Origin of the sequence: Prosthecobacter sp., assembly GCF_049294395.1 — a bacterium.
GTDB lineage: Bacteria > Verrucomicrobiota > Verrucomicrobiia > Verrucomicrobiales > Verrucomicrobiaceae > Prosthecobacter.
Map to the genome: position 1 here is coordinate 57,672 of NZ_JBAQCR010000004.1, position 57,671 is coordinate 115,342.

The following is a 57,671-nucleotide window of genomic DNA, read 5'->3' on the forward strand; positions in this document are numbered from 1 at the left end:
CCTTGAGTGATCAGTTCGTCTGCTTTGGCGCAGATCTTGGCCATGGCCTTCTCCAAGCCGACAGCGCCTTCTTTGGGATCAAAGAGGATGTTGATGGTGGCGGCTTTGAACTGGCCCTGGGCCACGCTCTTGAGCTTGGCCAGATCTTCATTGCTGAGGATCGGCGTCTTGAGCTCGATCAAGTGGCAGCTCTCAGGCGTCGGATCGAGCAAATTGCCTTCCGCACCGATGGTGGTGATCGGCGAAGTAACGATCTCTTCGCGGATACAGTCGATCGGCGGGTTGGTGACCTGGGCGAAGAGCTGTTTGAAGTAATCGTAAAGCAGCTTCGATTTGTTCGAGAGCACGGCCAGAGGGATGTCGGTGCCCATGGAGCCGATGGCTTCCACGCCCTCTCTGCCCATGGGAACCATGAGCTTGCGCAGATCTTCAAAGCTGTAACCGAAGGCCTGCTGGCGCTGCAGCATGGTTTCGTGGTCAGGCGGAGCGACGGGCTCGCCGTCCTTGATGTCAGCCAGATGCACGAGGTGCTTGTCCAGCCACTCGCGGTAGGGCTTCTCAGCGGCGATCTTTGCCTTGATTTCGTCGTCGGGGACGATGCGGCCTTCTTCCATGTTCACGATGAACATCTTGCCAGGCTGCAGACGGCCTTTGAGCTTCACATTTTCAGGAGCGATGGGCAGGACACCGGCTTCGGAAGCCATGATGACGAGGTCGTCCTTGGTGACGTAGTAGCGTGAAGGGCGCAGGCCGTTGCGGTCCAGGGTGGCGCCCATCATGGTGCCGTCCGTGAAGGCCACAGAGGCCGGGCCGTCCCAAGGTTCCATGAGGCAGGAATGATATTCGTAGAAGGCCTTGCGCTGGTCATCCATGGACTCATGGCCGCTCCAGGGCTCAGGAATCATCATCATCATGGCATGCGGCAGCGAGCGGCCGCCCATGACGAGGAGTTCGAGCACGTTGTCGAACATGGCGGAGTCGGAGCCGCTTTCGTTGACGATGGGGAAGAGTTTTTTGACGTCCGGGAACAGCGGGCTGGCCAGCAGGGACTGACGTGCCTTCATCCAGCTGATGTTGCCACGCAGCGTGTTGATTTCGCCGTTGTGGGCGATGTAGCGATAGGGATGCGAACGCTCCCAGCTTGGGAAAGTGTTGGTCGAGAAACGGGAGTGGACCAGCGCCAGGGCGGATTCCATGTCCGGATCCTGCAGGTCGAGGAAATACTGGCCCACCTGCACTGGCATGAGCATGCCTTTGTACACCAGAGTGCGGGAGGACAGGCTGGAGCAGTACCAGAAGCTGTCCACTTCCGCAGTGCGGATGGCGGTAACCGAACGCTTGCGGATGATGTAGAGCTTACGCTCAAAAGTCTGCTGATCCGGGCAGTTTTCTCCGCGCTGCACGAAAGCCATGCGCATGAAGGGCTCGCTGGCCTTCGCCGAGAGGCCGATCATGGAATTGTCCACCGGCACATCGCGCCAGCCGAGCACTTTCTGACCTTCTTCTTCGGCCACTTTTTCAAAGGCACGTGCCGCAGCGGCGCGCTCAGCTGCATCGGGTGAGCAGTAGGCCATGGCGACGCCGTATTGACCTTCCGCCGGCAGGGTGAAACCCTCCTTGGCAGCCACCTTGCGCAGAAATTTGTCAGGCACCTGCATCAGGATGCCGGCACCGTCTCCGGTGTTCTTTTCACTGCCCACCGCTCCGCGATGGTCCAGGTTGATCAGAATGGTGAGACCCTGTTGAACGATGGAGTGAGAACGTTTTCCCTTCATCTGACAAATGAACCCGACGCCGCAGGCGTCGTGCTCGAATTGCGGATCATATAGGCCTTGTTTCGGGGGGAGTCCGTGGTTTCTCATTTTTGCGTCAAAAGGGGGTCGGCATTTAGGCCATGCAAGGGAGTAAATCAACCAGCATTCTATCGGCCAAGATGGCACCTATTTTAAATCTCCGAAGCAATCCGGGGGGGGGCTTCACCTCCATGCGAGGCTCATCCGCCTTGCATCTGATGAGGCCAGCCGCTAAAAACAGGGCATGGTGAGACTAACAATTCTTGGCAGCGGCAGTTCGGGGAACTGCGCTGTTATTTCGACGGAACGCACCACTTTGCTTCTCGATGCCGGATTGAGCGCCAAGCAAATCTGCCTGCGGCTGGACGCCTGCGGTTTTTCCCTCGACATGCTGGACGGCATCCTGCTGACGCATGAGCACCAGGATCACACGGGGGGGATTGAGGTTCTGAGCCGGAAACGCCAGGTTCCCCTGTTTTGCACCGCCCTGACCCAGGAAACCCTGGCTGGGAGCCTCGGATTCCGCAAACCGCCCATCTGGCGGCTGATGACGACGGGGGCGGCTTTTGAGTTTCAGGACCTGCGGATCGAGTCTTTTCCGGTGCCGCATGATGCGGTGGATCCGGTCGGTTTTGTGATTTCCGATGAGGAATCCCGCCTGGGGGTGCTCAGCGACGTGGGATTCGTGACGAATCTGATCAAGGACCGCCTCAGGAATTCCGACAGCCTCTTCATTGAGGCCAATTACGACACCCAACTGCTGGAAAATGACACCAAGCGTCCTTGGTCCACGAAGCAGCGCATCAGCTCGCGCCATGGCCATCTATCCAATGATCAGGCCGCTGAGCTCGTCCGTGAAATCGCTCATCCGGGGCTGAGTCACGTGGTGCTGGGGCATTTGAGCGACGACTGCAATGATCCCGCCACGGCCTCCCGGTACATCAGGCAGGCCCTGGACTCTGCCGGAGCCCCTGATGCCCGGGTGGTGTGTGCCGAACGCCACAAGCCCACGCCGACCATCGAAGTCGTGCGTCGGCGGAGCACCAGTGTGAGCTTCTGTGTGGCGGCTTCATCGGATTCCACCGGGCAGCTGGTCCTTTTTTGACATGAAAAAAATCATCCTTCGCGTCCTGCTGGTTCTGTTTCTGATCGAGGGGCTCTGGCTGGCATGGTGGGTTTTTGGGCGTTCCCCGGAGGAGCAGGTGCGTGCCGCGCAGGCGAATTTGATTGAGGCGGTTGAAGACCGTGACTGGAAGAAGCTGGAGAGGCTGATGGCGCCGAACTACACGGATGCCTTTGGCCACAACCGCGACACGGCGATTCAGGACGGGCGAAAATATCTCAGCGGCTTCTTCACGCTGATCTTGAAGACGGAGCAAACCACCCTCAAAGCGACGAAAGGGCAGGGGATGGTGACCACGATGATCCGCCTCGAAGGCAATGGCGTGGGATACAGCCACATGATCGTGGGGTATGTGAACCAGTTTACCGAGCCTTGGACTTTCCACTGGAGCAATCCGGGCCGCTGGCCATGGAACTGGCAGGTGAACATGATCCACCACAACCAGCTTGTGGTCCCGCAAGTGCAAGATTGACCGCTCTGAGCGGGCCTCACGGCACGCCGTGCCCTTTGGCAGCCTCCCAGAGGCCGTACCAGTCTTCGCGTTCCAGTTTGATGTCTGCCGCTTTCACCACGGCCTGGATGCGCTCCAGCTTGTTCGTGCCGATGATCGGCAGCGGGCAGGAAGGATGAGCCATGATCCAAGCGTAAGCGAGCTGGTCGAGCGTGGCGCCGCCGTATTTGGCGGAAAGCTCAGCGGCTTTGGCATGGAGACGGACTGCGGCAGGGTCTGTTTTCTCCATCAGGGCACCTTTGGCCAGTGGAGACCAGGCCATGGGCAGGATGCGGTGGCGCTGGCATTGATCGGCCGTGCCATCGTAGATCGGGTCCATGTGCAAGAGGCTGAACTCGACCTGATTCGTCACCAGGGGCTGGTCCATGCGGGAGTTCAGCAGATCGAACTGATGCACATTGTAGTTGGAGACGCCGGCGCTGCGGATTTTGCCGTCCTTGAGCAGTTTGTTCAGGCCCTCGGCGGTTTCGTCGGCGCTGGTCAGCCAGTCTGGGCGGTGCACGAGCAGCAGATCGATTTCGTCAATGCCCATGAAGCGCAGCGATTTTTCCGCGCTTTTGATGATGCGGGCGGCCGTGACGTTGTAGTGGGCGACTTTGCGGTCGGGATGAAACTCGCAGGGGATGTAGATGCCGCATTTGGTGACGATCTCGATCTTGCTGCGGAAGGCGGGGTCGAGCTTGAGCGCGCCGCCGATGGCCTCCTCGACCTTATAAACGCCGTAAATTTCCGCTGTGTCGAGCGTGGTGATGCCCATGTCGGCACAGGCCTTGAAGCGGCTGAGCAGCGCCTGCGGGGTGCAGTTGGCCTTGTCCTCCTCATCGAGGATGCGCCAGGTGCCGTAAACGAGGCGTGAGAACTCAGGGCCGTTGGGGGCGATTTTGTGGCGGGTGATCATGGGTGGGCGATCTTTGCTGGCCTTGCCCCGTCCGACAAACAAAAAACGGCATCTCTTGCGAGATGCCGTTTGGAAACAGGTTTTGAAACGGACCGCTTACTTCGTCAGGGCGCTGACCTTGACGGCGAGGCGGCTCTTCAGACGGGAGGAGGTGTTCTTCTTGAGAACGTTGGTCTTGGCGGCCTTGTCGGCGGCGGAAGCGAATTCGCTGAGGCTGGCGGCAGCTGCGGCGGCATCCTTCTTCTCAATGGCGGCGACCACCTTCTTGCGCAGGGTGCGGATGCGGCTTTTCACCGTCTGGTTGTGAGCGGTGCGGACCGTCGTTTTGCGGATGTCTTTTTCTGCGGAGCGGATGTTGGCCATAAAAGGAGCGGGGGAAAGGGGCGACGAGAATAGGACGACACCCCCCGCCTGTCAAACTGGAATCCTGTCTGTGTACAACTGGCAGGTTTTGCTTGGCTCCGGAGGGCAATTCCGGTAGAACCGCTGCATACCACCCATGATCGAAGTCGAAATCTACGCGCCCGGCCTCCGTTCTGAGTCCAATGTGATGCAGCTCCGCAACCAAATGGACCACTTTCCCAAGGTCCGCTACAAGGTGGATGCCCGCCATGACCTGGTCTATTTCGAGATCGACAAGCCCGGAGACATCAGCCAGATGGAAATTCACCAGATCTTTGATGCCATCGACCTCCAGCCCCGCTTTGTGGGCCAGATTCCCGAGGAATTGCGCACAGGGCAGACCACGAGGCTGGGCTAGTTCGCACCTTTTTGCAGCGCCTGGGCCGCCTGTTTCATGCGGCCCAGGACGTAATATACCGTCTGGCTGCGCAGCCGGACGAGATCAGCGCCAATGATGCGAGGCACAAAATCCTGCGGCACCGCCAGGACCTCTGAGAGCGTCGATCCATTCAGCCCCCGGCACAGGATGGTGGCCATCGCTTTCGTCAGGGTCTGCACCTTGGGCCCCAGGCTGATGGCAAAATGAACGTGGTCTCCGTGCTCAAGGCGGGCGTGTACCCCGACGGTGTCCGTGCATTCCGCATCGTGCCGCACATCCTCCAAATCAAACTTTTCGCCCGCTTTCGGTGCGTAGGTGTCTGCGGCAGCCGCGAGGTCGATCAAATTTTCCCGTCGCTCGCCTTCCGGCAGCGATTCGAAAAAGGAGATCAGTTCGCCCAAGGCGGCGGGGTATTCAGCCATGCTCACTTCTTGGCCGGTTTGAGCGCCAAATCCACCACGGGCATGGCGATGAATTTCTGCCACTGCGCCTCGCTCTCGGCCTGCGAAGCCACCCCGTCATGCACCCAAAGGGCGTAACGCACGCGCAGCTTTTTCTCCTCAGTGACTTCCACGGGGGTGTCCAAGCTCAGGCAGCAGCCCATCCAGCCGTCATTGCGCACGTGGAAGGCGGTCGGGTTGTGCGGGTTCATCGGGTGATTCATCAAGGTGATGCCGCCGAAGCCGTCCGCGTCGTTGGTGATGCGCCCGCTGTAGTCGCACCAGCGCGCTGGTTTGCGGAAGATGGCCTCCTCATTGAGCTGCCCTTCGGAATTCAAAATGCGCCCCCCTCCGTCGTGCACGCCGATGCTCTTCGCCATACGCACCGCCACCAGTCCGAAGCCGGTGGCGCCAAAGGTGGTGGTCTTTCCCTTCGGGGGTGAGAACTCCAGGTCGATGATCATGAACCAGCTTTTGGCGCCGTCGATGGGGCGGATCTCCGTGCGGCGCACCTCGGTAAGCTGAAGCGATTTGTCTGCTTCGCTGATCCAGTGGTTCACCATGCGAATGGAGGCAAACTCGTCGGTGTCTTCATAGCCTTCACGCGAGACCTCCACATTGATGATGCGGCCCTGCTTTTTGGCGTAGTCGCCCCAGAAATCGAGGTCGTTCACCATGTTGTGCGTCACCCAGACGCTGTTGTGGTGGGAATGAGTCAGTGGATCATGCGGATGCCCCATGCGGGTGAGGCTCACATCCTTGGAAGCCCGGATGGGGTGCCAGAATGGGCGCATGTCCTGCGGATCGAAATGCATGGCGGTCAGTTCGCGGCCGTCGAGCTGAAAGGAGGTGATGTGATGTGGCAGTGGCACGGCCTGCACCCGTGGGATGGGTTTGGTCGTGGGCAGCTGCGCTAGGGCTGCTGACGCAGAAATTAAAAACAGGATGGAGTGTTTCAGCATGTCTCCACAACGCTGCTCCACGGTGCCCTTTTCCATTCTCAGTTCTTCCATTTCTCCGAGAACTCGCCAAAATCCCCTCTTCCATCCATCCATGAAGCACATCCTTCTCTCACTCCTCCTCGCCACCGCATCCTTTGCGGCCACGATCCCTGAAGCCGCCAAAGTCGGCCAGTTTTTCGCAGGCTGCCAGGCCTACAGCTTCCGCATGTACAATGTGTTTGAAGCCATCGACAAGACCGCGCAGAGCGGTGGCAAGACCATCGAATTCTACCCTGGTCAGAAATTTTCAACTGCCAAGCCGGATGCGAAGTGGGACCACAATGCCACGCCGGAAATGATCGACGAGGTCATGAAGCACCTCGAAGCCAAGGGGCTCACCGCTGTCGGCTACGGTGTGGTCAAGCTTGGCCAGGATGACGTTTCCAACCGCAAGATTTTTGAGTTCTGCAAGAAGCTGGGCATTGGCGTGATCGTCACGGAGCCTGATGTGACCGCGCTCGACAAGATCGAAGCGCTTGTGAAGGAATTCGACATCAAGATGGCCATTCACAACCATCCGAAGCGCCCGCTGGACCGCGCCTACATGTTCTGGGACCCGAACTACGTGCTCGATCTCGTCAAAAACCGCGACCCTCGCATGGGCTCCTGTGCTGACGTGGGCCACTGGGTGCGCAGCGGGCTGAACCCCGTGGATTGCATCAAGATCCTCAAGGGCCGCATCTTTGACAGCCACATGAAGGACCTCACGGCCTTTGGTGACGTCAAAGCTTATGACCTTCCTTTTGGCACCGGCAAGAGCGACATCCCGGCCATCCTCGCCGAATACGCCGCCCAGGGTTATCCCGGCCCACTGCACTGCGAATACGAGCACAACTGGGAGACCAGCGTGCCTGAGATCACCCAGTGCATGGACTTCGTGCGCAACTGGAAGCCTGCGAAGTAAGGCAGACGCTTATTTCGAGAAGCCGGGGGCTGCGGTCCCCGGTTTTTTTGTGCCTATTTGGCTTCGTCCATCAGCTGCTTGACCGTGGGCTCAATGGCCTCTGCCCAGATGCGGTAGCCTTTTTCGTTGGGGTGGAGGAAGTCGGGCATGATGTCTTTCGTGATCAAGCCTTCGGGGGTGAGGAACTTCGGGCCGATGTCGAGGAAGGTGACGTTGTGAGTGCCGTGGAGCTTGGAGATGATGGCGTTGATCTCGGCGATTTTCTCGCGCTGGGGGTTGGGTTTTTCGCCGCGGGGGAAGATGCCCAGCAGGAGGATTTTGGACTGTGGCAGACGCTTGGTGAACTCCTGAACGATGGCTTCGATGCCTGAGGCGATGTCGGGAGCGGAGCAGGTGCCCGTGTTGTTTGTGCCGATCATCATGACGACGAGTTTGGGGGCGATGCCGTCGATGGCACCATGCTGGAGGCGCCAGAGGACGTTCTCCGTTTTGTCCCAGCCGAAGCCGAGGTTGCCTGCATTGCGCGGGGTGTAAAATTCGCCCCAGGTCTGCTGGCCGCGCAAGGCGTAGCTGTCGAACTGTTCACCGCCGAAGAAGTGCGTGATGGAGTCGCCAATGAAGAGGATCTGCGGCCTGGCTTTCTTTACGGCGGCGCTGGTGAGTTCGTGGCGCTTGGCCCAGTCGTAGCTGGGCCAGCTACGGTCTTGAGTGGTGGCCACGACAGTGCTTGGTGCGGGAACGGCAAAACTTGGCAATGGGGCAAAGACCTGTTCGGTGAGCTCGCTCATGTTTTTCCGATCCTTTGAAAAGGTGCGCGCTTTCAAGGTGCCGCCGTGGGGCAGGTCGATGGGAGCGAGATAGGGGTTTGATTTCGCGATGGGATCTGCGCCGTCGAGTGTGTAGAGGACCGTGGTGTCTGGTGGGGTGCTCTCCAAGGTCACGATGCCGCTTGGACTGCGCTTTGCGGTGGGTGGCGCGAGCTGCAGTGCGGTTTGTGCGCAGAGCTGGGTGCTGAAAACAAGCAGGGAGAGAAGCAGGTGTTTGCTCATAGAAGCGTGAGGCTAACAAGGATGCCGCGTGCTGTCCATGCGAGCGTGCGGATCCAGTTGGTGAGGATGAGGCGGCGGATGAGAGAGGCATCGAAACCGCGTCCGAGCCGGGTGTGAATGGGGGCCTGAAACACCGCCGTGGTGAGCCAGATGATGGGGATAAGGCCCGTGCTGATGTAGAATGGCTGCGCCTGCCTCCCTTCATAAAGCAGCCATGCGGCGGTGGCGGCCTCCACGAACAACAGCGGCGCGACGATGAGGCCGATGCGGAAGCAGTGGGCGAAATGGTAGTCTTTGAACTCTGCTGAGGCCACCCGCTGGAACTGCGGATAGACGAGGATTTGCACGACCCAGATCAGGCCGACCAGCATCCAGGTGACCGCGAGGTGGATTGAGAAGAGCCGGGCCATCGCGCTCAGGGTTGAATTGATCCGACGTCTGCGGCTTGATGCAGTTTCTGCATCTCGGCATCGCTCAGGGCGCGGTTGAATACTGCGAGGCCGCCGAATTTGCCGATCGTGGCCTCTCCGGTCATCGAGCCCACGGCCATGCGCGCACCGACAGTGAAGTCAGACGGGGCGATCTTGGTTTGTGCATGCAAGGCGGGATCGTATTTGAAGATGCCGCGGCCATGATAATATGGGTTCATGCCGCGGTCTTTGCCGTCAGGGCCTTCCTTGATGAAGTAGGGATCGTTGCGCTTGTCTTTCACGGCATCCAGCGTGCGTGCGTCGAGCACGCCGTTGATGTAGGCGCGGATGTATTTCGAGTCGTAGGTGAAGGCCAGTGTGCACCACTGCTCTTCGGGGACTTCGAGCTTGGTGGCTGCGTAATCGGCGCACCATGGGAACTTGGTGCCGTCGGCACGCATGGTCACGCCGCCTTCGCTGCTGATGTGAGGCACAAGATTGCGCGGGCCGCCGTAGGTGGGCATGTTCATGAGCAGCGCGTACTGGCGCGTGCCGGTGTCATCGTTCGCGCCTTTGCCCTCGCTCCACATGCCGGCGATGGTGCGGCTCTTTTTGAGATCGACGATGCGCACGACGGCAAAGAGCGTCACCTGTGCGTCCTTGCCGGAGATGTTCAAATCACCTGTCTCGGCATGCTTGATCTCAAAGTACTGATGGCCGTTCAGATCTGCCGAGTAACCGGAGAATGGCCCGCCTGTTGCGCGCTTGATGGGGCCGTTTACCTCGCTGAGCGGGTGTTTTTCCTGGGTGCCTTGTGAGACACGTTTCTGGCCCGCCTCCTCTCCAAAAGTCCAGAAGCCGACAAGGCCGGGTGTCTTTTCGATGACGGTGGCGTCACCGGCAAAAGCAGATGTCAGGGTGATGGCGAGGGTGGGAAGAATTCGGATCAGGGAGCGCATGGAATAGAGAATGATGGCAGGCACACCAAGGCCTGGGAAGGATGTTTTTGGACAGCAAAAGGAAGGTCCGCCTGCGACTCCGTCCGGGGCAGTGCGAGGGAAGTGCAAAAGAGTCGCGGCTTCAGGGACGTAGTTGCCTGTGCCCATGCCTTTTCACCCTGCCGTATTTTGTCGTTCATTTGCCCGCGTCTTGAGCTGCGGCGTATTGGCGCTTCTGCCCTCTACGGTGCTGGCGGTGGATTATGAAAAGGAGATCAAGCCTCTGCTGAAGGAGCGCTGCTATGCCTGCCATGGGGCTCTGAAGCAGAAGGCTGGCCTGCGACTGGACACCGCCACGGCCATGCGCAAGGGCGGGGACAATGGCGATATTATATCCGGCGATCCTGGACTGCTACTGGAGCGTGTGACGACTGCTGACAAAGATGACCGCATGCCGCCGGAGGGTGAGGGGTCCATGTTCACAGCGGAGCAGGTGGCCAAACTTCAATCCTGGGTGGCTGCCGGGGCTCCGGCTCCTGCGCAAGAAAAGCCTGAGGATGATCCGCGTGCGCACTGGGCTTACCAGCCGCCCAAATCATCCGGCCATTCCATGGATGCGCTGCTGGCTGCGCGCCTCGCGACGAAAGGATTGAAACCGCAGCCGGAGGCCGCGCCGGAGCTGTGGCTGCGCCGCGTTTATCTGGACCTCATTGGTCTGCCGCCCACGGCGGTGCAGATTCATGCCTTTTTGCAGGACACGTCTGCGCCCGCGCGCTTGCGGCTGGTGGATCAACTTCTGGCCACGCCTCAATATGGCGAGCGCTGGGCGCGGCACTTCATGGATATCTGGCGCTACTGCGACTGGTACGGTCTGGGCGCGCAGCTCCGCCACAGTCAGAAGCACCTCTGGCACTGGCGCGACTGGATCGTGGAATCGCTCAATGCCGACAAGGGCTACGACCAGATGATTGTGCAGATGCTGGCTGCTGACGAACTCGCACCGGAGGATAGCGACAACTTGCGCGCCACCGGTTTCCTGGCGCGCAGCTACTACCTTTTTAACCGCACCACGTGGCTGGATGAGACCATCGAGCACACCTGCCGCGCTTTTCTGGGGCTGACGATGCAGTGCGTGAAGTGCCATGACCACAAGTATGACCCCATCGAGCAGACGGACTACTACCGCATGCGTGCCATTTTCGAGCCGCTGCATGTGCGCCTCGATCCTTGGGAAGGCGAATCTGATTTCGAGAAGAACGGGCTGCCACGTGTGTTTGACCTGCATCTTGATCAGCTGACCTACCGCCATGTGCGCGGCGACGAAAAGAATGAGGACAAGTCTCGGCCTATGCCGCCCGGTGTGCCGCGTGTGCTGGAGTTTGCCTCATATGAGGCCAAGGCTGTGAAGCTGCCACCTTCCTCTTCCAGACCGGTGCTGCTGCCGTTTGTGCTGAAGGATCATCTCGCGGCAGCGGACCAGCTGCTCGCGCAGGCGCAGAAGGCCGGGGATGCCGGCGCGGTGAAGCTGGCGGGTCTTCGCCTCGCCATGATTCAGGCGGTGTATGCTGCTGATCTTGCCAAGGGGGACAAGGCGATCGCGCAAGCGGCGGCGCTGGCCGAGGCGCGTTATGGCGAAGCCAAGGCGGAGGAGGAGCTTGCGAAAGCAGAGGCCGCGCCCAAGGCCAAGGATGCAGACAAGAAGATCAAGACAGCGCGGGAGGCGCTGGAGAAAGCCAGAACGAAGGTGTCCGCGCCGGGCGACACATACACTTCGCTGACTGCGAGTTTCAAAGCGCAGGAAGGCCCCGGAGAGAATGGCAATGCCAAGGTGCAAACTTATCCCGAGACCAGCACGGGCAGGAGGCTGGCGCTGGCGCGATGGATCGCTGACAAGCGCAATCCGCTGACTGCGCGGGTGCTGGTGAATCACGTGTGGGCGCGGCATTTTGGTGTGCCGTTGGTTGCGGATGTGGGCGACTTTGGCCGCCGCGCCACTGCGCCGCTGCACCAGGATGTGCTCGACAGTCTGACGACGGGCTTCATGGAGAATGGGTGGAGCATGAAGTGGCTGCATCGCACCCTGGTGCTGTCGGACTTGTATCGGCGCAGTTCCTCAAATGCGGGAGCTGATCCCCAAACTCTTGCCGCAGATCCTGATAATCACTTGCTCTGGCGCATGAATCCGCGCCGCATGGAAAGCCAGCTCGTGCGCGACAGCCTGCTGCATCTTTCCGGCCGACTGGATCTTACTCTGGGCGGTCCGAGTTTGGACCCCGCCAAGGCCGAGACCAGTCCGCGGCGCTCGTTGTATTTCATCCAGAACGCTGATGTGGAGCACCGCTTCCTGGCTGTCTTTGACAACAGCAACGTGCTGGAGTGCTACCGCCGCAACGAAAGCGTGGTGCCGCAGCAGGCGCTGGCGCTGACGAACAGCGGGCTCAGCCGTGAGTGTGCGAATGCGCTGGCTGCGTCGATGACCAAGCTCGATGCGCCCACATTTATTGATCAGGCGTTCCTAGCCATCCTGGGCCGTCTGCCGCTGGATGCGGAGCGACAGGCCAGCCTCGAAGGCTTCCATGCCTTGAACGAGGACCGCAGTCTGTTTCTCCAGGCTCTCATCAACCACAACGACTTCGTCACTCTGCGATGACACCGCGCCTTCCACCCACGCCTTTCCTGCGCCGCGACATCCTCGGCGGACTCGGAAGTATTGCCATGGCATCCATGCTTCGAGGAGAAGAAGCATGGTTGCCGCCCGATGGTCTGCCGATGATTCCTCAGCGGGCCAAGCGGGTGATCTGGCTCTTCATGCGCGGTGGGGTGAGTCACATGGAGAGCTTTGACCCCAAGCCCATGCTCACGAAGTATGCGGGCAAGTCCATTGGTGAGACGCCTTACAAGGAGGTGCAGAATCCGGAGAAGCTCAAGAAGGTGCGCGTGGTGGTGGTGAACGATGCGAACGGCCAGCAGCGCAATGTCATTTACCCCCTGCAAACCGGCTACAAGCGCTACGGGCAGTGCGGGGTGGAGATCAGCGACTGGTTTCCGAATATTGGCTCATGCTCGGACGATATTTCCTTCATCCGCAGCATGTGGACCACGGATGACAACCATGGGGCGCAGGTGCAGTTTCACAGCGGAAGACACATGCTGGAGCCACGGGTGCCGACGCTCGGCGCCTGGGTGACCTATGGCCTGGGCTCCATGACGGACAATCTGCCGTCCTTCATCAACATGGGGCCGCGTTTTTTTGATGTGCGGGACGGCCACTATCTTGGCCCCGCTTATGACGCGGTTAACCTGAAGGTGGATCCGAGGAATCCACTCACCTATGCCGCGCCGGAGTTTGAGATCGGGAGGGAGAAGCAGGAGGCGCAGTTTGATCTCATTCACCGGCTCAATGGATTGAATGCGGAGCAGTATCCTGGCGACAAGACGCTGGCCGCGCGCATGAAGAGCTACCAGCTGGCCTACAACATGCAGACAGCCGTGCCGGAGACGATGAACCTCGATGCCGAGAGCGCAGAGACGAAAAAACTTTACGGCATGGATGACAAGGTGGCGGAACCGTTTGCCCGGCAGCTCATCGTGGCGCGCCGTCTCGCGGAGCGTGGTGTGCGTTTCATCCAGCTGCAGCATGGCGATGGGGCGGCGGGTGCGTGGGACTCGCATTCCGGGCTGAAGAAAAACCACTCCAGTCTGGCGCAGCAGGTGGACAAGCCCATCTCCGGCCTGCTCAAGGATCTCAAGCAGCGCGGCATGCTGGATGATACGCTCGTGGTCTTTGCCACCGAATTTGGCCGCACGCCGGGATCTCAGGGCAGCGATGGGCGCGATCATCATCCGTATGGCTTCAGCGTGTGGATGGCCGGCGGCGGCATCAAGGGAGGCACGATCCACGGCGGCACGGATGAGCTCGGCTTTCACCCGGTGGAGCACCCGCACTACGTGACGGATGTACATGCCACCATCCTGCATCTGCTTGGGCTGGATCCGCACCGTCTGGAAATCCCCGGCCGTAAGCGGTTAGAGCGGGATTTCGGCAAGGTGATTCCGCAGATCCTGGCGTGAGGTAAAAAATATCAGTTGCCGATTTAATGGACAAGTGTCCAATATATCGACATAAGCAACCATTATGAAAGCACTCGTCAAGGCACGGTCTGAACGCGGTCTCTGGCTCCAGGATGTCCCGGAGCCGCAAGTAGGCATCAATGATGTCCTCATCAAGGTTCACAAGACCGGCATCTGCGGCACGGACCTGCACATCTACAAGTGGGATGCCTGGGCACAGAAGACGATCCCGGTGCCGATGGTGGTGGGACATGAATTTGTGGGGGAGGTTGTTTCTGTCGGCTCGAACGTGAATGACTTCCATCCCGGCGAGATCGTCAGCGCCGAGGGGCACGTCGTATGCGGGCGTTGTCGCAACTGCCTCGCGGGCCGGCGTCACCTGTGCAAAGACACCGTCGGCATCGGAGTGAACCGCACCGGGGCCTTTGCCGAATACATCAGCGTGCCGATGACGAACGTCTGGCATCATCGCGAGGGAGTGGATGAAGAAGTGGCGAGCATCTTCGACCCTTTTGGCAATGCCGTGCACACGGCACTGGCGTTTGAATGCCTAGGCGAGGATGTGCTCATCACGGGAGCCGGTCCCATTGGCATCATGGCGATTCCTGTTGTGAAACATGCCGGAGCACGCCACGTCGTCATCACGGATGTGAATGAGTACCGCCTCAATCTGGCGCGCGAGATGGGCGCGACGCGTGCGGTGAATGTGTCGACGGAGAAGATCGAGGATGTCCAGAAGCAGCTGGGCATGAAGGAGGGCTTTGATGTCGGCCTGGAAATGAGCGGGAACGCGGCCGCCTTCCGCAGCATGATCGACAACATGTGCCACGGCGGCAAGATCGCCATGCTCGGCATTCCCAGCGAGCAGATTGCCATCGACTGGAACAAGGTGATTTTCAACATGCTCACCATCCACGGCATTTATGGACGCGAAATGTATGAGACCTGGTATCAGATGAGTGTGATGCTTGAAAGCGGTCTGAACATCAAGCCGGTCATCACCCATCGATTCCACTACACCGAATTCGAAAAAGGCTTTGCGGCCATGGAGTCCGGCAATTGTGGCAAGGTGGTGCTTGACTGGTCGGCTTAGTTTTACGGCTCTTGCTATCTTCTTCGATATTCGTTAGGAAAGACCTAACGATGAAAGCCAAACCTAACGCCCCTCAAAGGATCGGCACTACTGCCGATTCTCCTGCGCGTCGTTATTTCAAGGAAGTGCGCTTCAGGCAGATTCGCGCGCTGGTGGAACTGTCCCGGCAGGGCAGCTTTGCAGCGACAGCAGCGGCGATGAATCTGGCCGTGCCATCCGTGTGGCAGCAGATTCGCGCCTTGGAGGATGAATACGGGGTGCAGTTTGTCGTGGCGGAGGGTTCCAAAGTCTCACTCACCGACGATGGCCGTGCTCTGGTGGATCTGGCGGCGCCATTGGTCGAATCCTTTGACGGTCTGCGGGCGATGTTTGAGGACCAGCGAAGCTCGGCCGCCCGCACGCTGACAGTGGTGGCTCCGTCTGCCATGCTCACCGGGGCGCTGCGGCGACCTATCATTCTGTATCGGCAGAATCACCCAAACGTGAAACTCGTGCTGCTGGACCGGCCCTCCTACATGGCCAGACAGGTGATCGAGCGGGATGAGGCGGATCTGGCGATCATGGGCATGGCGACTGGTGACGAGGTGATGCCGCAGTTTCAATATCAGGCGCTGGCGCGTTATGCCTTTTATCTCATGTGTCCGGCGAATCATGCGCTGACACGCGCACGGCAGCTGACACTCGCCAACATCATCAGCCAGCCATTGGTGCTGGCACCGGAGGAAAGCAGCTCTCACCGGCAGATTCGGCAGGTGTTTGCCCAGGCAGGCCTGGCGGAACGCATGAACGTGACGGTCACAGCCACGAACCGTGCCCTGCTGATGAACTATGTGGCCATTGGGTTTGGCATTGCCATCGGTACGAGCGCGGCGAGCGTGAAGCCGCCGAAACGTGGGGCCGGGGAGGCGGAGGTCGTCGTGCGTGAAGTTGCTTCGTTGTTTGGCCATGAAGAGGTCTTTCTGGTGCAGCGCAAGGGCCGTTTTGAGCCGGAGCATGTGCGGGCCTTTCGCGAACTGGTGGTGAAGGCGTTTTGAAGATGAAGCAGCTCATTCGGAGAAGCCGCGTGGTCTGTGAAGGAGTTCTGAACTTTCGACTGCTGTCTAAAATGGTTTGATTACCACCGGAAAATCCATGTTGCCAAAATAAAGGACATGTGTCCAGTATATCGGCAGACATGAATCCGACCTTCACCACGCATCTCACCACGCAGCTTGAGGCCATTCGCGCTGCGGGCACCTACAAACGGGAACGAGTGCTCTCCACACCGCAGGGCACGCTGGTGCGTGCGAATGGTGGCAAGGCGGTGCTCAACATGTGCGCGAACAATTACCTCGGCCTGGCGCAGCACCCCAAGGTGCGACAGGCGGCGCATGAGGCGCTGGAGCACTGGGGCTATGGGCTGGCCAGCGTGCGCTTCATCTGCGGCACGCAGGGAGTACACAAAGAACTGGAGGCCTCATTGTCGGATTTCCTTGGCACGGAGGACACGATCCTCTACGGCTCCTGCTTTGACGCCAATGGCGGGCTGTTTGAGACGATCCTCGGGCCGGAGGACGCGATCATCAGCGACGAACTCAACCATGCTTCGATCATCGATGGTGTGCGGTTATGCAAAGCGCAGCGATATCGCTACAAGAATTGCGACATGGCCGACTTGGAGGCGCAGTTGATCGCGGCGGATGAGAAAGGTGCGCGTTTCAAGCTGATCGCCACCGATGGCGTGTTCTCGATGGACGGCTTCATCGCTCCGCTGAAGGCGATTTGTGATCTGGCGGACAAATACCATGCGCTGGTGATGGTGGATGACTCCCATGCTGTGGGCTTCATGGGCAAAACAGGCCGGGGCACGCATGAGCACTGTGATGTGATGGGGCGCATCGACATCCTGACCGGCACGCTGGGCAAAGCTCTTGGGGGTGCGAGTGGTGGCTACACCAGCGGGAGAAGAGAAATCATCGAACTGCTGCGTCAGCGCTCGCGGCCCTATCTGTTTTCGAATACGCTCTGCCCGAGCATTGCGGGTGCGTCCATCGCGGCGCTGGACCTGCTGAAGCAGTCCACGAGCCTGCGTGATCAGTTGGAAGCCAACACCCGATTCTTCCGTGAGCAGATGGTCACCGCGGGATTTCAAATTGTGGCCGGCGAGCATTCCATCGTGCCCGTGATGCTTGGTGATGCAGCATTGGCCGCGAAATTCGCGGACGCGATGCTGGAGAGGGGCGTGTATGTCGTCGGCTTCAGCTATCCTGTGGTGCCGCAGGGGAAGGCACGCATTCGCACGCAGATCAGTGCTGCTCACACACGGGCTGACCTGGAAAATGCGGTGAAAGCCTTTGCTGCGGTGAAACAGGATCTGGGTGTGTGACGTGTCATTATCATGAACGCGGAACTCATTGATGCTGCGGTTGATCTTGCGCGAAGGCTGCAGCTGCGCGCCACCGAGCTGCAAACGCCTGCCGAGAGACGCCAGCAGGCGGAGCTGGACCGCATGCTGCACACCGCTTCGGACAAAGCAACGCTGGTGCAGCTCACGGATCAGGCGTTTCGACCCAGATCAGCTGCGCGTGTGGCGGATCAGTTCACCCACATCCTGGATGTGCAGGGGGTGCCGCGTTTTTTCAGTCCGCTGGACCGGGCGTTGTTGCGCGGGTTTCAGACATTTGGCGGCTGGCTTCCGGGCGTCTCGGTGCCGATGGTGAAGGAGCACATGCAGCATGAGACGGCGAATGTCATACTGCCTGCGGAGCCGGAGGTGCTGGCAGAGCATCTGCGCCAGCGCACTGCGCAGGGCGTGCGCATGAACGTGAATTTCCTCGGCGAGGCGATCCTCAGCGAGGCGGAAGCGGAGCGCAGGCTGACGCTTTATCTCGAAGCGATGCAGCACCCGGAGACGGAGGTGTTCTCAGTGAAGATTTCCACGCTCTATTCGCAGATGTCGCCGCTCGCGCGCGAGAACACGATCGCGACCCTGAGCGACCGGCTTGAGCGCCTGTATCGCAGCGCTGCACGCGCCACATTCACGCGCAGTGATGGTACGCAGGTGCCGAAGTTCATCTACCTCGACATGGAGGAGTATCGCGACCTCAGTCTCACCTGTGAAGTTTTTATGCGAACGCTGGACCGGCGCGGGCTTGAGCAGGTGAGCGCGGGCATCGTGCTGCAGGCTTACATTCCTGACTCCTATCTCTGGCAGCAGAAGATTCATGCGTGGGCGCGTGAGCGTGTCGCCAAAGGCGGCGCGGGCATCACGATGCGCATTGTGAAGGGGGCGAACATGGAGATGGAGCGCTTTGAAGCGGCGGTCAAAGGCTGGCCGCAGGCGCCCTTTGAAACGAAGGCCGACACGGACGCGAACTACAAGCGCATGCTGCACGAAGGCTTTCGCCCCGAAAATCTGGCAGCGGTGAAACTTGGGGTCGCCTCGCACAATTTGTTTGATGTTGCTTATGCGCTCACTCTGGCAAGGGCTGGCAATGCGATGGAGCGGGTGCAGTTCGAGATGCTGGAAGGCATGGCCAATCATCAGCGTCGCGCACTCTTTGAGGAGGCTCCGCATCTGCTGCTCTACGCGCCCGTCTGCCACAAGGAGCACTTTCTTAGCGCCATCGGCTATCTCATCCGGCGGCTTGATGAAAACACCGGGCCGGAGAACTTCCTGCGCCACACATTCAAACTCGTGCCGGGCAGCGAGGACTGGCACCAACTGGAGCAGGGTTTCCGCGTTGCATTTGCACGCCTTGACACACTGAGTACTGCACCGCGCCGCACGCAGGATCGGCGGGATTTGAAACAGGCTCATAGTTTGTCTGACACCTTCGTCAATGAGCCCGATACTGACTGGTCGTTGCCACATCATGCAGAGTGGGCGCAGGGCATTGTGACCGCGTGGGAGAAGCGCTGTGTCGAATTGCCGCTTGTGATTGATGGTGTAGAGATCACCGATGCCCACAACGCGCGTGACTGCTCGGATCCATCGCAGCCGGGGGCTTTGGTGGGTCGTTATCGGTTGGCTAATGACGGGGACATCGTGCGGGCGGTGGAATGTGCAGCGCGAGATGATGACGGCTGGCGTGGCATGTCGCCTCAGCAACGGCAGGCAATCATGCGGCAGGTCGCAAGCGAGCTGCGCCAGGCACGGGCAGACCTGATGGGCGCGGCGTTGGCAAACTGTGGTAAGACGCTGGCCGAATCGGATCCTGAAGTGAGCGAGGCGGTCGATTTTGTGGAGTTCTACGCGGGCAGTGCGTGCACGTTTTTCGAGCTGCCGAATGTGACTGCGTCGGGCAAAGGGGTGGCGGTCGTCGTGTCGCCGTGGAATTTCCCGATCGCCATTCCATGTGGTGGCATGGCTGCAGCTTTGGCAGCGGGGAATACGGTTGTCTTGAAACCAGCGTCTGATGCCGTGCTGCCTGCATGGGAGCTGTGCCAGTGTTTCTGGCGCGGCGGCGTGTCGAAAAAGACGCTGCAGTTCGTGCCATGTTCTGGTGGCAATGAAGGAGCGCAGCTGGTGCAGCATCCGCTGGTGAATGCGGTCATCCTGACTGGCGGAACGGAAACCGCACTGGCCATGCTGCGGGCCAAGCCTGAGCTGCCCTTGAGCGCCGAAACCGGCGGCAAGAACGCCACCATCGTCACGGCCATGGCGGACCGGGATCTTGCGATTAAAAATGTGCTGCATTCGGCCTTCAGTCACGCGGGGCAGAAATGCTCCGCCACATCTCTGCTGCTGCTGGAGTCCGAGGTCTATGATGACCCCGAGTTCAAACGTTCGCTGGTTGAAGCGGCAGAGAGCCTCATTGTCGGTTCTGCATGGGATCTGCCGACCAAGATGGGGCCGCTGATCCGGCCGCCGTCGGGGGACCTTCAAAATGCATTGCTCACGCTCGAAGACGGGGAATCCTGGGCGCTGATGCCGTGCAAGCTGGATGGCAACGACTGTCTCTGGTCTCCCGGCATCAAATGGGGCGTGCAACCGGGCAGCTATACCCATATGACGGAGTTCTTCGGCCCTGTGCTCGGCGTGATGCGCTATGAGAAACTGCACGAGGCCGTCGCTTGGGTGAATCAGACAGGATTCGGCCTGACCAGTGGGTTGGAGAGTCTAGATGATCGCGAACAGGTCGAATGGAAGGCGGGCATTCGTGCTGGCAATCTCTACATCAACCGCGGCACGACGGGTGCGGTTGTTTTAAGGCAGCCCTTTGGCGGCATGGGCAAAAGCGCCTTTGGGCCTGGCCTCAAAGCTGGCGGTCCGAACTATGTGGCGCAGTTCATGAGATTTCAGGAAACACTTGTGTGGCCGGGCGATGAACCTTTGAGAAATCCTGCGCTGGAGCACCTGGCTTTGAACATCGTGAATGAGTCCTGCGGTGTGCCGGAAGAGCAGTATTGGCGCACTCTGAAGGCCCTGGAGAGCTGCGACCAATGGTGGAGTGCTGAGTTTGGCCGTGAGCATGATCACTTCCGCCTGATCGGTCAGGACAATGTGCGGCGTTATCTGCCGCTGCGTGCGGTGCATGTCCGTGTGAGCCGTGAGGACAGTTTCTTCGAAATCTTCACGCGTGTGGTCGCGACGAGAGTGACGGGTGCGCGAACGATTGTCAGCAGACTGCCTGGTCTGGAGACGCGCGAACTGAGTCTTTTGGAAAAACTGACGCATGACTGGGCTGGTTTGATCGAATTTGTTGAGGAAAGCGACGAGGAATTCGCGGCGGCGATCAGCGGCGGCCAGGTGTATCGCGTGCGCTACGCTGCCGCTGCCCGCGTTCCAGAAATCGTCCGCCGTGCTGCGGCAGAGGCATGTGTGTTTATCGCCGACGCTCCGGTGCTGGCCGAGGGCCGTGTGGAGTTGCTGTGGTATCTGCAGGAGCAGAGCGTGAGCTTTGATTATCATCGTTACGGGAATCTGGGAACGCGCTCGGGTGAAGTTCGTGCACCACTGGTTGCGCCGGAAGGAAACACGGACTGAATGACGCCATGGACACGCTATCCGCCACCCTGCTGCTGATCACCATCATGGACCCGCTGGGGAATGTGGCGACGTTTGTGTCCGGCCTGCGCCCGGTGCCGCCTGAGCGGCGCGTGCGCGTGATCGCGCGCGAGCTGGTCATCGCGCTGGTGATTCTCGTCTTGTTTCTCTTTCTCGGGCCGTGGGTGCTCGGACTGCTGCACTTGAAGCAGGAGGCCTTGTTCATCAGCGGCGGCATTGTGCTCTTTTTGATCGCGTTGAAAATGATCTTTCCGCCGTCGCGGCGTGAGGCGGAGGAGATGGTGATGGAGCCGTTCATCGTGCCGCTCGCGGTGCCGATGATAGCGGGGCCGTCCGTGCTGGCGACGCTGCTGGTGCTTGTCAGCACGCATCCAGAGCAGATCTGGCATTGGTTTGCCGCGCTGCTCATCGCCTGGGGCGTCACGGCGACGGTGCTGCTCTGCTCGCCGGTGATCGCGCGCGTGCTCAAAGAAAAAGGCGCAATGGCAGTCGAGCGCCTGATGGGCATGCTGCTGGTCATGGTGGCCGTGCAGATGCTGCTCAATGGCATCGAACATTACCTGAAGCCCTGAACCATGCCGCCCTGGATCGAATACTTTGCCGTGGCTGTGTGCGCGATCACTGCCGTGCTGGCGGCGGAGGGAAAACGAATGGATTTGTTCGGTGTGCTGGTCCTGGCACTTGTGACGGCGGTGGGTGGCGGAACGATCCGTGATTTGTGCCTCGGTGTGCGTCCATTGATCTGGATCGAGCAGCCGATGTATTTATGGACGGCTTTGATTGCTGCGGTGGCGATGTTTGTAACAGTGCGTTTCGTTCATCCGCCGCATCGGCTGCTGGCGGTTGCAGATGCGTTTGGGCTGGCCTTGTTTGGCATCGCGGGAACTGAAAAGGCGCTCATGCTAGGAACGTCTGGCATCGTGGCGGTCCTGCTGGGCATCGTCACCGGCGTGGCAGGTGGCATTCTGCGTGATGTGCTGCGTGGCGAACTGCCGCTCGTTTTCCAGCCCGATGTGAATTTGTACGCCACGGCCGTTTTCGTCGGTGCGCTGGTGTTTGTGCTGCTGCGGATGTGGCTGCCAGTCTCGGAAAGCCATCGCTACATCGGCATGGCGGTTATTCTGGTGCTGCGCCTTGCCGCGATGCGCTGGAAGCTGCGTTTGCCGGCGTATCGGAGCCGGATTTCCGCACCGTGAAGAACGCTTCTCGAAAGGCCTGGGAGGGATGTGCTGTTTCCAATGAACTATGAATCGCCGCCATTTCATCACCACGACCGCCGCCACCGCGTTTTCAACTCCATTTATACGGGCGCAAAGCAAGACCTCGCTGAATGGAGCCATCATCGGTCATGGGGAGCATCGGTATCGGGTCGATCTGGAGTGGTGCAAGGCGAAGCGCGAGGTGCATCCGGTGAAGAACTGCCATGAGATGGTCATGGATGCGCAGAAGCGGCTGATCATGATCACCGATGAGGCGAAGAACAACATCCTGATCTTCGACAAGGAAGGAAAGGTGCTCGATGCGTGGACGCTGAAGCTGCGCGGGGGCCATGGGCTTAGCTTGGATGCGCGTGATGGCAAAGAGTCCCTGCTGCTGTGCGATCCGGGTGGTGGCCGCGTGGTGAAAACCACGCTCACGGGCGAGATCGTACTGGAGCTGCCGCATGCAAAGGACTGTGGCGCATACGATGCTGTGACCAAGTATGCGCCCACCGAGGCGGCGGCGGGCCCGAACGGCGACATCTATGTGGCGGACGGCTACGGCTCGCAGTTTATCCTGCAATTCGACGCTACGGGGAAGTTCATCCGCAAATTCGGCGGCAACAGCACCCAGGCGATGAATGCGGGTAAATTCATGCAGGCGCATGGAGTCGCCATCGACTCACGCGGTCCCGCGCCGCTGGTGCTGTGCACGGAGCGCATCCGCAATGAGTTCCACTGGTATCAGCTCGACGGCACCTATTCGCATTCCGTGTATCTGCCAGGAGCCTTCATGAGCCGGCCGGTCATAGCGGGGGATCTGCTGCTCTCCGGCGTGTGCTTCGGCATGAAGCCCAATGATTACCGCATGTGGCGTGAGCGCGGCTTCATCATCATCCTCGACAAGAACAACCGTGTCATCTCCGCTCCGGGCGGCCAGCAGCCGAAATATGAGGGCGATCAAGTGAGCCTCCTGCTGCAGGACCAGCCGGTCTTCCGCAACGTGCATGATGTGTGTGCGGATGACGCCGGTGACCTTTACGGCTGCCAGTGGAACGCGGACCAGGTGTATCCGTACAAGCTGCACCGGGTGTGATAGAGCCACGTTGGCTGGGCGTAGTTGATGACGTCCATGCAGCCACTTATTTCAACCACTGCTTTCAATCGCCGCGAATGGCTGCGCGTGGGTGGGCTGGGTTGTTTGGGGTTGTCGCTGCCATCCGTGCTGAATGCGAGGGCTCCCAGCAAGGACGCGTCATTTGGCCGGGCGAAGAGCTGCATCATTCTGTTTCTCAGCGGCGGACCGCCGCAGCATGAGACGTTTGATCCGAAGCCGGATGCACCGCTGGAGATTCGCGGTGATTTCAAATCCATCCCAACCTCGGTGCCGGGGATTCATTTCTCCGAGACGTTGCCGCGTACGGCGAAGCTGATGCAGCACCTCGCGGTGATCCGCTCGATGACCACGGGCATCAACGCGCATTCGACCAGCGGCTGCTTCATGCTCACGGGCTATGCGCCGGCGTCGAAAGCTGAGAGCGTGCCGCCGAGTGCGAATGACTGGCCGAGCATCGCGTCCGTTGTTGGCGCGTTGAAACCGAGCGGGCGGTCGCCGCTTTCTTCGGTTGTTTTGCCGGAACGTCTCGAAAACAACGGCAATGTCGTGTGGCCCGGCCAGAACGGCGGATTTATGGGGGCACCGTGGCATCCGCAGCTTATCAAGTGCAATCCCAGTGCGGAGCGTCTGCGCATCGAAGGCATGAGTTTGACCGAGGGGATGACGGATTTGCGTTTTTCCGAGCGCGGCAGCCTGCTGCGGCAGCTGGACGTGCAATTCCGCCGCTCGCTGGCGAATCCGCTCATGGAGGAGACGGATGCGATGCAGCAGCGCGCTTTTGATTTGATTCACTCGGAGGCCAGTCGTGCGGCGCTGGAAATCGAGCGCGAGCCGGTGGCGATGCGGGACCGCTACGGCAGACATAGATTTGGCCAGAGCGTGCTGCTGGCGCGTCGTCTTGTGGAGGCCGGAGTGCGGCTAGTGCAGGTGAACTGGCCGCGCGAACCCGGCGATGAAAAAGAAGGCAGCCCGCTGTGGGATACGCACCAGCGAAATGGTCCACGTGTGCGCGAGGTGTTGTGTCCGCAGTTTGACACCGCTTACTCCACGCTCATCCAAGATCTGCATTCGCGTGGTTTGCTTGATGAGACACTCGTCGTCGTCATGGGCGAGTTTGGTCGCTCGCCCATCATCAACAAAAGCGGCGGGCGCGATCACTGGGGCAATGTGTTCTCCGTCGCCATGGCCGGTGCGGGCATCGCCGGTGGTCAAATCATCGGCGCGAGCGACAAGATTGGGGGTTCTCCATCGGATCGGCCCGTGCGTCCGCCGGAACTTGCCGCGACGATTTTTCACCTGCTAGGCATTCATCCAAATCACGAATTCATGGACGCGGTGCAGCGCCCGCGCACTGTGACCGACGGCGGTGTGCCGTTGCGCGAACTCGTCGGCGTCTAATTTTCATTCTCATGCGTCATCTCATCCTCTCCCTCCTCCTTACCATCACCGCAGCGGCTGCGGAACTTCCCAAAGAACAGCGCATCGTCTTTCTCGGCGACAGCATCACTCAGGGAGGGGGCTACATCGAGTTCATTGATGCGGCCTTGATCGCGCAGCATCCGGAGGTGACGAAGGAGATCATCCCACTGGGCCTCAGCAGTGAAACGGTGAGCGGCCTGAGCGAAGATGGCCATGCCGGTGGCAAGTTTCCGCGTCCGGATCTGCACGAGCGTCTTGACCGTGCTCTGGAGAAAGCGAAGCCGGAACTTGTCTTTGCCTGCTACGGCATGAACGACGGCATTTACCTGCCTCTGGGCGCGGTGCGGACCAAGGCTTTTCAGGATGGCATGAAGAAGCTGCATGAAAAAGTTGCCGCCACCGGCGCGCGCATCGTGCATCTTACCCCGCCGGTGTTTGATCCGGTGCCGATCAAGCAGCGTGTGGTTCCTGGCGACCAAGTGAAGCCGGGCCAGTTTTACCAGGGCTACAATGAAGTGCTGGACTTCTACTCCGACTGGCTGCTCGACATGCGCCAGAAGGGCTGGGAGGTGCTGGACATTCACGGTCCGATGAACGCCGCCATTGCTGAAAAGCGGAAAACGGATCCCGAGTTCACCTTTTCCAAAGACGGTGTGCATCCCGGACCGGAAGGCCATCTGCTGATGGCCCGCGCCGTGCTTGATGTCTGGGGTCTCAAGGTGAAGCCGGATGGTACGCCCGATCATCCCAATGGTGCGGCCATTCTTGCCCTGGTGAAAAAGAAGCACGCCATCCTGCGTCCGGCATGGTTGAGCTATGTGGGACACAAGCGTCCTGGGAATCCTCCAGGGCTGCCGATTGAGGAAGCCAAGGCGAAGGCCGCTGAACTGGATGCCGAGGCCCGCAAGTTGGCCTCTTCAAAAGAGATCGTTTTTCCCAATCAAACCGGTGAATGGAACGGCTACGCGAAACATGAGCTCACCATTGCTGGCAAATCCGTGACCGTTGTTGTGCCGAAAACCGTCGCCGCTGGCCGCCCATGGGTCTGGCATGGCGAGTTCTTTGGCCACAAACCCGCGCCGGACATCGCGCTGCTGGGCAAAGGCTTTCACATCGTCTATATGAAAATCAACGACATGCTGGGCTGTCCTGACGCTGTGAAGTTGTGGAACCAGTGTTACACCGAACTCACCAATAATTATGGGTTGAGCACCAAGCCCTCCCTTGTCGGTCTCAGCCGCGGAGGTTTATACTGCTACAACTGGGCCATCGCGAACCCCGACAAAGTCTCCTGCATTTACGCCGACGCGCCCGTGTGTGATTTCAAAAGCTGGCCTGGCGGCAAGGGCAAAGGCAAAGGCGATGCGAAGAACTGGGCGCTGGTGCCCAAGCTCTGGGGCTTCAAAGACGAGGCTGAGGCACTCGCCTACAAAGGCAATCCCGTGGACAATTTGGCTCCGCTGGCCAAAAACCATGTGCCCCTCCTCCATGTTTTTGGCGATGCCGACGATGTGGTGCCTTGGGACGAAAACACCGGGCTGATCGAAACTCGCTACAAGGCGCTTGGCGGCAGCATCACGCTGATTCGCAAGCCCGGTGTGGGCCATCATCCGCATGGGCTGGAAGACTCGACGCCGATCATTGAGTTCATCGCGAAGAACGCCAGGTGACGCTGACGCGCCTGCCCGGCAGCACCGGGCTGACTGCAAAGAAAATCATCACGTAAGAAAGATGGAATCATTCGGGCCGTATTGAAACGGTATACCGAATGAACCTCGCACCAAATCCTGCCTTCCGCTCCGATTCCGCCGCCTCGCTGCTGCGGGCAGAAATTTTGAATGGCACCTCCGCGCCGGGGGCGCTGCTGGCTGAATCTGCCGTGGCCAAACGGCTGGGAGTCAGCCGTGTGCCAGTGCGCGAGGCCCTGTTTGCGCTTGAGCGGGAGGGCCTCGTCGAATTCAGCCCCACGGGGCGGGCGTTTGTGAAAGCGCTGACGCCGCAAGATTTCGAGGAGTTGTATGTGCTGCGGCTTGCGCTGGAGCCTCTGGCCTCCCGTCTGGCGGCTCCGGCTCTTAAGGTGAACATTTCGAAGCTCGAAAAAAATCTGGTCGCCACCCGCCGTGCCCGGTCCGTTCAGGAGGTGACTTTGCTGGACCTGGAGTTTCATCAGGTCATTCTCGAAGCCTCTGGCAACGCCCGTTTGCTGAAGCTGTGGCGCTCGCTGCGCGGCGAGCTGGAGCTGTGGCTGGGGCGTTTGCACCGCAGCCATCAGCTTCAAACCAAGGAGACTCTCAAAGAGACCGTGGATGCGCATCAGTCCATCATTGAGAGCTTTCGTTCGCAGAACCCGGCCACTTGCGAGCGCCTGATGCGCGAGCACATCCTCGGCTGGCGTGAATGGCTGCCTCTTTCCTCATGAACCGTGTCTTCCAGAGTTTTGGCATCGTCATGCTCACGCTGGCCCCGGCACAGGCGGGAGATGGCATGGCGTTTTTCGAATCGAAGGTGTTCCCGCTGCTGCAAAGCCGCTGCTATGAATGTCATTCGCATGAGAAGAAAATCAAAGGCGGGCTGGCGCTCGACTTGAAATCTGGCTGGCAGACCGGCGGCGACAGCGGCCCTGCCATCGTGCCGGGAGATCTGGCCAAAAGTCATGTTATCGCGGCGGTGCGCTACGCCGATCCCGAAATGGAGATGCCGCCAAAGGGCAAGCTGTCGGCGAGTGAGATTGAGATCTTTGAGCAATGGGTGGCCATGGGCGCGCCCGATTCACGCGTGAAACAGACCGCTGCGAAAGCCGCGCGAGTGATTGACATCAGGGAAGGGAAGAAATTCTGGGCCTTCCGGCCTGTGCATGATGAGCAAGCTCCCGCCGTGAAGCAGACGGGCTGGCCGTTGGATCCTGTGGATCGTTTTGTTCTGGCCAAACTCGAGGCCAATGGCCTCTCTCCCGCGCCGGATGCGGACGCTTACACCTGGCTGCGCAGGGTCTCACTGGATCTCACAGGCCTGCCTCCAACTCCGGAAGATCTTGCCCGCTTTGACGGCTCTCCCGCCTCCCGTGCTGCTGCCGTGGATCGCCTGCTACAATCCAGCGCCTTCGGCGAACGCTGGGCGCGCCACTGGTTGGATCTCACGGGTTATGCGGACCAGATCGGCACCTCGAACAACGTTTTTGCCGAGCATGCCTGGCGCTACCGTGATTACGTCATCGACGCTTTCAATTCGGACAAACCCTTCGACCGCTTCATTCGGGAACAAATCGCCGGAGACCTGCTGCCTGCATCTTCTCCTCAGGAACAGGCTGCGAACATCACCGCGACTGGCTTCCTGGTGCTGGGCGACGTCGAAATCGTCGCCGTGGACAAGCTCAAGATGGAGCATGATCTCGTTGATCAGCAGGTCAGCAAAATCGGCACTGCGTTTCTCGGCCTGACGCTTGGCTGCGTGCGGTGCCACGATCACAAATTTGATCCCATTGCCCAGACTGACTACTACGCCATCGCCGGCATGTTCCGCAGCACTGATGCCACTTACAAGACTGACAACGGCGTCTGGAGCAGTGTCCACAAAACCGAACTGCCAGAGACGGCGGAGCAAAAGGCCGGGCGCGAACTGTTGCTCGCCTCGAACGAGGAAAAAATCCGCCAGTGGGAAACTGAGCGTGACAATGCTAACAAGGAAAAGGCGGCTCTGGAGTCGCAGCTTGCCAGTGCCACGAAGGAGACGAAGCCGGGGCTTGAAAAGAAGCGTGATGAACTTGCCGCTCGCATCAAGGTGATCAACGGCCAGATCGAGCATGCGAAGTTCTTTGCCCCCGTAGCGCCGAAAGCCTTCGCCGTGCATGATCGTGAAAAGCCCGCCGACATGCGGGTCACCATTCGCGGCAATCCGTATGCGCTGGGTGATCCGGTGAAGCGAGGAGCATTGAGAGTCGCATCGTGGGCCGAATTTCCGCCTATTCCTGAGGGGCAAAGCGGCAGAGTGCAGCTTGCTGACTGGATTGCTGATTCACGCAATCCGCTCACCGCACGTGTCACCGTGAACCGCATCTGGCAAAAGCTCTTTGGTGAAGGTCTCGTGCGCAGTGTCGATTACTTCGGTGCACGTGGCGAGACACCCACGCATCCTGAGTTGCTCGATTACCTCGCCTCTCGCTTCATGCAAAACGGATGGTCGCAAAAGCAGCTCATTCGTGAACTCGTCCTCAGTCGTGCCTATCGTATGAGCAGTGCACACAATGCCATCGCCGAAGCCAAAGACCCTGACAACCGCCTGCTGTGGCGCATGAACCGCCAGCGTCTGGATGCCGAGGCGATCCGGGACTCCATGCTCGCCATCAGTGGCAAGCTCACGCCATCAAGCGGCGGTCCAGCCCTGCCGCTGGAGTTCCCTGAAAACGTCAACAGTCTCAGTCCGAAGGCGGTGAATCCACCCGCCTTTGCCTTCAAGAAGATGCGCCCTGTGCAGGACTTTGAGCGAACGATCTATCTCCCGGTCATCCGCACGGCCACCCAGCCCGGCTCCGCGAAGCTGCGCGATGTGTTCGACTTTACTCAGCCCGCACAGATCGCCGGCAAACGCGCCGAGACCGCCGTGCCCACGCAAGCGCTCTTCCTGCTCAACAGCGACACCGTCCGCGCTCGTGCCAACGAGGTGGCCAAACAGCTCACCGACTCAGAGGCCAACTCCGGTGCGCGCCTTGAAGCCCTCTGGCTCCGCATTCTCAGCCGCCCGATCACCAGCGCTGAACGTGATGATGCGGTGAAGTTTCTCGAAACCATGCCCGCCGATAAAGCATGGACCGAACTGAGCCATGCTCTGCTGTCTTCCAACGAATTTTTGCTCCGCCTATGAACTCCGCCACCATCTCCCGCCGCTCCTGGCTCCAGCGCACAGCCACCGGCTTCGGAGCGCTCGCTTTGCACGACTTGGTTCAGGCCGCGCAGAGTCCGCTGGCAGTGAAGACTCCACGCTTTCCGGCCAAGGCAAAGCGGGTGATATTCCTTTTCATGTCCGGCGGGCCGTCGCAGCCGGATTTGTTTGATCCAAAGGATTACATCCGGCGCATGCATGGCCAGAAGATCACGGCGCCGGTCAACACCAATGAACTTCGGGTAGGCACGGACAAGTTTCTCGCCCTTGCCACGCATGGCGAAGTCAGGCCGCGTGGACAATCCGGCATGATGATCTCCGATCTGCTGCCACACACGGCAAGCATCGCGGATGAGATCTGCCTGCTGCGTGCGGTTCATGCAGACAACAACCAGCATCAGCCCGCCGCGCTGCAGTTTCACACCGGCGTCACGGCGGATGTGCGTCCCTCCATCGGCTCATGGATCAGCTACGGTCTCGGTGCGGAAAATCAAAACCTGCCTAGCTTTATCAGCATCCATCCCGACAGCGACACACGCCTCTACGGCTCGTCGTTTTTGCCCGCCGCGCACCAGGGCACCAAGGTGATCATTCCCTCCAGCGACAAACAGTCCCCCATCGACTACCTCGCCGATATCTCCGGCGATGCGAAGGCTCAGCGTGCACGCATCGACTTCACGCAGCGCATGAACACACGCCTGCTCGACCGGGCTGGAATCGACGCGCGCATGGAGGGCATGATTGAGAGCATGGAGACCGCCTTTCGCATGCAGATGACGGCACCCGAACTCGTGGATCTTTCGAACGAGTCCGAGGCAACGAAGCAGCTCTACGGCATTGGTGGCAAGGAGACCGACAAGAACGCCCGAGCCTGCCTGCTGGCGCGCAAAATGAGCGAAGCGGGCGTGCGCTTTGTGCAGGTCACGATGGGAGGCTGGGATCATCATGGCGACATTCGCAATGCGCTGCCGAAAAGCTGTGCCGCCAGTGACCAGCCCTGCGCTGCGCTGATCAAAGATCTCAAATCACGGGGTCTGCTGGAAGACACGCTCGTCATCTGGAGCGGTGAGTTTGGCCGCACGCCCTGGAGTCAGGACCTCAGCGGTACTTCGCCCATCGAAAAACACGGTCGTGAACATCAGCCGGAAAGCTTCTGCACGTGGATGGCCGGTGGCGGCATCAAACCCGGTTTCACCTTCGGTGAGACGGATGACTTTGGCTTCCGCCCCGTTTCCGGGAAGGTGCATCTGCATGATCTGCACGCCACGATCTTGAATCAGCTCGGGCTCGATCATGAGCAACTGACGTGGCGGCATCTTGGCCGCGATTTCCGGCTCACGGATGTGTATGGCAATGTTGTGAAGGAGATTTTGGCATGAGGTATTTCTATTCAATCCGAGTCATCGCATCATGCATGGTTCTTCGCGGTTTTGCATTTGGTGCAGACGACTTTCAAACTTCGATCCTGCCCATGCTGAAAGAGCGGTGCAATTCGTGCCACTCCACCGAAAAACAAAAGGGGGATCTTGATCTGGAGCGGTTTGCTTCTGTCGCAGATATCAAGCGGGAGCCGATGATCTGGGAAGGCGTGCTGGACCAGCTTCATATGGGCGAGATGCCGCCGAAGAAAGAGCCGCAGCTGGCTCCCGAACAGAAAAAGCAGCTGACAAAATGGGTGCAGGACCGGCTGGAGGAAGTGGCGCTCGCGAGTGCCGGCGATCCAGGCCCGGTGGTGCTGCGGCGGCTCTCGAACATGGAGTACACTTATACTCTCCGAGATTTGACCGGAGTGGAGTCGCTTGATCCTGCAAAGGAGTTTCCCGTGGACGGTGCAGCAGGCGAAGGATTTACCAATGCAGGAGCGGCGCTCGTCATGTCGCCTGCTTTCCTGAGCAAGTATCTCGATGCGGCCAAGGATGTCGCCAGTCACGCGGTTTTGACGCCGCAAGGGTTGAGCTTTTCATCGCGCACCTCGCAGCGCGACTGGACGGACGAGGCGCTGGCGAAAATTCGCGCCTTCTATGCTCAGTTCACCGCTTCCGGCAGCGGATCAAAAGTGCAGGCTCAGGGGATCAATTTGGATACCGGCGACAGCGGCGTTCTGCCTCTGGAGCAATATCTTGCGGCGACTCGGGATGATCAATTGGCAGCGAGGCTGAATCCCAAATACATCGGCAAACTTCGTGCGGCGCTGGGAGGAAAGGAGTCCAATGTCATCCTCGACCTCGTGCGTCAGCAGTGGCGTGCAGGGGCATCAGCGGCGCAGATGACTGAGACCATCGCTCAATGGCAGAAGGCGCTGTGGCGTTTCAGCAGCATCGGGCACATCGGCAAGCTCAACGGACCGAAATCCTGGCAGGTGCCGGTGCTGCCGTTGACCGCCAGCGAGGTGTTGCGGGTCAAATTGCCTGCCAGTGGCGAAACGAAACTTTATTTGACCTCGTTCGCCCTTGGTAAGGCCGGCGCCGTCTGGGAAAATGCACGAATTGTCACGCCGGGTCAGCAAGACCGTCCTGTTTCGATTTCCGAAGAGGAAGCCGTCATCCCTGCTGACATCGGCAAAGATGCTGAATTTGTCGTCAATGTCCGCCTGCATCCCGATTCGCAGGGTGCCGTGCAAGTACGCGTGCTGACAGCGAAACCTGCTGCGCCTGCGGGGCTGGTTGCCACTCAGGTGACCATCAACAAACCCGGCAAAAAAGGAACCTGGTCGGATGGCGAAAAACCTTTGAGCTTTAATGCGCCTATCCTCGTGGGGGACAACAGCGAGATGCGGAAGCAGCTCACTGCTCAGATCGCTGATTTTCGTGCGCTGTTCCCCGCCGCTCTTTGCTACACGAAGATCGTTCCTGCGGATGAAGTGGTAACGCTCACCTTGTTCTATCGTGAAGATGAGCAGCTGAAGCAATTGATGCTTAACAAGAATCAGATCTCTGTCATCGACCGCTTGTGGGACGAACTGCGTTTCATCAGTGAGGCACCTTTGAAGCAGATCGATGTCTTTGAGCAGCTCTGGCAGTTCGCTACTCAGGACGCCGATCCCAAAGCGTTTGAGCCGTTGCGTGAGCCGATTTACCGAGACGCCGAACTGTTCAAGCAGCAGCAGCTTGCCGCCGAACCCCGGCATGTGCAGGCCGCAATCGACTTCGCCACACGGGCATGGCGCCGCCCGCTCAGTGATGCGGAGCAGATTGAGCTGCGTTCCTTATATCAAAAGCTGCGCAAGCAGGAACTGCCGCATGCTGCTGCGGTGCGCATGCTGATCGCTCGTGTGCTTGTGGCCCCCGCGTTTTTGTATCGCGGTGAGAAAGCCATGCCCGGAACAAAATCCGCGCCTGTGAATGATGGAGAGCTCGCCACACGCCTGAGTTATTTCCTTTGGTCGTCATCCCCGGATGCGGGCCTTCACCAACTCGCGGCTGCTGGAAAACTGCATGACCCCGTGGTGCTCGCGGCCCAAGCGCGACGCATGCTGAAGGACGATAAGATCCGCCGTCTCGCCACGGAGTTCGGCTGCCAGTGGCTGCATGTGCGCGATGTCGAGACGCTGGATGAAAAGAGCGAGCGCCATTTTCCGACCTTCGTCTCCTTGCGCGGCGACATGCAGGAGGAGGTGGTGCGTTTCTTTATCGACCTGCTCCAAAACGACCGCAGCGTGCTTTCGCTGCTCAATGCCGATCATACGTTCGTCAACGCCAGCCTCGCGAAGCACTACGGGCTTGGCGCGAAGGGAGATGACTGGCAGCGCATCGACGGCCTGCAGTCTCAAGGCAGGGGCGGCATCCTCGGCTTCGCCGCCACGCTGTCCAAGCAGTCCGGTGCCTCACGCACGAGCGCCATCTTGCGCGGCACCTGGCTCAGCGAAGTCATTCTCGGTGACAAACTGCCCATTCCGCCAAAAGGCGTGCCTATTTTGCCCGAAGAAACTCCTGCAGACCTCAGCGAACGACAGCTCATCGAACGACACAGCCGCGATGAAAACTGCGCCGGCTGCCATCGTCGCATTGATCCCTTTGGTTTCGCACTTGAAGGTTTCGATGCCATTGGTCGCGCTCGCATAGCTGACACAAAGACCGTGCTGCCGGATGGAACCGCCGTCGATGGTCTTAATGACTTGCGTGATTACCTGACCAATAAACGTGGCGATGATTTCCTCCGCCAGTTCTGCCGCAAGCTGCTCGGCTATGCCTTGGGTCGCAGTGTGCAGCTTTCAGACAGACCCCTCATCGACTCGATGGTCCGCAGTGATCATCGCATCGGCACGCTGATTGATCTCATCGTTCGCAGCCCGCAGTTTCGCGAAGTGCGCGGGAAAGACACCATCGCCCAACACTGAATCACTTTATGAGCACACACCGTTACTCACGTCGCGCTTTCCTGCGCGGAACCGGCGTCTCCATGGCCTTGCCGTGGCTGGAATCCTTCAATGTCTGGGGCGATGAACCGAAACGAGACAAACCGGCCAGTGAAGCACCGGTACGCCTGTGCGTGACCTTTTCCGGAAATGGCTTCCATTCGAAAGAGTGGTGGGCCAAGGGGGAGGGCAAGGCGATGGAACTGGGCAAGGTGCTGCAGCCGTTGCATGAATTCCGTGAGAAGATGTTGTTTGTACGCGGCCTGTATCATGAAGAAGCGCGGAAGGGGAACATTCATTCGTCGCAGACCGGGAACATGCTTTCGGGCGCGCCGATTGCCTCGGGTGGTGAGATCCGTTCAGGCACGAGCTTTGATCAGGTGCTGGCGCAGACTTATGGCCGCAGCACCAAGGTGCCAAGCCTTGTGCTCGCGTGTGAGAAATCGAATCCGTCGGTGCACAAAAACTATTCGATGCTCTACAGCTCGCACATTTCTTGGAGTTCACCGACGACACCGACTCCGCTGGAGCTTTATCCAGCGCTGGCCTTTGACCGCCTGTTCAAGGATGAAGCATCTCCAGCCGACAAGAGTGTGCTGGATGCGGTGCTGGCCGACGCGCAGGATTTGCGGCGTGATATCAGCCGCAATGACCAGCGCAAGCTCGACGAATATCTGGATTCCGTGCGTGATGTGGAAAAGCGTATCGAAAATGCCGGTAAGCGTGGTGAACTGCAAGGCTGGCGGCCAACGCTCGACAAACCGAACATCAAGCGTCCTGCCGACGGCATTCCACAGGACATTGGCGAGCACATGCGGCTCATGATGGACCTTCTCGTGCTCGGTTTTCAGACGGACACCACGCGCATCACCACCCTGAAGCTGAACAACGACCACAGCGCCCTGCGATTTCCCAATTTGCCGAGTGTGCAGCAGGCCGGCCATGGCATCGACTATATGATCCACCATCTGCTTTCGCATAGTGACGGAGAGGACTGGCTGAAGGTGAACCAATTCTTCATGGAGCAGCTCGCCTATCTTGCACGCAAGCTGGATGCCATTCAAGAGGGGTCGCGCACGCTGCTGGACAACACGATGATCATGCACTGCTCAAGCATGATGGCCGGTGCCAAACACGACAACGACCAGCTTCCCGTGATTGTCCTTGGTGGCGCTGGCGGACGCCTCAAAGGTGGCCGTGCACTCGATTACAAAGACAAGCCTGAGCGCCAGATGTGCCGTCTCTTCATGTCTATGATGGACAAGATGGGCCAGCACCCGAAGATCTTCGGCGATGCGAAAATGATGCTGGAAGAGGTTTGAAAAACCCGCGTTTTCGCTTTTCAGTTTCACTTCCATCTCATGCCAATCATCACCGCCGACAAACTCCAGGATTCCTATGACGTGGTCATTGTTGGTTCGGGGGCGGGCGGTGGGCAGACGGCTTACACGCTGACGATGGAGGGCCTGAAGGTGCTCATTCTGGAGGCCGGGCGTGCGTTTGATGTGCAGTCTGAGGTGGCGATGCTACAATTGCCAAGCCAGGCGCCGTTGCGCGGAGAGAAGACGCCGGACAAGCAGTACGGATTCCACGACTGTTCGATCAACAGCGGCTGGGACATTCCCGGCGAACCTTACACGAATGCGAGCAAGGAGCCCGCAGACCAGTTCCGCTGGTGGCGGCAGCGCATGATGGGCGGGCGGACGAATCACTGGGGACGCATCAGCCTGCGCAACGGGCCGTATGATTTCAAGCCGCGCACACGCTTTGGCCTCGGCTTCGACTGGCCGATCAGCTATGAGGACATTGCACCTTACTATGACAAGGTGGAGATGCTGATCGGTGTCTTCGGCACGAACGAAGGCTTGGAAAATTCGCCGAATTCATCGCCTGGCGTGCTGCAGCCTGCGCCCAAGCTGCGGGTCGGAGAGCTCTATGCGCAGAAGCATGGAAAGAAGGTCGGCGCTCATGTGGCCTCGATTCATCGTGCGGTGCTGACGAAGCCGCAGGATGCCGACACGCTGCCGGCCAAGTTGCACCCTGGTAATGCGAAAGCGCAGAGCATCCTGGCGGACTCCATGCGCACACGTTCACCCTGCTTTTGGGCTACGGACTGCCATCGCGGCTGCGCTATCCGAGCAAATTACGATTCGCAAACGGTGCATCTGCGGCCCGCCTTGGCCACGGGGAACCTCGATATCCTGCCGAATGCCATGGCGCGTGAGGTCACGCTGGACAAACAGGGCAGGGCCACTGGCGTCACCTTCATTAACAAGACGAACGGCAGCGAAGGTCATGCCACGGGTCGTGCTGTGGTGCTGGCGGCGAGTTCGCAGGAGTCGGTGCGCCTGCTGCTGAACTCGAAGTCGAACGCGTTTCCTCAGGGGCTGGCAAATTCCAGCGGCAAGGTTGGCAAATACGTCACGGATTCGGTCTCGAGCAGTCTCAGTGCGTACATTCCGGCGTTTGAGGGAATGCCGATCCACAATGAAGACGGTGCCGGTGGGCCGCATGCTTACGTGCCATGGACGCTGCATGCGCAAAATAGCAAAGGCGAGCTGGGCTTTCCCGGCGGCTATCATCTGGAGTTCACCAGCGGCCGGCAGATGCCCTCGTTGACGACGCTGAATGGCATCGAAAGCAAGCTGGGCCACGAGGGCGTGCTGTTTGGTGCAAAGCTTAAAGAAGAGGCAAGGCGGTACTACGGCTGTCAGCTTGGCTTTGGGGCGCAGGGGACCATGCTGCCGAACGACGGCTCCTTCTGCGAACTCGATCCCGAGTTGAAGGATCAGTGGGGTATTCACGTGCTGCGGTTTCATTGGAAGTGGACGGATTTCGAGCTCAATCAGGTGCGCCATCAGCAGCAGCGCATCCGTGAATTGCTTGAAGCCATGGGCGGCAAGGTGGCGGCGAAGGCGGATTCAGATCCGGCCAAGCTGATCCGGCGCGGTGGCGAGGTGATTCACGAGGTCGGCGGTGCAATCATGGGCGCAGACCGTGAGTCCTCGGTGACCAATCAGTGGAGCCAGACCTGGGACGTGAAGAATCTTTTCATGGCTGATGGCGCCCCTTTTGCCAGCACTGCGGACAAGAACCCCACGCTCACGATTATGGCGCTTGCGTGGCGCATGGCCGACCACCTGATGGACGAAATGAAGAAAGGAAACATCTGATGAGCACTCCCGACGACCTCCCACGCATGGACCGCCGCAAGGCGCTGCAATGGATGCTCACCGCCACGGCGACCATGGCCGTGCGCGATCCAAATCTTTTCGCGGCTGATCCCGGCCCCATCAAAGCCCAGGGCTACGGACCTGATCCCGTGATGGTGAAAGTTTACAAGCCCGGTGATGTCTGGCCGCTGACATTGGCCGAGCCCCAGCGCCGCACCACGCGTGCCCTGTGCGATGTCATCATGCCGGCGGATGAAACTTCACCCAGCGCCTCGGCTGTCGGGGTGCCGGACTTCATTGATGAATGGATCAGTTCACCCTATCCAGCTCAGGCAGGCGATCGACGTCTCGTGCTCGAAGGACTGCAATGGATCGATCAGGAGGCAAACACTCGTTTTGGCAAAGCCTTCCCCGATCTCGCACTCGAACAACAAACGGCGATCTGCAGCGATCTTGCCGCCGCCAAACCGCAGCCTGCACACAAAAAGGCTGCAACTTTTTTCAAACGCTTTCGCGATCTCACCGCGGGCGGCTACTACACCACGCCCGAAGGCATGAAGGCCATTGGCTATGTGGGCAACATGCCCTCAGGCACCTTCGAAGGGCCCCCTATCGAGGCGCTGAAGCATGTAGGTCTCGCGTGACTTTTTGTGAATACCCCCCACGATCGTGAGATGATGATGCTGCCAAAAAACAGAAATCCGTGTGGTATCAAATCGATGACTTTACTCCCACGTCTTTTTCTTTTCCTTTTGGCCGCCTGCTCCACACATGCCGCAGTGGTGCGCATGGAGGTGTTGGAGCGTTCGGACATGGGGACGACCGGCTATGAGCAGATCGTCGGACGACTGCATTTCGAAATTGATCCAGCATTGCCCGGCAATGCCATCATCGCCGATGTGTCGCTGGCTCCGGTGAATGCGGCTGGCAAGGTCAGTTTTTCATCTGATCTGCGCCTCCTGAAGCCGAAAGATGCGGCGCACAGCAATGGCGCTGCCTGGGTGGAGATCCCGAATCGCGGCGGCAAAGCGGGATTGAGCGATTGGATCGTGAAGCAGGGCTTCACCGTGCTGAATGTCGGCTGGGAGTTCGATGTGCCTGCGCAGCCCGGAAAAATGAGCATCAAGGTGCCATCGGCGCGAAACAAGGATGGCAGTGCGATTCGCGGCGTGGTGAGTGCCACCTTTACGCCGGACAAACCTGCGGATGAACAAACACTCACGGATCTGACGAATTACCCTCCTGTGAATGTGGAGGGACCTGAGAGCCGGTTGATCGTGCGGACGCGCATGGCCTATCCCGGGGGTGCCGAGATTCCGCGAAAAGAATGGAGCCTGCAGGGCGACCGCCTCCATCTGGAGGGTGGGTTTAAGCCAGGGAAAACGTATGAAATTTTCTATCTGGCAGAAGCACCACCTCTGGCCGGGCTCGGCTATGCGGCCATCCGCGATGCCGTGGCATGGCTGAAGCATGATGAAAGCTCGCTTGCACCGGTGAAACATGCGTATGCTTTTGGCTCCTCGCAGTGCGGACGGTTTTTGCGCGATTTTGTTTATCTAGGTTTCAATACCGATGAGCAGGACCGCCTGACGTTGGATGGTGTGATGTCCCATGTGGCAGGCGCAGGGCGGCTGGTGCTGAACCAGCGCTGGTCCACCCCGCGTGCGGTGGCGGGCTTTTACACGGCCTCGTATCCGTTTGCCGACACGGCGCAGGCTGATCCCGCGAGCGGTCATTCGGAAGGGCTCCTGGAAAACTCACGGGTGAAACATCCTCCCAAAATATTTTACACCAACACCGCTGCTGAATATTGGGGTGCGGGCCGCGTGGCCGCGCTGACGCATACGACTCCAGACGGGGCCAAGGACATTTCATTTCAGGAAAATGTGCGCTCCTACTTCTTCGCGGGCACGCAGCATGGCGCATCGGGTTTCCCTCCGACCGCTCAGGCCAAGGGCGCGCCGCTGGCCAATCCCGTCAATGCCAGCGCTGTGGTCACGGCCCTGCGCCTGGCGATGCATCGCTGGGTGACGGAGGGCATCGCTCCGCCGCCCAGTGTGTATCCGAAACTCGCTGACGGCACGCTCATTCCGGTCGCAGAGGTGCGTTTTCCCACCATTCCAGGCATGGGAGATCCGAGGCTGCTGAAAGCTGGCGGTCGCGTGCGCAATCCGCAATGGGCGGATGGTGCCGGTGAAGGCCAGGAACTGCCGCTGCTGGTGCCGCAGGTGGATGCGGACGGCAATGACATCGCGGGCATCCGCATGCCGGACGTGGCGGTGCCTCTGGGAACGGCGACTGGATGGGTGTTTCGCCCGGCTTCGATGGGCTCACCGCTGGAGCCTGTGTTGCTGCGCGGTACCTGGGTTCCTTTTTCAGCCACGCGTGAACAACGCGAAGCGGCGCATGATCCTCGTCCAGCGCTGGCGGAACGATATGCATCCCGCGAAGCATATCTGTCTCAAGTGAAAAACGTCCTGCAAAAACTCATCAGTCAGCGGCTCCTCAGCGAGCAAGATCTCGAACCACAGCTCAGGCAAGCGGGTGATCGCTGGGACTGGGTGATGCACCAGCCCGCTCAGTAGCCACATTTTCCATCCATCCAACCATATGACCTGTCATCGTCTCCTCCTTCTCATCTTCATCTGCGCCACAGTTCACGCCTCGGCGCATACCAAGGTGCTCTTCCTCGGCAACAGCATCACCAAACATGGTCCCAAGGCTGACATCGACTGGTCAGGCAACTGGGGCATGGCGGCAACTGCGGAGGCGAAGGATTACGTGCACCTCGTCACCAAGGCGCTGACGGAAAAAGCAGGCACTGCACCCCAGGTGATGGTGAAGAACATTGCCGACTTTGAGCGCGCTTATTCTGGCTACGACATTGCAGCCAAGATGAAGGAAGCCATCGAGTTCAAAGCGGACCTCATCATCCTCGCCATCGGCGAGAACGTGCCGGGTCTGAAGACGGCCGAAGACAAGACGAAACTGCAAGCCAGTGTGACCACGTTGCTGCGTGCTCTCAAGGGCGATCGCAAGCCCACCATCCTCGTGCGCAGCTGTTTCTGGGCCAACGCCGCCAAGGACGAAGCCCTCCAGCAGGCCTGCACCGCCGTGGATGGCATTTACGTCAACATCGGCAGCCTGAGTAAAGATGAAGCGAATTACGCTCGTTCAGAGCGGCCCTACAAACACGCGGGCGTGGCGAATCATCCTGGAGACAAAGGCATGGCGGCCATCGCTGCGGCCCTGGTGAAGGCGATTCCCTGATATATTCGGTGAATATATCAGGTGTCACAGGTCGGCGGCATGTCGCATGACGGGAGCAGTCGCACTCAATTAGGCAGGGATTTTGCCAATTTTCGTGTCCAAAAGCGTACTCTTCAGGCCTTTTACTATCGACATGACACGGTCACGCCTTCCAGCCTTCCTTTTTCTCCTCACCTGCCACACTGCAGGAGTGTTGTCTGCTGCAGACGACGACGCAGTGCGTTCGGCCATGAAATTCTTCGAAAACGAGGTGCGCCCGATTCTGGTGAAACGCTGTTTCGAATGCCACAGCAACACCAAGCAGAAAGGCGGCCTGCGTGTGGACAACATTGGCTATTTGAAGACGGGCGGTGACACCGGCCCCGCCTTGATTCCTGGCCATCCGGAGAAGTCGGCCTTGGTCGAGGCGATTCATTATAAAGACGAAGAGTTTCAGATGCCGCCTAAAAACAACGGTGGCAAGATGCCTGACACTGAGATCGCCGTTCTGGAAAAGTGGATCAAGCTGGGCGCGCCTTGGCCTCAGGATGCGGCTGAGAAAGTCGTCGTGACGGAGGGCGGATTCACCGAAGAACAGCGGAACTACTGGTTCTTCAAACCGGTGGCGAAAGTTTCACCGCCCAAAGTGAAGAGCTCATGGGTGCGCAACGACATTGACCGGTTCGTCCTGGCGAAACAGATGGAGATGAAACTCGACCCGGCTACGGCAGCGGACCGCAACGAGCTGGTCCGACGCGTGTATTTTGATCTGCATGGCCTGCCGCCGACTCGCGAGCAGATCGATGCATTTGTAAATGACAAGGACCCGCGTTCTTATGAAAAGCTGGTGGATGAACTGCTGGCCAGTCCTCAATACGGAGAGCGCTGGGCGCAGCACTGGCTCGATCTTGTGCGCTATGCCGAGAGCGACGGCTACAATGCAGATGAGTATCGCCCATCGGTCTGGCCCTACCGCGACTACGTCATCAAATCCTTCAATGACGACAAACCCTACGACCAGTTCGTGCGCGAGCAGCTCGCGGGTGATGAGATCGCGCCGAATGATCCGAATGTACTGATAGCCACCTGCTTCCTGCGCAATCCGGTGTACGAATGGAACCAGCGCGATGTGAAGGGTCAGTGGGACATCATTCTCACCGACATGACAGACACCACCGGCGAGCTCTTCCTCGGCCTGAGCATGGGCTGCGCGCACTGCCACAATCACAAGTTTGATCCCATCCTGCAGAAGGACTACTACCGTCTGCGTGCCTTCCTCGCCCCGGTGCAATGGCGCGATGACATGAAGCTGGCGACTCCTGCTGAAAAGAAAGCTTTTGATGAGCAGCAGGCCAAGTGGGAGACCGCCACTGCTGACATTCGCGCCAAGATGGACGCGCTGACAAAGCCTCTGGTCGAGCCCAAGGTGGAGCGCGCACTGACACGTTTCACCGAAGATTTGCAGGAAATGGTGCGGAAGCCAGATGCGCAACGCGAGGCCTTGGAAAAACAGCTCGCCGGGTTGTGCGAGCGGCAATTGCAGCGCGAGCGCAAGACCTTCGATCCGATGAAAAGCCTCAAGACGGAGGAAAAAAAGGCGGAATACAAAGCGCTGGCGGAGGAGTTGAAGAAATTCGACGAACTCAAGCCGAAGCCTTTGCTGGATGCTTTTGTGGCGACGGATGCCGGGACTAAAGCACCCTCAGTAGCGCTCAAGACGCGCAAAGGTGAGCAGGAAATCGCGCCCGGATTTCTCACCTTGCTGGAGCCGAAGGAGCCCGAGATCAAGCCCATCGGCAACTCCACCGGCCGCCGCACTGTCCTGGCAAACTGGATCACGCGCCCGGACAACCGGCTCTCCACACGCGTCATCGTGAACCGTGTATGGCAGTATCATTTCGGCCGCGGCATCGTCGCGACGGCGAGTGACTTTGGCAAGCTGGGCGAAAAACCCACGCATCCCGAACTGCTCGATTACCTGACTACCAAGTTCGTTGCGAATGGCTGGCATCTGAAGCCTCTGCACCGTGAGATCATGCTCTCCGCAACGTATCGCCAGACGGCGCGCCGCGAGCCGACCTCCGCCATCGCGCAGATCGATCCATCCAACCATTACCTGTGGCACTTCAATCCTCGCCGCCTTGATGCGGAGCAGGTGCGCGACGCGCTGCTGGCTGCGAGCGGTGAACTTGATCCGAAATCCGGTGGCCCCTCAGAAGATGGAAACGGCACGCGCCGCTCCATCTACACGATGAAGAAGCGCAACAATCAGAACGAGCTGCTGCGCGCCCTCGATGCGCCCGCCGGTTTTGCCAGCACGGCTGAACGTCAGAGCACCACTACGCCGACGCAGGCGCTGCAACTGCTCAATGGCGACTGGCTGCTGGCCCGTGCGCGCAAGCTGGCTGGACGCGTGGAAAACATTGATGATGTCTGGCTCGCCGTGCTGGGTCGCCTGCCGACGAAAATTGAACGCGAAAAGGCGGAATCCTTTTTGAAGAAACGCGCTGGAACCGCGACTGCGCCGGTGGCTTCGAACGATGCGGATGAAAGCAGCGGCGCTTTCAAGGAGAACTCTCCGCATGAGCGCCTCATTGTCCAAAACGGCGAGAAGGAAGGCGATGAATTCACCGTGGAGGCCATCGCGAGCCTCAACAGCATTGATGTGAATGCTTCGGTGCGCACCATCGCTTCGCGTTGGTTTGGCGGGAAGGACAGTCTGGAGGCGTTTGGCTGGAGCCTTGGGGTGACAGGTGAAAAATCACGCTACAAGCCGCGCAATGTCATCATCCAGGTGGTTGGGGAGGATGAGAACTCCAACATCGGCTATCAGGTCGTGCCATCTGACATCCATATTGAACTGGGACGTCGTTATCACATTGCTGCACGTGTTTCATGCGTGGGTCATACCGTCACCTTCACCGTGCGTGATCTCGACACGGCGGGTGCTGCCGCGCAGACTGCAGTGGTACCCATGGACATTCGTTCGAAACTCAGCATGGGCTCTTCGCAGCTTGTGATAGGCGGTTTGCACAAGCGTGCCCCAACGCACCAGTGGGATGGCCGGATCGAGGCGCTACGCGTGGCCAGTGGCGCGCTGGATGACAAGGCTCTCAATGAAGACGCTGAGAAATGGGCGGCCGGTCTCGTCATCTGGCGTTCTGCCGATCCGCTGACTTCGCAGCTGGCGTGGTCGGGCTCGGACGCGAAAACGGTTGAGGCGGACGATCCTTTCCATCAGGCCATGAATGATCTCTGCCAGGTCCTTTTGAACACCAACGAGTTCTTTTACCTTCACTAACATCATGAGCTGCAATCGATTCGACATTCCCAATACTCGTCGCGAATTTCTGCAAACCGCCGGCTGCGGCTTTGGTGCCGTGGCACTGGCCGGTTTGATGGGTGAACAAAACGCCTCCGCAGCCACCACGCTTCCGCAGCGTGCGGCGAAGGCCAAGAGCGTGATCTTCCTGTTCATGGAAGGCGGGCCAAGCCATCTCGACACCTTTGATTACAAGCCGCTGCTGAACAAGCTCGCCGGCCAGTCCTTGCCCGCGAGCTTCAAGCCGCCAATCACCGCCATGGGTGAATCCAAATCGCCGCTGCTCGAGTGCAAACGCACTTGGAAGCAGTACGGCCAGGGTGGTCTGTGGATCTCGGACTGGTTTCAAAACGTGGCGCAGCATGCTGACGACCTCGCCGTGATTCATTCCTGTGCTTCGAGCGGCATCAATCATGCCGGCGGTGTGTGCTCCATGAACACCGGTTCCGTCTTTGGCGGGCGCCCTTCGCTCGGTGCCTGGGCCTCGTATGGACTTGGCTCTGAAAATCAGAATCTGCCTGGATTTGTGGTCATCAAAGACAGTGAAGCCACCGTGGTGAATGGCGTGCGCAACTGGGGCAACGGGTTCATGCCCGCCGTGTATCAGGGGGTGGAGTTCAACTCTGACGGCGTGCCGATCAAATACCTCGAAAATCCCAAGGGCGTGGACCGAAAGCGCCAGCGCGACAAGCTCGACCTGCTCGGTGCCTTGAACCGCGACTACGGTGCATCCCGTGCCAGCAACACCGAGCTCGATGCCCGCATCCGCGGTTATGAACTCGCCTACAAGATGCAGGCTGAGGCACCGCAGGCGGTGGATCTCAGCAAAGAAACCGAGGCCACGAAACAGCTTTATGGCATGGACAACGAGGCCACCGCTGTGTTTGGCCGCAACTGTCTGCTCGCCCGCCGCCTCGTCGAAAACGGTGTGCGCTTCATCCAGCTCTACAGCGGTGCCGGCAGCAAGTGGGACAGCCACAAGGGCATCGAGGTGAATCACTCGAAGCTCTGCAATGCCGTTGATAAACCCATCGCCGGCCTTCTTGCCGATCTCAAGGCTCGTGGTTTGCTCGATGAAACGCTCGTCATCTGGGGCGGTGAATTTGGCCGCACCCCCATGAGCGAGCAGGGCGATGGCCGTGACCACAATCCCACAGGCTTTACCATGTGGATGGCCGGTGGCGGCGTGAAGGGCGGCCAGACCTACGGTGCCACCGACGACCTCGGCCTCTATGCCATTGAAGACCGCCTGCATGTGCATGACATCCATTCGACCATCCTGTATTTGATGGGCCTGGATCACACCAAGCTCGTCTACAACCACAAAGGACGCCCCGAACGCATCGATCAGAACGAGGGGCATCCGATGACGAAACTGCTGGGCGCTTGATCGTTGTGGGTGGTGAGTCTGCTTCACCAGGATGATTCCTTTGCAAAGCCTTCGCGAGGTTGTCCGTTTGCTTTGCATGCATCGTCGATCCCTAGTCATCCTTTTCCCACTGCTGCTCACTTCCGTGCTAGCCCAAACGGGGCTGCAAAAGACGGACGTCACTCTGGTGCCGCCGAAAAATCTCAAAACAAAGCTCGCGCCGGGCTACACGATTCCCATCGTCGATATCAGCGGTGATAAAAAGCGCCAGGTCATCGTGGATCAGGAGAAGGGCCAGTACCTCGGTCATCCGACCACGCTGCTGCTCGAAGACAACAAAACCATGCTCATCGTCTACCCGAAAGGACACGGGCGCGGACCCATCGTTTACAAGCGCAGCAACGACACGGGCCTGACGTGGAGCGAGCGGCTGCCGACGCCAAAATCATGGGAGACCTCCGTGGAGGTGCCGACGCTGCACCGCGTGGTGGATGCCAGTGGCAAGAAGCGCATCATCATGTTCAGCGGCCTTTACCCCATTCGCATGGCTGTCACCGAGGATGATGGGGCAAACTGGAGCGAATTGAATCCCATCGGCAATTTTGGCGGCATTGTCACCATGGGCACGGTGATCGACTTGAAAACACCGGGGCATTACCTGGCCTTCTTTCATGATGATGGTCGCTTTATCCGTGGTACACCGGCCAAGGCATGGCGCTTTTGGGTTTACACCACGCTTTCCAAAGATGGTGGCCTCACCTGGAGTGCGCCCACACCCATCGCCATGCTGCCAGATGCCAACCTTTGCGAGCCGGGTGCATTGCGCTCGCCGGATGGAAAACAGATTGCCGTGCTGCTGCGTGAAAATTCACGGAAGTACAATTCGTTCGTCATCTTCTCGAACGATGAAGGCCAGACCTGGAGCGAGCCGAAGGAGCTGCCTGCTGCGCTCACGGGAGATCGGCACGTCGCCAAATACACGCCCGATGGCCGTTTGTTCATCAGCTTCCGTGACACCACACACGTTAGTCCCACGAAAGGCGATTGGGTTGGCTGGGTGGGCAAATACGAGGACATCGTCAACGGCACCGAGGGCCAGTATCGGGTGCGCATCATGGACAACACCAAAGGCGCCGACTGTACCTATCCTGGCATCGAAGTGCTGCCAGACGGCACCATCGTCACCACCACCTACGGCCACTGGACGGAAGGCGAGGCTTCCTACATCGTGAGCGTCCGTTTCAAATTGGCGGAGCTCGATGCAAAGGCCGCCAAATAGCAGATTGTCACTTTTTTACAGCCATGACCTCATCCCCCAACCGCCGTCAGTTTCTCTCCACGCTCGCTCTCGGATCGCTCGTCGCACGTGGGCAGGATGCGCCCAAGTTTCCGCGAACGCGTGTCATCACCAAAGGCCCCGGGTTTCACTGGTTCGCCTACTATGACAAGCTCCAGTTTTCGCCGGACAACCGCTTTGTGCTCAGCAACAAGGCCAGCTTCGAACATCGCTCTCCAACAGCGGACGATGAGATCGAAGTCGGCATGGTCGATCTGCAGGAGAAAGACAAATGGATCCCTCTCGGCAAGTCCAGCGCCTGGTGCTGGCAGCAGGGCTGCATGCTGCAATGGATTCCCGGCACCGAATCCAAGGTGATCTGGAATGATCGTGAGAAGGATCGCTTCGTGAGTCACATCCTTGATGTGAAGACGGGCGAGAAGCACACGATTCCCAGCCCCATCTACGCGCTGGCTCCGAATGGCAAAGAAGCCGTGAGCTGTGATTTCTCACGCGTGGCCGACTGCCGGCCCGGCTACGGCTATGCCGGCATCAAGGATCGCTTCTTCGATGACATGGCGCCTGCGGGCAGCGGTGTCACCCACGTGAATCTCGAAACCGGTAAGGAGAAGCTCATCGTCTCGCACGAACTGCTCGCCAAGACCGGCGTGGTCATGGAAAACCATCCCGACTCGAAGCATCACGCTTACCACCTTCTCGTCGGCCCCGATGGCAAACGCTTTATCATGCTGCATCGCTGGACGCAACCGAAGGGCGGGCATCTGACCCGCCTGATCACGGCCAATATGGACGGCAGCGATCTGCGCATCGTCATTCCCAATGGCTACGCCTCGCACTTCATTTGGCGCGATGCCACGCACATCCTCTCCCAGGCCAAAGACTGGCTCGGCAACAAGGAGTGGGGCGACTTCCTCTTCGAAGACAAGGACAGCGGCATCATTGAGGAGATAGGTCATGGCGTTCTCGACAGTGGCGGCCACCTGACCTACCTGCGCCACAACGAGTGGATTCTGAACGACACCTATCCTAAAGGCGTGCGCCGCATCCAGACGCCACACCTGTATCACATCGCTACCAACAAACGCATCGACCTCGGCGAGTTCCACTTACCCCGCGAATACTCCGGCGAATGGCGTGTGGACAGTCACCCGCGTTCGAGCCGTGACGAACGGTGGGTTTGCATCGACGCTCCGCATGCCGATCAAGGGCGCCAGTTGCACTTGATCGACATTCAGGGGCTGATGACCTGATCAACCTCAGTACTTCATTGCGTAAGTGTAAGCCATTATGAAACAGGTTCTTCCGCTCGCAGCGGCTCTCTTCCTCAGTCTTGCAGGTTCCGTCCTCTCCCAGGAGGCGCTCAAGCCACTCCGTGCCGGCATCATCGGTCTCGATACCTCACACGTGCCCGCGTTCACCAAGCTCTTCAACAATCCGAAGGCCGATGGTGATCTCGCAGGCATCAAGGTGGTGGCGGGTTATCCCGGTGGCACAGACATGCCTGCCAGCAAAGACCGCGTGGCCAAATTCACCGAGCAGGTGAGCGGCATGGGCGTGGAGATTGTGGACTCCATTTCCAAGCTGCTCGAAAAGGTCGATGTCGTGCTGATTGAGAGCGTGGATGGCCGCATCCATTTGAAAGAAGCGCGTGAGGTCTTTCAATCGGGCAAACTCATGTACATCGACAAACCCATTGCTGGCACTCTTCCAGAAACCATCGCTCTGTTTGAGCTCGCGAAAAAGCACCACGTCAAGACCTGGTCGAGTTCATCCTCACGTTTTGGCGCCGATCTCCTCGCCTTGAAAGACAATGAGGAAATTGGCGACATCCTCGGTGTCACCACCTGGGGGCCGTGTTCATATCAGAGCGGCACGCCGGACTTGTTTTTCTACGCTATTCACGGCATCGAATCCCTATTCACGCTCATGGGAACTGGATGTGAAACCGTGTCACGCAGCAAAGGCCCCATCACCGATCAAGTCACGGGCGTGTGGAAGGATGGGCGGATTGGCACCTATCGTGGAATTGTGAGGGGAAAGTCCGAATTCGGTGCCATAGTTTATGGCAGCAAAGGCGTGCGTCAGGGGGCCAAAACCATCAGCTATGAGGCGCTGTGCCGCCAGATCGGCAAGTTCTTCCGTACTGGAGAGCCGCCGGTGAGTGAAGCCGAGACGATCGAAATATTCACCTTCATGGAGGCAGCTGATGAAAGCCTGCGCCAAGGCGGCAAACCTGTCGCGCTGGCAGAGGTGCTGGTGAAGGCGAAACAAGATGCGGCGAAGCTTGTGCCATGAACTCAGCACCCCCTTCTATGCCCAGGCTCAAGACCCGCCGCCATTTCCTCGCCACCCTTCCTGCCATCGGTTGGGCTGCTGCCCATGCAGCGGATGACTCTCCACTGCAGGACATCGTCTTTGGCTCCTGCCTGGACACGCATGAGCATCCCATGCTCGATCGCACCCTCACGCTGCCGCGTGACCTTTTCATCTTCATGGGTGACAACATCTATGCTGACAAAGGCGGAATCCCGATGATGCAGGAAAAGTACGCGCTGCTTAAAAACAGCCGCTTTTTCAAAGGCCTGCAAAACAAGCCCATCCTCGCCACCTGGGATGATCACGACTTTGGCGAAAACGACGGTGGCGGGAGCTACCCGCACAAAAAGGAGGCGCAGGTGGAGTTCTGGAACTGGCTCGACGAGCCCGTCACATCACCACGCCGTCAGCAGGAGGGCGTTTATCAGGCGCAGACCTTCGGCCCGGCCGGCAAGCGCGTGCAGGTCGTCATGCTGGACACACGCTACTTTCGCAGTCCGCTCAAAAAAGTGCCGAAGGACAAGGCCATGCTCGGCGGCTCTTACGTGCCCACGGATGATACTGCCGCCACCATGCTGGGCGACGCGCAGTGGAGCTGGCTCGCCCAGGTGCTTCAGCAGCCAGCGGAACTCCGCCTCATCGTGTCCAGCATCCAGTTTGCCCCGCAGGCACATGGCGGTGAATGCTGGGCGAACATGCCGCACGAGCAGCAGCGGCTGCTGAAACTTCTGCAGGGGCAGACGGCGGTGATTTTAAGCGGCGACCGCCACTGGAGCGAGTTCTCGCACAATGGCGTGTTCGACTTCACCACCAGCTCGATGACACAGAAGCATCCGCGCGGCACCCCCACGCCGAATCAGCACCGCTGCATTCCCCAGACCTACCACCTGCCCAACGTCGGCCATCTGCGCATTGACTGGGCCGCTGCCACGATCACGGCGAAAGTTATCGGTGAAGACGGCGGCACCAAGATTACGCAGACTCTGCCTTTCCGTGAACTGCTGATAAGTTAGCCATGCGTCTCGTTATTCCATTCGTCATCATGGTCTCCTGCAGCGCTCTCGCTGCAGAACCGCGTGTGGAATTTAATCGCGACATACGCCCCATCCTCGCCGCAAAGTGCTACGCCTGCCACGGTCCCGATGAAGACAAGCGCGAGGCCGATCTGCGTCTGGATGTGCGTGCCGAGGCTGTGAAGGTGGCCGTCAAGCCCGGCCAGCCCGAGGCGAGTGAACTGTGGAAACGCATCACCCACACCGATCCCGATGACGTGATGCCGCCGCCTTCGTCGCCGAAGCAGCTTACCAAAATCGAGCGCGACCTCATTCGACGTTGGATCGCCGCAGGCGCTGAATACCAGAATCACTGGGCTTTTGAACCGATCAAGCGTCCCGCCGTGCCGCAGTCGGACGGTAAAAATCCCATTGATGCTTTCATTACCGCCAGACTCCGCACGCATGGACTCAAGCCCGCACCCGCAGCCTCACCTGCCACGCTGATTCGCCGCGTTTATCTCGATCTCACCGGCCTGCCGCCATCTCCGTCAGATCTCGCGGCTCTTTCCGATTGGTCGGAACAAAAATACGAGAAGATCGTGGACCGCCTCCTCGCCTCGCCGAATTTTGGCGAGCGCTGGGCGCGCCACTGGCTGGACATGGCGCGTTACGCGGATTCAAACGGCTTCCTCGGTGATGGCCTTCGCCCCAACGCCTATCTTTATCGTGACTGGGTCATTCGTGCTTTCAATGCTGACCTTCCGTTTGATCAGTTCACCATCGATCAAATCGCTGGCGACCTGTTGCAGCAACCCACGACGGATCAAATCACCGCCACCGGCTTTCATCGCAATGCCGCGCTCAACACCGAGGCAGGTGTGGACAAGGAGGAGGCGCGTTATCAAAATCTCGTCGATCGCGTCAATACGACTGGTCGCGTCTGGATGGGCCTCACCGTGGGCTGTGCCCAGTGCCACACGCACAAATACGATCCCATCACCATCCGCGACTACTACAGCTTCTACGCCTTCTTCGACAACACCGTGGACCGTGACGATGCGAAGACCAAGGCACAGGCCCTGGCCGAGGCGGACAAAGATCGCCGCCAGACCTATGTCCATCTGGCGGGCGACTACACCCGCCGCGGTCCGGACGTCATTCCTGCCAGCCTTTCCGCGTTGCCGCCGATGGCAAAGCCCGTTCAGCCGGAGCCCGGCCGACTTGATCTCGCGCACTGGCTTGTCGCGCCGCAGCATCCGCTCACCAGCCGCGTCGCGGTGAATCATATCTGGAGCAAGCTCTTCGGCTTTGGTTTCGTGCGAACGCCGGATGACTTCGGCACCGCTGGCGAATCGCCATCTCATCCCGATCTGCTCGACTGGCTGGCCTCTGAATTCATGCGCAACGGCTGGAGCCGCAAGCAACTCATCAAGCTCATCGTGATGAGCGCCACCTACCGCCAGTCCTCGGCACACCGTGAAGACATCGTTGAACTCGATCCGCTGAACTGCCTCCTCGCCCGCCAAAATCGCATCCGCCTGGACGCCGAAATCCTGCGCGACTCCGCGCTCGCCGTCAGCGGCCTGCTGAAACGCACCATCGGCGGCCCCAGCTTCCGGCCTCCACTGCCTGAAGATGTGTTTGATGTGGGGCGCTCATCAAACTGGCAGGCCAGCCCTGGCGATGAGATCTACCGTCGCAGTCTGTACATCATCACCCTGCGCAGCGTGCTGTATCCCACTCTCACCACCTTTGATTCACCCGACGCCGCAGACGCCTGCGTGCGGCGTGAACGCAGCAACACACCGCTTCAGGCTCTCGCCATGATGAACGACAGCGTCTTTGTGGAAGCCGCGCAGGCGCTCGCCTTGCGCGCGATTCGTGAGTCACCTCATGACACGGCCAGCCGCCTGCGTCACCTGTTTGAATGGACGCTCAACCGTTCGCCGCGCGCGGAAGAGATGAAGCGCCTTGCCGGATTTCACAGCGAACAGAAAGCCCGTGTGGAAAAGGGTGGTGCGAAAACCTTGGATGTCCTTGGCAACACCAGCACCTTTGTTCCCGTGCCCGATCAGATCGAAGCCGCCACGCTCGTCGCTGTCGCGCGGGTGCTCATGAACCTGGATGAGTTCATCAATCGTGAATAGCCTCCTTTCCTCACCTCGCCACCGCAACACCTTCAGCCCTGCCGCCGTTTAGACCCCATGCTCACTCTCTTCTCCAAACAGCCCGCCAACCGCTACTGCGATGGCCTTTCGCGACGTTCGTTTCTGCGTATCGGCGGACTCGGTCTCGGAGGCCTGAGCTTTCCAGAACTGCTGCGTGCGGAGTCGGCGCAGGGAGTTGGCAAATCACAAAAGGCGCTCATCCTTGTCTATCTGCCTGGCGGTCCTCCGCATCAGGACATGTATGACCTGAAAATGAATGCGCCGTCGGAAGTGCGTGGTCCGTTCAAGCCCATTGGCACCAATGTTTCAGGCATCCAGATCAGCGAGCACCTGCCGCGCATGGCGAAGATGGCGGACAAGCTCACTTTCATTCGCAGCGTCGTGGGAGCGAAGGACCGGCATGAGAGCTTTCAGTGTGTGACGGGTCGCCTAAGCAATAATGCGCCTCCGGGCGGCTGGCCGGAGATCGGCAGCGTGGTGTCCAAGCTCAAAGGCGGCGCACCCACTGTGCCCGGATACGTAAATCTCTCGCAGCAGATGAAGCACACGCCATACAATCAAGGGCGCCCGAGTTTCCTCGGCGTGGCGCATGCGCCCTTCATGCCATTGGAGCGGGGTAAAGAGGACATGTCACTCAACGGTGTGACCTTGGAGCGCTTGGGTGATCGGCGCGGACTGCTCTCCGCCTTCGACACTTTCCGCCGCGAGACGGATGCTTCGGGCACCATGGCGGGCATCGATGTCTTCCGTCAGCAGGCCTATGGCATTCTGACATCCTCGCAGCTTGTCGATGCCCTCGACCTTTCCAAAGAGTCTCCCAAGGTCCGCGAGCGTTACGGCAAAGGCACTGAGAAAATCCAGGGCGATGCCGCGCCGCGCCTCAATGAGCAGTTTCTGCTGGCGCGTCGGCTGGTCGAAGCCGGTGTGCGAGTGGTGACACTCAGCTACAGTTTCTGGGACTGGCACGGGCAGAACTTCAAGAACGCGCAGGAAAACCTGCCGGACTTTGATCAGGCGATCTCCGCCCTCGTGGAGGATTTGCATGAACGTGGCATGGACAAGGATGTGACCGTGCTCGCTTGGGGCGAATTCGGGCGCACGCCGCGCGTGAATGACAAAGGTGGACGTGATCATTGGCCCAATGTGTCCTGCGCGTTGCTCGCGGGGGGCGGCATGCAGAATGGCCAGGTCATCGGCGCCACGGACCGCCTCGGCGGCGAAGCCACGGACCGGCCTGTGCATTTCCAGGAGATCTTCGCCACCCTCTACAACAATCTGGGTATCAATCCTCACACCAGCACGGTGTCTGACTTCTCCGGTCGGCCGCACTACTTGGTCGATAACGAATTCCAGTCGATCAAGGAACTGGCCTGACCCTCATGTCGCCACAGGATTACATCACCCAAACCCGTCGGGATTTCCTCGCGACGAGTTCCTGTGGCCTCGGGACGCTCGCCTTGGCTTCATTGCTACGACAGGATGGCCTGCTCGCTGCGGACGCGGACATCCCGGCCGATCCTCTGGCCACACGCCGTCCGCATTTTGCGCCGAAGGCGGAGCGCTGCATCTTCATCTTCCTCGAAGGCGGCCCCTCGCAGATGGATCTCTTTGATCCGAAGCCCCTGCTCAACAAATACGATGGCCAGCCGCTGCCCGATTCGATCGTAGGGGATGCGAAGTTTGCCTTCCTGCAGAAAGACACGGCCACGGTGATGGGCACCAGCCGCGTCTTCAAAAAGCACGGCCAGTGCGGCATGGAAATCAGCGATCTGCTGCCGCACATCGCCACCTGCGCGGATGACATTGCGCTGGTGCGTTCCATGCACACCACGCAGTTCAACCATCTGCCGGGCCAGCTCATGCTGAACTGTGGCGAATCCCGCCTAGGGCGCCCGAGCGTGGGTTCGTGGGTGACCTATGGTCTCGGCAATCCGTCGCAGGAGCTGCCCTCTTATGTCGTCATGGTCAGCAAAGGTCGCGGGCTGCCAGGTGGCAGTTCCACCTGGTCCAGCGGCTTCCTGCCATCATCCTATTCTGGAGTGATGTTTCGCAATGGCGCCTCGCCTGTTCTGAACCTGGGCAATCCCGCAGGCATCTCGCCAGAGATGCAGTCGGCGAGCATCCGTGCGCTCAACGACCTGAACAAGCTGCAGCATCAGCACATCGGCGATCCTGAGATAGCGGCCCGCATCAACAGTTACGAACTCGCCTTCCGCATGCAGAGCGCCGCCCCGGAGTTGGTGGACCTGAGCGGTGAATCCCAGGCCACGCTGGATGCCTATGGTGTGAACCGCATCGAGCCTCCCATCAAGAGCAACCTCGGCGGCATCGGCAACTACCAGACCTTTTCGCGGCATTGCCTCAATGCACGGCGGATGGTGGAGCGCGGCGTGCGCTTCGTGAACATCATCCACGCCTCATGGGACCACCACAGCGCCCTCGATCCCCAGCTCGCGCACAATTGCGGGATGGTGGATCAGCCCATCGCGGCACTGCTCAAAGACCTCAAACAACGTGGCCTGCTCGATACCACGCTCGTCGTGTGGGGCAGCGAATTTGGCCGCACCGCGTTGGGCGAAAATCGGAAAGGTTTCAAGAAGGTCACAGGCCGGGATCATCATCCCTATGCCTTCAGCCTCTGGATGGCGGGGGGCGGCATTAAAGGCGGCCAAGTCCATGGCGAGACGGATGATTTTGCCTGGCACGTCGCGCGTGATCCCGTGTCCATCCACGACTTCCACGCCACGATCCTGCATCTCTTCGGCCTCAACCACAACAAGCTCAGCTACCGCTTCCAAGGCCTCGACTTCCGCCTCACCGGCGTGAACCCGGCCAAGGTGGTGAAGGGGCTTATTGCCTAGCAGCGATTATCGAGCGTAAAAGAAGGCTCCTGCGTGCGTACTGTCCGGGTGCCAAACGCCCCGTTTCAAACCATCACCACGCTGCTCCTGCTCTGCGTCATTACGCAGGGGGCGGAGCCTGCGCCGATTGACTGGACGAAAGCACGCCAGCATTGGTCCTTTGTTCCGCCCAAGGCTCAGGCCCTGCCGAAGGTGAAGGAAACCTCCTGGCCGCGCGAGCGTGTGGATCGCTTTATCCTCGCCAGCATGGAGGCCGCCGAGCTCACGCCTACGCGCGAGGCCGATGCACGCACTTTGATCCGCCGCGCCACCTTTGACCTCACCGGCCTGCCGCCCACGCCTGAAGAATTACATGCCTTTGTGAATGACACACGCCCGGACGCCTACGCGCGGCTTGTGGACAGTCTCCTCAGCCGCCGAGCCTTTGGCGAACGCATGGCCGCCATGTGGCTGAACCTCGCCCGCTATGCCGAAGATCAGGCTCATCAGGTGGGCAACAATTCCTCCTTCGCCTATCCGAACGCGTGGCGGTATCGCGACTGGGTCATCGCCGCCTTCAATGCCGACCTGCCTTACGATGCCTTTGTGCAGAAGCAGCTCGCGGTGGATTTGATCGAGCCGCAGAACAAGGCTGACTTGGCGGCGCTCGGCTTTCTCGGTCTCGGGCACAAGCTGTATGCCCGCGGCCAGCTCGATGTGCAGGCGGAGGAGTGGTCGGAGCAGGTGGACACCGTGTCGCAGACCTTCCTCGGCCTAACCGTGGCCTGCGCACGCTGCCACGATCACAAGTTCGACCCCATCACCGCACGCGATTACTACGCCATGGCCGGTGTCTTTGCCTCCATGCAGATGGTGAACCTGCGCCCCGATGGCAAGGATGAGGACGGCAAAACGCTGGCCGACAAAATGGACCCCGGCACCCTGCACATCGTGCGTGATGTGAATCCGCATGACCTCCCCGTCTATGATCGCGGTGATGTTAAGACGCCCGGCCCCAATGTCCCGCGTGGCTGGCTGCAGGTGCTCAGCAAGGATGAGCCGGTGAAGTTTCAGCAAGGCAGCGGCCGCGCCGAGCTCGCCCGCCAGATCACCGATCCCACCAACACGCTCACCGCCCGCGTGATGGTGAATCGGGTTTGGGACCTGCTCTTCGGCAGGCCGCTGGTGCGCACTCCGAGCAACTTTGGCACCACCGGAGACAAGCCCACGCATCCCGAACTGCTCGACGATCTCGCGCTGCGCTTCATGCAGAACGGCTGGTCCGTGAAGCGCCTCATGCGCGAGCTCGTCATGTCCGCCACCTATCGCCAGGGCAGCAGCGGCAGTGCGGCCAATGCGCAGCTCGATGAAGCAAACGATCATCTCTGGCGTATGAACCGCCGCCAGCTCGGCATTGAGTCCTGGCGGGATGCCATCATGGCCACCGCAGGCACGCTCACGCTCGAGGGCGGCAAGTCGCAGAATCTGGACGAACCCACGCATCACAAGCGCACCATCTATTCGCAGGTGAGCCGTCGTGAGCTGAACAAGACGCTCATGCTGTTTGATTATCCGGATGCGAACGTCCATGCCGCGCGCCGCAGCACCAGCACCACGCCCACCCAGAAGCTCTATGTGATGAACAGCCCCTTCATCATCGAGCAGGCCAAACAACTCGCCCGGCGCATCCAGGAAACCGGCGGCGATGATGCCGCCCGCATCCGCCACGCCTACACACTCCTGTTTGCCCGCGAGCCCGAGGCGGAGGAGCTCGCCATCGCCCGTGATTTTTTGCAGCAGCCCGCCACCGAATCCGGCCCCAACGCGTGGGAGCAGTTCGCGCAGGCGCTTCTCGCCACCAATGAAATGCTCTATGTGGACTGATCCCAACCCCGCGCAGCTCACCCGGCGCGAAGCCCTCCATCGTCTCTCGGCTGGCTTTGGTGCCATCGGCCTTGCGGGCATGATGGGTTCGCAGGCCGGTGCCGCAGTGAAACAGCAGATCACTCCGCGCGCCAAGCGGGTCATCTTCCTCTTCATGAACGGTGCGCCCTCGCACATCGATACTTTTGATCCGAAGCCGGCGCTGAAAAAATACGAAGGCCAGCAGCCTTCCGGCAAACTCTACAAAGCGCCGAAGACCAGCGGCTTCATGTCATCCCCTCTGCAGTTTCACAAGTGCGGGCAGAGTGGAATCGAGGTCAGCGAGAGCCTGCCCGCGCTGGGCAGCATCATTGATGACTGCTGCGTCATCCGCTCTATGCACACCAATGTGCCAAATCATGAGCCCGCGCTGCTCATGATGAACACCGGCAACCTCCAGCCCATCCGCCCGTCCATGGGCTCATGGGTGCTGTATGGCCTGGGCAGTGAAAACGAAAACCTGCCCGGCTTCGTCGTGCTGAGGCCCACTCCCAACATCGTGGTGGGCCCCGCCCTGTGGAGCAATTCCTTCCTGCCTTCGGAGTATCAGGCCACCGGTGTCATCACCTCCGACATGAGCGTGGACAAGCTCGTCGCCAACGTGCGCAACTCCGTGCTCGCCCCCGCGCAGCAGCGGCGCCAGATCGACCTCATTCAAAAGCTCAACCACCTGCACGCCGCCAAGCGCGAGCAGGACCAGGCGCTCGAAGGCCAGATCAAGGCCATGGAAACCGCCTACCGCATGCAGAGCGCCGCCAGCGATGCCTTCGACATCAGTCGCGAGCCCGCAAAGATGCGCGAGATGTATGGCGACACCCCCTTTGGCCGCTCCTGCCTCCTCGCGCGTCGTCTTGCCGAATCCGGCGTGCGCTACATCAGCGTCTATTACACCAGCAGCAGCAACCAGCCATGGGACACGCACAGCGACCACTACAAGAATCACCCCAAGCTCTGTGCCGACAGTGACCGCGCCTCCGCCGCACTCATCAGCGATCTCAAGCAGCGCGGTCTGTTGGAAGACACCCTCGTTGTCTGGACCGGTGAGTTTGGCCGC

At 59.6% G+C, this 57,671-nt stretch carries 43 protein-coding genes (2 of these 43 cut by a window edge); 35 read left to right on the forward strand and 8 right to left on the reverse strand.

Translation table 11 applies throughout. The features are described 5' to 3' along the window. On the reverse strand, positions 1 to 1,862 hold the beginning of the coding sequence (gene gltB / locus WAW39_RS00330) for a glutamate synthase large subunit (protein WP_422314590.1). Its footprint begins 2,725 nt before the window's first position; only the first 1,862 of its 4,587 coding nucleotides appear in the window; it begins with the start codon at positions 1,860 to 1,862; its stop codon lies beyond the left edge, outside the window. Between the two features lie 175 nt (positions 1,863 to 2,037). Between gltB and WAW39_RS00335 the strand changes: the two genes are divergently transcribed. Both WAW39_RS00335 and WAW39_RS00340 read left to right on the forward strand, forming a co-directional pair. Then, a complete protein-coding gene (locus WAW39_RS00335) occupies positions 2,038 to 2,898 on the forward strand; it encodes an MBL fold metallo-hydrolase (protein WP_422314592.1) in 861 nt (286 codons plus the stop codon). A gap of 1 nt (position 2,899) precedes the next feature. Continuing rightward, the gene (locus WAW39_RS00340) at positions 2,900 to 3,388 is read left to right on the forward strand and encodes a hypothetical protein (protein ID WP_422314594.1); all 489 of its coding nucleotides are present in this window, start codon (positions 2,900 to 2,902) and stop codon (positions 3,386 to 3,388) included. A 16-nt stretch (positions 3,389 to 3,404) separates the two neighbouring features. Here WAW39_RS00340 and WAW39_RS00345 read toward each other — a convergent pair whose 3' ends face one another. Next, complete coding sequence (locus WAW39_RS00345) at positions 3,405 to 4,325, reverse strand: aldo/keto reductase (RefSeq protein WP_422314596.1); 921 nt, start codon at positions 4,323 to 4,325, stop codon at positions 3,405 to 3,407. A gap of 96 nt (positions 4,326 to 4,421) precedes the next feature. Further along, positions 4,422 to 4,688 carry a 30S ribosomal protein S20 gene (gene rpsT, locus WAW39_RS00350; protein WP_422314598.1) on the reverse strand — a complete coding sequence of 89 codons (267 nt, stop codon included), beginning with the start codon at positions 4,686 to 4,688 and terminating at the stop codon, positions 4,422 to 4,424. Between the two features lie 136 nt (positions 4,689 to 4,824). Here rpsT and WAW39_RS00355 point away from each other — a divergent pair, with 136 nt between their 5' ends. Beyond that, positions 4,825 to 5,085 (forward strand): hypothetical protein, encoded by a 261-nt coding sequence (locus WAW39_RS00355; RefSeq protein ID WP_294395960.1) that lies wholly within the window; start codon positions 4,825 to 4,827, stop codon positions 5,083 to 5,085. Here the strand turns inward: WAW39_RS00355 and WAW39_RS00360 are convergent. Both WAW39_RS00360 and WAW39_RS00365 read right to left on the reverse strand, forming a co-directional pair. Beyond that, the gene (locus WAW39_RS00360; protein WP_422314602.1) at positions 5,082 to 5,528 is read right to left on the reverse strand and encodes a SufE family protein; all 447 of its coding nucleotides are present in this window, start codon (positions 5,526 to 5,528) and stop codon (positions 5,082 to 5,084) included. The two genes, WAW39_RS00355 and WAW39_RS00360, sit on opposite strands and share 4 nt — an antisense overlap. Positions 5,529 to 5,530: 2 nt before the next feature. Next, complete coding sequence (locus WAW39_RS00365) at positions 5,531 to 6,544, reverse strand: PmoA family protein (RefSeq protein WP_422314604.1); 1,014 nt, start codon at positions 6,542 to 6,544, stop codon at positions 5,531 to 5,533. A gap of 55 nt (positions 6,545 to 6,599) precedes the next feature. On the opposite strand from WAW39_RS00365, the gene WAW39_RS00370 reads away from it, so the two are divergent. After that, the gene (locus tag WAW39_RS00370) at positions 6,600 to 7,451 is read left to right on the forward strand and encodes a sugar phosphate isomerase/epimerase family protein (RefSeq protein ID WP_422314606.1); all 852 of its coding nucleotides are present in this window, start codon (positions 6,600 to 6,602) and stop codon (positions 7,449 to 7,451) included. 53 nt (positions 7,452 to 7,504) lie between these two features. Here the strand turns inward: WAW39_RS00370 and WAW39_RS00375 are convergent, their stop codons facing one another. Genes WAW39_RS00375 through WAW39_RS00385 form a run of 3 tightly spaced genes read right to left on the reverse strand, consistent with a single transcriptional unit; the run spans position 7,505 to position 9,869 of the window. Beyond that, a complete protein-coding gene (locus WAW39_RS00375; RefSeq protein ID WP_422314608.1) occupies positions 7,505 to 8,500 on the reverse strand; it encodes a GDSL-type esterase/lipase family protein in 996 nt (331 codons plus the stop codon). After that, the gene (locus WAW39_RS00380) at positions 8,497 to 8,910 is read right to left on the reverse strand and encodes a hypothetical protein (protein ID WP_422314610.1); all 414 of its coding nucleotides are present in this window, start codon (positions 8,908 to 8,910) and stop codon (positions 8,497 to 8,499) included. Before WAW39_RS00380 ends, WAW39_RS00375 begins: the two co-directional genes overlap by 4 nt. A 5-nt stretch (positions 8,911 to 8,915) precedes the next feature. Beyond that, positions 8,916 to 9,869, reverse strand: coding sequence for a hypothetical protein (locus WAW39_RS00385; protein ID WP_422314612.1), 954 nt, complete (start codon positions 9,867 to 9,869; stop codon positions 8,916 to 8,918). Positions 9,870 to 10,014: 145 nt separating this feature from the next. Here WAW39_RS00385 and WAW39_RS00390 point away from each other — a divergent pair, with 145 nt between their 5' ends. From WAW39_RS00390 to WAW39_RS00540, 31 genes are all read left to right on the forward strand, one after another. Then, positions 10,015 to 12,498: a PSD1 and planctomycete cytochrome C domain-containing protein gene (locus tag WAW39_RS00390; protein WP_422314614.1), complete on the forward strand. Its 2,484-nt coding sequence runs from the start codon at positions 10,015 to 10,017 to the stop codon at positions 12,496 to 12,498. Then, positions 12,495 to 13,919: a DUF1501 domain-containing protein gene (locus tag WAW39_RS00395; RefSeq protein ID WP_422314616.1), complete on the forward strand. Its 1,425-nt coding sequence runs from the start codon at positions 12,495 to 12,497 to the stop codon at positions 13,917 to 13,919. Before WAW39_RS00390 ends, WAW39_RS00395 begins: the two co-directional genes overlap by 4 nt. Positions 13,920 to 13,983: 64 nt before the next feature. Beyond that, positions 13,984 to 15,012 (forward strand): L-threonine 3-dehydrogenase, encoded by a 1,029-nt coding sequence (gene tdh / locus WAW39_RS00400; RefSeq protein WP_422314618.1) that lies wholly within the window; start codon positions 13,984 to 13,986, stop codon positions 15,010 to 15,012. 50 nt (positions 15,013 to 15,062) lie between these two features. Beyond that, complete coding sequence (locus WAW39_RS00405; RefSeq protein ID WP_422314620.1) at positions 15,063 to 16,046, forward strand: LysR family transcriptional regulator; 984 nt, start codon at positions 15,063 to 15,065, stop codon at positions 16,044 to 16,046. Positions 16,047 to 16,186: 140 nt separating this feature from the next. Beyond that, positions 16,187 to 17,377, forward strand: coding sequence for a glycine C-acetyltransferase (locus tag WAW39_RS00410; protein ID WP_422314622.1), 1,191 nt, complete (start codon positions 16,187 to 16,189; stop codon positions 17,375 to 17,377). Positions 17,378 to 17,389: 12 nt separating this feature from the next. Beyond that, positions 17,390 to 20,980 (forward strand): proline dehydrogenase family protein, encoded by a 3,591-nt coding sequence (locus tag WAW39_RS00415; RefSeq protein ID WP_422314624.1) that lies wholly within the window; start codon positions 17,390 to 17,392, stop codon positions 20,978 to 20,980. 8 nt (positions 20,981 to 20,988) lie between these two features. Further along, positions 20,989 to 21,573, forward strand: a complete 585-nt coding sequence (locus tag WAW39_RS00420; RefSeq protein WP_422314626.1) for a MarC family protein — start codon at positions 20,989 to 20,991, stop codon at positions 21,571 to 21,573. A 3-nt stretch (positions 21,574 to 21,576) separates the two neighbouring features. Beyond that, positions 21,577 to 22,197: a trimeric intracellular cation channel family protein gene (locus tag WAW39_RS00425; protein ID WP_422314628.1), complete on the forward strand. Its 621-nt coding sequence runs from the start codon at positions 21,577 to 21,579 to the stop codon at positions 22,195 to 22,197. A 49-nt stretch (positions 22,198 to 22,246) separates the two neighbouring features. After that, on the forward strand, positions 22,247 to 23,296 hold the full coding sequence (locus WAW39_RS00430) for a 6-bladed beta-propeller (protein ID WP_422314630.1): 1,050 nt from the start codon (positions 22,247 to 22,249) through the stop codon (positions 23,294 to 23,296). 36 nt (positions 23,297 to 23,332) lie between these two features. Beyond that, complete coding sequence (locus WAW39_RS00435) at positions 23,333 to 24,715, forward strand: DUF1501 domain-containing protein (RefSeq protein ID WP_422314632.1); 1,383 nt, start codon at positions 23,333 to 23,335, stop codon at positions 24,713 to 24,715. 11 nt (positions 24,716 to 24,726) lie between these two features. Beyond that, positions 24,727 to 26,406, forward strand: coding sequence for a GDSL-type esterase/lipase family protein (locus WAW39_RS00440; RefSeq protein WP_422314634.1), 1,680 nt, complete (start codon positions 24,727 to 24,729; stop codon positions 26,404 to 26,406). A gap of 98 nt (positions 26,407 to 26,504) precedes the next feature. After that, positions 26,505 to 27,155, forward strand: a complete 651-nt coding sequence (locus WAW39_RS00445) for a GntR family transcriptional regulator (protein ID WP_422314636.1) — start codon at positions 26,505 to 26,507, stop codon at positions 27,153 to 27,155. After that, positions 27,152 to 29,593: a PSD1 and planctomycete cytochrome C domain-containing protein gene (locus WAW39_RS00450; protein WP_422314638.1), complete on the forward strand. Its 2,442-nt coding sequence runs from the start codon at positions 27,152 to 27,154 to the stop codon at positions 29,591 to 29,593. The genes WAW39_RS00445 and WAW39_RS00450 overlap by 4 nt, the downstream gene beginning before the upstream one ends. Continuing rightward, positions 29,590 to 30,990 (forward strand): DUF1501 domain-containing protein, encoded by a 1,401-nt coding sequence (locus tag WAW39_RS00455; protein ID WP_422314640.1) that lies wholly within the window; start codon positions 29,590 to 29,592, stop codon positions 30,988 to 30,990. Before WAW39_RS00450 ends, WAW39_RS00455 begins: the two co-directional genes overlap by 4 nt. A gap of 92 nt (positions 30,991 to 31,082) precedes the next feature. After that, a complete protein-coding gene (locus WAW39_RS00460) occupies positions 31,083 to 33,947 on the forward strand; it encodes a DUF1592 domain-containing protein (protein WP_422314642.1) in 2,865 nt (954 codons plus the stop codon). A gap of 8 nt (positions 33,948 to 33,955) precedes the next feature. Further along, complete coding sequence (locus WAW39_RS00465) at positions 33,956 to 35,287, forward strand: DUF1552 domain-containing protein (protein ID WP_422314644.1); 1,332 nt, start codon at positions 33,956 to 33,958, stop codon at positions 35,285 to 35,287. Between the two features lie 39 nt (positions 35,288 to 35,326). Next, positions 35,327 to 37,138 (forward strand): GMC oxidoreductase, encoded by a 1,812-nt coding sequence (locus WAW39_RS00470; protein WP_422314646.1) that lies wholly within the window; start codon positions 35,327 to 35,329, stop codon positions 37,136 to 37,138. Then, a complete protein-coding gene (locus tag WAW39_RS00475; RefSeq protein WP_422314648.1) occupies positions 37,138 to 37,782 on the forward strand; it encodes a gluconate 2-dehydrogenase subunit 3 family protein in 645 nt (214 codons plus the stop codon). The genes WAW39_RS00470 and WAW39_RS00475 overlap by 1 nt, the downstream gene beginning before the upstream one ends. Positions 37,783 to 37,857: 75 nt before the next feature. Further along, a complete protein-coding gene (locus WAW39_RS00480) occupies positions 37,858 to 39,723 on the forward strand; it encodes an alpha/beta hydrolase domain-containing protein (protein WP_422314650.1) in 1,866 nt (621 codons plus the stop codon). Between the two features lie 25 nt (positions 39,724 to 39,748). Beyond that, complete coding sequence (locus WAW39_RS00485) at positions 39,749 to 40,408, forward strand: SGNH/GDSL hydrolase family protein (protein WP_422314652.1); 660 nt, start codon at positions 39,749 to 39,751, stop codon at positions 40,406 to 40,408. A gap of 229 nt (positions 40,409 to 40,637) precedes the next feature. Then, positions 40,638 to 43,688, forward strand: coding sequence for a DUF1549 domain-containing protein (locus WAW39_RS00490; RefSeq protein WP_422314654.1), 3,051 nt, complete (start codon positions 40,638 to 40,640; stop codon positions 43,686 to 43,688). A 4-nt stretch (positions 43,689 to 43,692) separates the two neighbouring features. After that, a complete protein-coding gene (locus tag WAW39_RS00495) occupies positions 43,693 to 45,099 on the forward strand; it encodes a DUF1501 domain-containing protein (RefSeq protein WP_422314656.1) in 1,407 nt (468 codons plus the stop codon). 124 nt (positions 45,100 to 45,223) lie between these two features. Beyond that, complete coding sequence (locus WAW39_RS00500) at positions 45,224 to 46,357, forward strand: sialidase family protein (RefSeq protein ID WP_422314658.1); 1,134 nt, start codon at positions 45,224 to 45,226, stop codon at positions 46,355 to 46,357. 23 nt (positions 46,358 to 46,380) lie between these two features. Then, positions 46,381 to 47,625 (forward strand): hypothetical protein, encoded by a 1,245-nt coding sequence (locus WAW39_RS00505; protein ID WP_422314660.1) that lies wholly within the window; start codon positions 46,381 to 46,383, stop codon positions 47,623 to 47,625. Between the two features lie 37 nt (positions 47,626 to 47,662). After that, positions 47,663 to 48,670: a Gfo/Idh/MocA family protein gene (locus tag WAW39_RS00510; RefSeq protein ID WP_422314662.1), complete on the forward strand. Its 1,008-nt coding sequence runs from the start codon at positions 47,663 to 47,665 to the stop codon at positions 48,668 to 48,670. Positions 48,671 to 48,687: 17 nt separating this feature from the next. Beyond that, positions 48,688 to 49,704: an alkaline phosphatase D family protein gene (locus tag WAW39_RS00515; protein WP_422314664.1), complete on the forward strand. Its 1,017-nt coding sequence runs from the start codon at positions 48,688 to 48,690 to the stop codon at positions 49,702 to 49,704. Positions 49,705 to 49,706: 2 nt separating this feature from the next. Next, entirely contained in the window at positions 49,707 to 51,833 is a 2,127-nt protein-coding gene (locus WAW39_RS00520; RefSeq protein ID WP_422314666.1) for a PSD1 and planctomycete cytochrome C domain-containing protein, read from the forward strand. Between the two features lie 57 nt (positions 51,834 to 51,890). Beyond that, entirely contained in the window at positions 51,891 to 53,228 is a 1,338-nt protein-coding gene (locus tag WAW39_RS00525) for a DUF1501 domain-containing protein (RefSeq protein ID WP_422314668.1), read from the forward strand. Between the two features lie 5 nt (positions 53,229 to 53,233). Beyond that, positions 53,234 to 54,715 carry a DUF1501 domain-containing protein gene (locus WAW39_RS00530; protein WP_422314670.1) on the forward strand — a complete coding sequence of 494 codons (1,482 nt, stop codon included), beginning with the start codon at positions 53,234 to 53,236 and terminating at the stop codon, positions 54,713 to 54,715. A gap of 48 nt (positions 54,716 to 54,763) precedes the next feature. Then, positions 54,764 to 56,578 (forward strand): DUF1549 and DUF1553 domain-containing protein, encoded by a 1,815-nt coding sequence (locus tag WAW39_RS00535; protein ID WP_422314672.1) that lies wholly within the window; start codon positions 54,764 to 54,766, stop codon positions 56,576 to 56,578. Beyond that, positions 56,568 to 57,671, forward strand: partial view of a DUF1501 domain-containing protein gene (locus WAW39_RS00540; protein WP_422314674.1) — the 5' portion only. 309 nt of this gene lie beyond the right edge of the window; 1,104 of the gene's 1,413 nt are visible here — the first part of the coding sequence; the start codon lies at positions 56,568 to 56,570; its stop codon lies beyond the right edge, outside the window. Before WAW39_RS00535 ends, WAW39_RS00540 begins: the two co-directional genes overlap by 11 nt.

Coding starts and splice junctions, on each gene's coding strand:
- WAW39_RS00395 (WP_422314616.1), top strand. CDS start 12,495: ATGACACCGCGCCTTCCACCCACGCCTTTCCTGCGCCGCGACATCCTC.
- WAW39_RS00390 (WP_422314614.1), top strand. CDS start 10,015: ATGCCTTTTCACCCTGCCGTATTTTGTCGTTCATTTGCCCGCGTCTTG.
- WAW39_RS00510 (WP_422314662.1), top strand. CDS start 47,663: ATGAAACAGGTTCTTCCGCTCGCAGCGGCTCTCTTCCTCAGTCTTGCA.
- rpsT (WP_422314598.1), bottom strand. CDS start 4,688: ATGGCCAACATCCGCTCCGCAGAAAAAGACATCCGCAAAACGACGGTC.
- WAW39_RS00345 (WP_422314596.1), bottom strand. CDS start 4,325: ATGATCACCCGCCACAAAATCGCCCCCAACGGCCCTGAGTTCTCACGC.
- WAW39_RS00430 (WP_422314630.1), top strand. CDS start 22,247: ATGAATCGCCGCCATTTCATCACCACGACCGCCGCCACCGCGTTTTCA.
- WAW39_RS00420 (WP_422314626.1), top strand. CDS start 20,989: ATGGACACGCTATCCGCCACCCTGCTGCTGATCACCATCATGGACCCG.
- tdh (WP_422314618.1), top strand. CDS start 13,984: ATGAAAGCACTCGTCAAGGCACGGTCTGAACGCGGTCTCTGGCTCCAG.
- WAW39_RS00505 (WP_422314660.1), top strand. CDS start 46,381: ATGACCTCATCCCCCAACCGCCGTCAGTTTCTCTCCACGCTCGCTCTC.
- WAW39_RS00520 (WP_422314666.1), top strand. CDS start 49,707: ATGCGTCTCGTTATTCCATTCGTCATCATGGTCTCCTGCAGCGCTCTC.
- WAW39_RS00525 (WP_422314668.1), top strand. CDS start 51,891: ATGCTCACTCTCTTCTCCAAACAGCCCGCCAACCGCTACTGCGATGGC.
- WAW39_RS00465 (WP_422314644.1), top strand. CDS start 33,956: ATGAGCACACACCGTTACTCACGTCGCGCTTTCCTGCGCGGAACCGGC.
- WAW39_RS00490 (WP_422314654.1), top strand. CDS start 40,638: ATGAAATTCTTCGAAAACGAGGTGCGCCCGATTCTGGTGAAACGCTGT.
- WAW39_RS00415 (WP_422314624.1), top strand. CDS start 17,390: ATGAACGCGGAACTCATTGATGCTGCGGTTGATCTTGCGCGAAGGCTG.
- WAW39_RS00530 (WP_422314670.1), top strand. CDS start 53,234: ATGTCGCCACAGGATTACATCACCCAAACCCGTCGGGATTTCCTCGCG.
- WAW39_RS00480 (WP_422314650.1), top strand. CDS start 37,858: ATGACTTTACTCCCACGTCTTTTTCTTTTCCTTTTGGCCGCCTGCTCC.
- WAW39_RS00455 (WP_422314640.1), top strand. CDS start 29,590: ATGAACTCCGCCACCATCTCCCGCCGCTCCTGGCTCCAGCGCACAGCC.
- WAW39_RS00425 (WP_422314628.1), top strand. CDS start 21,577: ATGCCGCCCTGGATCGAATACTTTGCCGTGGCTGTGTGCGCGATCACT.
- WAW39_RS00370 (WP_422314606.1), top strand. CDS start 6,600: ATGAAGCACATCCTTCTCTCACTCCTCCTCGCCACCGCATCCTTTGCG.
- WAW39_RS00475 (WP_422314648.1), top strand. CDS start 37,138: ATGAGCACTCCCGACGACCTCCCACGCATGGACCGCCGCAAGGCGCTG.
- WAW39_RS00440 (WP_422314634.1), top strand. CDS start 24,727: ATGCGTCATCTCATCCTCTCCCTCCTCCTTACCATCACCGCAGCGGCT.
- WAW39_RS00375 (WP_422314608.1), bottom strand. CDS start 8,500: ATGAGCAAACACCTGCTTCTCTCCCTGCTTGTTTTCAGCACCCAGCTC.
- WAW39_RS00515 (WP_422314664.1), top strand. CDS start 48,688: ATGCCCAGGCTCAAGACCCGCCGCCATTTCCTCGCCACCCTTCCTGCC.
- WAW39_RS00450 (WP_422314638.1), top strand. CDS start 27,152: ATGAACCGTGTCTTCCAGAGTTTTGGCATCGTCATGCTCACGCTGGCC.
- WAW39_RS00495 (WP_422314656.1), top strand. CDS start 43,693: ATGAGCTGCAATCGATTCGACATTCCCAATACTCGTCGCGAATTTCTG.
- WAW39_RS00470 (WP_422314646.1), top strand. CDS start 35,327: ATGCCAATCATCACCGCCGACAAACTCCAGGATTCCTATGACGTGGTC.
- WAW39_RS00410 (WP_422314622.1), top strand. CDS start 16,187: ATGAATCCGACCTTCACCACGCATCTCACCACGCAGCTTGAGGCCATT.
- WAW39_RS00385 (WP_422314612.1), bottom strand. CDS start 9,869: ATGCGCTCCCTGATCCGAATTCTTCCCACCCTCGCCATCACCCTGACA.
- WAW39_RS00435 (WP_422314632.1), top strand. CDS start 23,333: ATGCAGCCACTTATTTCAACCACTGCTTTCAATCGCCGCGAATGGCTG.
- WAW39_RS00380 (WP_422314610.1), bottom strand. CDS start 8,910: ATGGCCCGGCTCTTCTCAATCCACCTCGCGGTCACCTGGATGCTGGTC.
- WAW39_RS00460 (WP_422314642.1), top strand. CDS start 31,083: ATGCTGAAAGAGCGGTGCAATTCGTGCCACTCCACCGAAAAACAAAAG.
- WAW39_RS00405 (WP_422314620.1), top strand. CDS start 15,063: ATGAAAGCCAAACCTAACGCCCCTCAAAGGATCGGCACTACTGCCGAT.
- WAW39_RS00485 (WP_422314652.1), top strand. CDS start 39,749: ATGACCTGTCATCGTCTCCTCCTTCTCATCTTCATCTGCGCCACAGTT.
- WAW39_RS00445 (WP_422314636.1), top strand. CDS start 26,505: ATGAACCTCGCACCAAATCCTGCCTTCCGCTCCGATTCCGCCGCCTCG.
- WAW39_RS00335 (WP_422314592.1), top strand. CDS start 2,038: ATGGTGAGACTAACAATTCTTGGCAGCGGCAGTTCGGGGAACTGCGCT.
- WAW39_RS00355 (WP_294395960.1), top strand. CDS start 4,825: ATGATCGAAGTCGAAATCTACGCGCCCGGCCTCCGTTCTGAGTCCAAT.
- WAW39_RS00360 (WP_422314602.1), bottom strand. CDS start 5,528: ATGGCTGAATACCCCGCCGCCTTGGGCGAACTGATCTCCTTTTTCGAA.
- WAW39_RS00365 (WP_422314604.1), bottom strand. CDS start 6,544: ATGGAAAAGGGCACCGTGGAGCAGCGTTGTGGAGACATGCTGAAACAC.
- WAW39_RS00340 (WP_422314594.1), top strand. CDS start 2,900: ATGAAAAAAATCATCCTTCGCGTCCTGCTGGTTCTGTTTCTGATCGAG.